This window comes from Pseudoalteromonas sp. 13-15 (assembly GCF_001468205.2).
Classification (GTDB): domain Bacteria; phylum Pseudomonadota; class Gammaproteobacteria; order Enterobacterales; family Alteromonadaceae; genus Pseudoalteromonas; species Pseudoalteromonas marina.
The window spans coordinates 173,014-230,684 of sequence record NZ_CP019162.1 but is presented as its reverse complement, the minus strand read 5'-3'; the positions used below and the strand labels follow the sequence as shown (position 1 = coordinate 230,684).

The following is a 57,671-nucleotide window of genomic DNA, read 5'->3' as shown; positions in this document are numbered from 1 at the left end:
TAGCCTATATATGGTTACCAACAGCCAATACCGGTAACAAAGCACTCTATAGAGAAGCATTTGATAATAACGTAATTAACTTTTCAAAAAAATATAACTTAACTAACCTAAACCCTAAAGTTCAACCCATGTTTGATAACTTTATTATTGAACAAGGCGGTGCTTTTAACACAAAAACAGGCAAACTCGAATCAGAACGAGTGCAAGCAGCTATACAATTTACGTTTAACAGCATTAAGCAAACGTATCCAAATATTGGCAATTTGCTGGTTATCCACCCAAAAGAAAATTCAATTAAAATAGTAGATGGCACTGCAACTTGGAGTGGTGTTGAGCAGCACGTATTGACAAGGTCAAGAGACTCAGTCGAATTCAGGCCTGCAATTAGTATCGCCTTACAATATTATAATGACGTTGAAAAAAATAATTTTCATGAGGTTGGCCTAGATCTACATGCCCCTGACTTAACTGATAACGATAAATATGAGCAAATACTTAAGCATATTTTAACTCCTATTGTCTTGTTAAATACAAAAGTAAAATAGTCTTCGATCGTCCAATAATTAACTAAAACTTTAGCTAGTTATTGGACTTTAATTTATAGTTTTTATCGATTCTCAATTACAACTGATTGTTGAAGTAATTTTCTCAATCCATAATACCAGCTAAGTGCTGCAACGGTACCGTGTGTTTCGTTTTCAAAGTAACGCTGTTTTACTGTTAATTTTTTACTTGGGTGATTCCTTAATTTATCTGCAAACGCCAATCCCCACTGATAATTTGTTTTACCTATATCACCAAATGCTGTTGCGTTATTCGCAAAGGTAAAATACACATTCCCTGCCATCTCTTTATTTTCAAGTTGATTATTTTTAAAGTAACGGTTTAAATAATTATTATCCCAAATGTATGTAGCATCAATTATTAAGTAATCTGTAAATAATGTGTGATTAGTCAAAAGTACGTAACTTGCAAATAAGCCACCAAAAGACTCACCAATTAATACCCGCTTATTTGATGTTCGGTAGTTTTTATTAATATGTGGAATAAGTTCTTTTTCAAAAAATGCACTGTAATTTACTGCATTACCACTATTTTCAAATTTTTCTAATAATTTTCCGTTAAACGTCCAATCAACATTGGTAGGAGTAAAGTCGCGCTCTCTTATTGCGTTTTGGCTGTTAGGAATAGCTACAATAATAGCTTGCTGTATTTGTTGCTCTAAACGCTCTGTACTTAGCGCTTCTACCAGCCCTGCAACTGCTTTTAAATGCGTGCTATCACCATCGAGTAAGTAAATTACAGGGTATGTTTCATTAGCGTTTTGACTATAACTAGGTGGTAAGTAAACGCTGTAAAATCGCCTCTCTTTTAAAATTCGAGACTCAATATGATCATTTTGTGCTAGTAAAACCGACTCGGAAGCACTTGCACTGATTGCAAAAAATAAGGTGATGATCGTCAACATTAAAAACTTCACTAGCGTTCCTATAACTATTAGTTATTTAGCTTTTACGGTTTCTTCTACTGTTTCTATATTCACAATTTGCTTTACGCTACCTTGTATAACCACAGTCGCTGATATTTTATCTTGAATGGCTTGCCTGTTTGGGTCCCAATACACTTGTAAAAAGCCTAGCAACCCAGTGGCAAAACCTGCGCCGTAACCACCGTAGCGGCCAAAGCAATCAAGCAAACCAAGTGGTTCGCCATTTAAGGCAACAACACGTATATTGCACACCTTCTTACCGGGAGTTTGGCCACGCCAAAGTAATGAAAATAGCGTAAAATAAACAGCAGCCCACCCAAAACCTAAGCCTAAGTCTTGAATAATACCTTTGCCCCACTGCAAAATACTGTTTGTAGTTGTTTGCGCAGGTTTTTCTTCTATTAACTGTGCAGGCTTTATTTCGTTATTTTCACTGAGCACTAATAATTGTAAAAGCGCTCTAGCAAGTTGTGGGCTTTGAAGGTCGTCCATTTCTGCTAACTTGGGTACTTGCCCTATCAAATTATCAAGCGCATTTTGTTGGCAAGACTGCTCACAGCTCTCGTCTACTACTTCAATTAAATAGGCATTTACACGGTGTTTTTCTGACTCAGTAAGCTGTATTTCGTCTTCTATTTTTACACCTTGAATAACTGAGGCGATTTCACTGTTATCGTCTTCTAAGTAGTCTATGCCAATTGAAAGCACTGCAAGAGCGCTTACAAATAAAATACTCGCCGCCATTATTTTTAATATTCTTCGCCATACACTCGACATTTTAGGAAGGTATTGCTGCGCAGTGCCTTTATAAAAAGCCATAGCAGCAACAAACGCAATTAAGGTGGCGCTAAGCTTTGCAGCTACAAATATTAGGGCAACATCTATTACTATTGCTAAAGCTCGTTTAAGAGGTGTTGCTAGAGGTATGCCTAACAGAGCGTTATCAACCTTAAATGCATAAGGGGTAATGACTTCTCTAGTTTCGGTTTTAGATAATTCTAATTGTTCTATTTCTTTTGCTTTCATTTTAATTCTTGTTATTAAAATAGGTAACGCGTTTAACTTACGCGCTTTTTATTTTTTGCTCAAGCTAATTCAAACAAGCGCTATTTACTGTGAGGTGCCTTCATGGTGAAGGTAAAAGGGTGAGCGAGACGCAGAAGCTTTACTCGATTTTTATTTAGTCCACTAGGTTACAAACTTTGCGCAGTGACTAAAAACCCTCGATTTAACAATTTTTTATCCTTAAAAGCCAGCAAGGCCTGCGCGTTATTAATAAATTAGTTTAGGTTAAGTGAACAATTTATATATGTGATCGTATTAGTTAATCAAAGCCTTTAGGAGCAACCCCAATGACCACTAAACAATTAGCCTCTCTTTTTATATTTAATACTTTGCTGCTAAGCGCAGAGGTTAACGCCAATCAGCGTTGGTACGTTGTAAACGATTCGGTCATGGGGGGCGTGTCTAATAGCCAAGTAAGCCATACAAAAGAGGCATTGGTATTTGAAGGTAATGTATCGCTTAAAAATAACGGAGGGTTTGCTTCTATCCGCACTGAGCTCAACACACAGGGCCAAAACGCAAATACTATTAATTTACGTGTTAAAGGTGACGGTCAAACGTATCAACTAAGGCTGCGTACATCCAACTACCTTGATGGACCTGCGTATACACACTCATTTAAAACAATAGAAAATGAATGGACTAACATTAATTTTACCCCAAGCGATTTTACGCTTACTTTTCGTGGTCGTACGCTAACCCAGCAACCAGTGATTGATTTTAGTGATATTAGACAACTTGGTTTTATGATTGCAGGAAAACAGGCGGGAAAATTTAAGCTTGAAATAGCACACATTGAATTTGCAGATTAGCAAATTAACACGTTATGCTCACTTTTAATCGGTTAAAAGTGAGCATGCACGGTAAGTTTACGACTCTATTGCAAGCAGTTCTACTTCAAAAATAAGCAGTGATGCAGGTGGAATGCTCCCTACCCGCTTTTCGCCATAAGCCAATTGGTGCGGTATATAAAACTGAAATTTGTCTCCCGGGCTCATTAACTGCAATCCCTCGGTCCACCCTTTAATAACTTGGTGTAAACCAAAGCTAATAGGTGACTTGCGCTCTACTGAGCTATCAAACACAGTGCCGTTTATGAGTGTACCGTGGTAATGCACATTGACCATACTTGTTGGGCTAGGTGTGTTGCTGTTTTCTCCTTTGTGCAATACTTTATATTGCAGGCCGGATGCAGTTTCTAATACACCATCTACTTTAGAGTTTGCCACTAAATAGTCGCTTTCAATTTGCGCATTAGCAATCGCCTGTTGTTTGGCTTTTTTACTATTTTTAAATATTAAAACGCACAAAATAGCGATCACAACCGCCAAAATAATATTGATCATAATTAGTTTTTCTCGTCTTCTAGTTTTTCGTTTTCTAGCTCGTCATCCGCATCGTCTTCGTTATCGCCATTAACAATATCGGCAATCTCTTTTAAACGCGCAAGTGCGATGCCGTTTACTGAACTTTCAGGGTATACATCGTCGATGAGTTCGCCCGCTTCAATATCCATCAGTAAGTTTAGCGCCTGATCGACCGTCTCTACTGCGTAAATATTAAATTTGCCTTGATCTACCGCATTGAGTATTTCGTCGTCTAAAACCAAATTAACTTGGTTTGACTTAGGAATAATGACGCCTTGCTCACCCGTTAAGCCGCGCATTTTACACAACTTAAAAAAGCCTTCTATCTTCTCGTTTACACCACCAATAGCTTGTACATCACCATGTTGGTTTATAGAGCCGGTAAGCGCAATTGATTGGCTTATTGGTAAGCTTGTAATAGCCGAAATTAACGCGCAAAGCTCAGCCAACGAGGCGCTATCGCCGTCTATGTAGCCATAGCTTTGTTCTATTGCAATGTTTGCGCTGAGCGTAAGGCTAAACTGCTGGGCATATTTATTACCTAAATAACCGGTAAGTAACATCACGCCTTTAGAGTGAATGGCTTTACCCAGTTCCGCTTCACGCTCTACGTCTATTACGCCATCAGCGCCGGCGTATACAGTGGCAGTAATTCGCGCCGGTGTACCAAACGACGTATCACCAATGTGCAGTACCGTTAAGCCATTTACCTTACCAATGGCTTGTCCGGTTGTAGCAATTAACGTATGACCTTCTTTGATATCACTAAGCATATTTTCACTAATTTGACCGGTGCGGTATTGCTTACCCTCAATGGCTTCATCAATATGATGCGCATCAATAACCGTTAGCTTATCTTGTTTCGCGTAATAACTTGCCTCAGCCACCAGCTCTAACACATCAGCAAAACGCGCTGAGAGCTTATTATGATGCTCAGCTTGGCGATAACTAAATTTAAGCAATCTCACCATAGCGGCTTGCGTTGTAGTGCACTTAAGCGTTTTTTCGCAGTACTCTGTCACTTTAGTAATAAACTGATACTGTAACTTATCACTGCTTGGTAAGTAGTAATCAAAATCAGCTAGTACTCTGAATAGCTCTGCGAATTCTTCATCGTATTCACCTATGGTGTAATACAAATCGCGCGAGCCTAATAAAATAATTTTTACATCAAGTGGGATCAATTGCGGGCGAAGCGTAAAGCTCGTGCCTACTGTACTATCTTGATATGGTAAGTCATTTTTAATTTGGTGCATTTTCAGCGATAACTTTAGCCCATCCCACACTTGCGGGTTAGCCATTACTTTTTCAGCATCCATTATCAAATAACCGCCATTTGCACGGTGTAATGCACCGGGCTGAATTGAGCGGTAGCTGGTGATTAGTGTACCTTGTGAAGTGGCATACTCTATTTTGCCAAATAAATTACCAAAGGTAGGGTTAGGCTCGTACACCACAGGGGCTGCATCGTCTTCTTTAAACTCGACTAAAATATTGGGGGCAAAAAAGTCAGTGAGCATGCCTTTACGATCAAAGTCTTCTTTATTTTCTTCGTTTTCGTCTTCATCGTCTAGCCATTCAAGTACAGCATCTATAATTTCTACACGTATGTCTTTTAAATAGCGAAGCACGCCAATATGTGTGGCGTATTTATGTTCTAAATCTTTTAACAGTGGTTTAGTTGCTTGCTCAGCGGTCGACTTTTTAAGGTTGCGGAGTTTTTCTTTAGATTCACGTTTCCAACGCGGCAACTCTATCAGTGCTTCAATTAACGCATCTTCTAGTTTTTCTATTTTCTCAAAAAACGCTTCGCGAAGTTCATCTTCAAGTTCTGCAAACTCGCTATCACTCAACTGCTTGCCATCTATAAGTGGCGCAAAGCCCACTGAGCTTTTTTCTTCAACAAGTGCAACACTTTGCTCAAGCGCAGCCACTTCAACGGCGGTAATTGCGCTGTCGTAAGCATCATTGAATTCACGATCAATTGATTTTTTCTTACGCTGATAAGCAGGGTTATCAAATGCGGCTGGAAACGTGTCGAGCACTTCGTCTAAAAAAGAGTCTATATCGTCACTCAATTGCTTGCTTTGCCCTGCCTGCATAAACAATGCTATTGGCTCGCGATGGTCGTCGTAGTTATTAACATACAACCATTCGTTTGGGGTTACTCGGCCTTTGGCATGTTGTTTTAGTTTGTCCTTTACGAGTGTGTAACGCCCATGTGCGGCTTCGCCCATAACGTAAACGTTATAACCAGGTAATTCCATCCCCAGCGAAAAGTCGAGCGCACTTTGTGCACGTTGTTGCCCAATAAAATTGAGTTGCTCTGGGTAGGGATTATTCATGCACGTCAGTACGTGATTAGCAGAAATACTAGGTGCAAGCGTTGATACAGGTAGTGGCAGCAGTTTTTTCGTCATTCTAACTTCTTTTTGTACCAGCATAATCGCTGGCTTTGGGCGTATTAAGTGGCCTGCACCCACTTAATACATATGCTTAAGGGTGCAGCGCCTTACGACTAAAATAGATTCCATCACACTCAATACACGGTAAAATTTGTGTGGCGTGATAAACATCATAACTATGAGTGCAATTCTTACATACTAATGTGCCCATGGCTATCCATTCGCCTGCGTGATACACCCCATTGTGCTTAAAATCTTGGTTTAGAGATTGCCATTCCAGCTGAGTTTTGTCTTCTATATGTGAAAGTTCAAACCATAAAGACTCTTTAAGTTCTTGCCATGCAAGCGAGTTGTAGTGGGAGTCGTTCTCGCTAAGGTGCTCTATATCGCGCTTTAGGTAATTGCGGTAAAGCTGATACTTTTCTTCACCTAAATTTTTAAGTGCTTGCTCTGATTCAACAAAACGAGTTACCGCATCTTTTACCTCGTGATCTTTTATGTCTTTTAGCCACGCGCTTAAATCACTAAGCCATGCTTTATAATCTGCCATTATGTACTCCTTCAAAATTGCTAATAAACGAGTTGGGTTGACGCAATATTTATGAATTTTTACTCAGGCCACTAGGTAACATTTTATAATGTGATTAGAAAACCCTAAACTGAGCAAATTTCAATCTACACAGGTCAACACGCCTGACGTTTAACATAGATAAGTATAGGTTAACCTGACATGAAGGTTACAATTTAGAAAAACGGTGTTTTTGACGCTGTGAATAGTGCTTTATTTGGGTTATCCTATCGGCAATTTTTTATTAGTTTGCAAGAAGTCTGGAATCGTAGATGCAAGAGCAATATAACCCGCAAGATATAGAGTCAAAAGTACAAAGCTACTGGGAAGAAAACCAAGTATTTAAAGTCACTGAAGATGAGAGCAAAGAAAAATATTACTGTCTTTCTATGTTCCCTTACCCGAGTGGTCGACTGCATATGGGTCATGTGCGTAACTACACCATTGGTGATGTTGTTTCTCGTTTCCAGCGCCTGCAAGGCAAAAACGTAATGCAACCTATGGGTTGGGATGCGTTTGGTTTACCAGCAGAAAACGCCGCTATTAAAAATAAAACAGCGCCTGCAAAGTGGACTTACGAAAACATTGATTACATGCGTAACCAGCTCAAGCAATTAGGTTTTGGTTACGATTGGGATCGTGAAATTGCAACGTGTCACCCAGAGTACTATAAGTGGGAGCAGTGGTTTTTTACTAAGCTTTACGAAAAAGGCTTAGTGTACAAAAAAATGTCGACCGTAAACTGGGATCCGGTTGATCAAACTGTACTTGCTAACGAACAAGTTATTGACGGTCGCGGTTGGCGCTCTGGCGCTGTGGTTGAGCAAAAAGAAATTCCACAGTGGTTTATTAAGATTACCGACTACGCACAAGAGCTTTTAGACGATTTAGACAAATTAGAAGACTGGCCTGAGCAAGTTAAAACCATGCAGCGCAATTGGATTGGCCGCTCTGAAGGTTTAGACATTGAATTTACGCGTACCGATAACAACGAAAAGTTTAGCGTATACACCACTCGCCCAGATACTTTCATGGGTGTTACTTATCTCGCCGTTGCCGGTGGCCACCCTATTGCCCAAGAAGCAGCTAAAAACAGCGATGCGATTGCAATGTTTGTTGAAGAATGCAAAAACACCAAAGTAGCCGAAGCAGATATGGCAACAATGGAGAAAAAAGGCATTGCAACAGGCTTTTACGCAACTCACCCATTAACAGGCGAGCAAGTGCCTATTTGGGTGGCTAACTTTGTGCTTATGCATTACGGCTCAGGCGCGGTAATGGCAGTACCTGCCCACGACCAACGTGACTTTGAGTTTGCAAATGCATACGGCCTAGATATTAAACAAGTTATTGCGCCTGTTGAAGGCTCGGACTTTGAAGTAAACCTAGCGCAAGAAGCATTCACCGAAAAAGGTGTATTAGTAAACTCTGGCGAATTTGACGGATTAGACTTTTCAGCAGCGTTTAATGCAATTGCCGACAAACTAGAAGCACTAGGCGTGGGTGAGCGTAAAGTAAACTTCCGTTTACGTGACTGGGGTGTTAGCCGCCAACGTTATTGGGGCTCTCCAATTCCAATGCTGAGCGACGAAAACGGCAACGAGCTTGCTGCAACAGAAGATATGTTACCAGTTCGCTTACCAGAAGACGTGGTAATGAATGGTGTAACATCACCAATAAAAGCAGACCCTGAGTGGGCTAAAACCACAGTAAACGGCGTACCTGCTACTCACGAAACTGACACCTTCGATACTTTTATGGAATCGTCTTGGTATTACGCACGTTACTGTAGCCCGCGTTACGACGAAGGCATGTTAGACCCAGCAGCCGCTAACTATTGGTTACCTGTAAACCAATACATAGGTGGTATTGAACACGCAATTTTACACTTATTGTACTCACGCTTTTTCCATAAACTATTACGTGACTTTGGTTTAGTAAATTCAGACGAGCCATTTGACCGCTTACTATGTCAAGGCATGGTATTGGCTGAAACGTTCTATCGTAAAGATGAGAAAGGTGGTGATATTTGGATTTCACCAAGCGATGTAGAAACAGAAACTGACGAAAAAGGTCGAGTTACTAAAGCATGGCACAAGGAAGATGGCGAACCAGTATTTTCTTCAGGCATGAGCAAAATGTCTAAGTCTAAAAATAACGGTATAGACCCACAACAAGTAATTGCACAATACGGTGCTGATACAGTGCGTTTATTCATGATGTTTACTGCACCACCAGAACAAACACTTGAATGGTCAGATTCTGGTGTTGAAGGCGCACACCGATTCTTAAAACGTGTATGGAAATACGCAGTAGACGTGAAAGCGGCAGGTTACCAAGCACTTGAAAAGTCTGCGCTTACTAACCCACAAAAAGTACTTCGTCGCGAATTACACAAAGCCATTGCAAAGGTAAGCGATGATGTTGAACGTCGTCAAACGTTTAACACGGCGATTGCTGCCATCATGGAGCTGTCTAATAAGTTAATTAAAGCGCCACTTAACGATGCACAAGACATTGCCATTGCAAATGAGGCACTTGAAGCGTTAATTATTATGCTTGCCCCTATTACGCCGCATTTATCTCATAAGTTGTGGGAAGAACTAGGTAAAGACGGTGATATTTTAGATGCAGCATGGCCAATAGTTGACGAATCAGCCTTGGTTGAAGATGAAAAGCTCATCATCGTTCAAGTAAACGGTAAGCTTCGCGCTAAGCTAACTGTGGCAGCAGATGCAACACAAGAACAAGTAGAAACACTTGCCTTTGCAGAAGCAAACGTAACTAAATTTACTGATGGTAAGACCATTCGTAAGATCATTTACGTGCCAGGTAAACTACTTAACGTGGTTGCTAACTAATATGGCTGTATTTAAGGCCATTAAAAACGGACTAGCCTTAGCGCTAGTCTGTTTTTTGTTATCTAGTTGTGGGTTTCACTTAAAGCAAGCGTCAAGCCTGCCTGATAATCTAAAACTCATTACGCTTATTGGTGATGACGAAAAATCAGCTTTATTTGAACAGCTACAAAAAGAGCTGTTAGCAAGTGAAGTTGAACTTACCTCTTCATCTAAAAACGTAGCGCAGCTGTATTTACGTAAAGAAACCATAGAACGCCAAACGTTGTCGTTATTTAAAAATGGCCAGGTTGCTGAATACGAACTTGCCTATGGCGTTTCATATGTTCTAAAACACCCCAATAAAGATGCTATAGAAAAACGCTTTGAGCTTTATAGAAACTATCAAGACGACCCCGATAACGCACTTGCCAAAGCCAAAGAGCTAGAGCTGCTAATTAACGAAATTCGTAAGCAAGCAAGTCGCCGTATTGTTAGAGAGCTGTCGCAACTGTAATGCGCTGTTACGCTAATCAATTACCTAACGAGTTAAACAAAGGCTTAAAACCTTTTTACCTAGTTTTTGGTGAAGAGCCTTTTCAAGAAGCACAGTGTGTTCAGCTAATACGCGATACCGCCAAAGCACAAGGCTTTGATGAAGTCATTAAATTTACTTTAATGCAAGGATTTGATTGGCAAGAAATAATAGCGCAATATCAAAGTATGTCATTATTTAGTGCACGCACTATTATTGAGTTTGATCTAAACCAGCAAAAGCCCGGTGTAATTGGTAGTAATACCTTTAAGCGTGTCGTTGAGCTTGTTAACCCCGACACGATATTAATTATTAAAGGTGCAAAAGCGAGCCAAGAAGTACAACGCGGTGCCTGGTTTAAAGCGCTCGACAAACAAGGTGTATTTGTAACTTGTTACCCACTGACTGGCTCGCACGTAAAACGATGGCTTGATGAGCAATGTCAACGCTTGGCTCTTAACATGCAAAATGATGCCAAATTAAGCCTTATCAATGCTACAGAAGGTAACCTTCTAGCGTGTTTTCAGGAACTTGAAAAGCTCTCCTTACTGCATGGCAACGCACTTATTACCCAGCAATTGGTTATGCAAGGGCTATTAAATCAAGCCAAATTTGATATTTTTGATTTAAGCGATGCCTTATTAAATGGTCATGCCAAGCAAGCCATTAAAGTTTTGAACAAACTAGCCAGTGACAACACTGAAGTTGTGAGTATATTGTGGGCGATTACAAAAGAGCTCAACACCTTGATGAATGTGCAATTGGGATTGTTAAATGGTGAGCCAATCGCCAGCTTATTTAAACAAAATGCCATTTGGAAAAATCAGCAAGGGCCGGTGCAAAATGCCGTTAATCGCCTAAATATTACTGTACTTGAGCAAATTAATAGTGACATTGCTTTATTTGATGCAAGCTATAAACAAGGCAACTTAATTGCTCCTTATCAGGCACTCGCACATATTTGTATTAAGTTTTGTCAACCGCTCGATATTCCTATGCCGTGTCACAGCCTTAATTAGTTGCTTAACCTGTTGGACAAAAAAATGATTGCTATTTTTGGTGGCACCTTCGACCCCGTTCATCTAGGCCATATTAATATGGCTCAGCAATGTGTAAGCGCATTTAATTTAAGCACATTGTATTTTATGCCCTGCGCACTACCTGCCCACAAAGCGGCACCAGGTATAAGCACAGAACATCGTGTTAATATGCTCAATGCGGCGATTAAACCGTACCCTCATTTTGCACTCGATTTAAGAGAGCTAGATCGTTCAGGCCCATCATACTCATTACTTAGCCTGCAAGAACTGCGTAAAGAGTACCCAAGTACACCTATTTTATTTTTGATTGGAATGGATTCATTTAATTCACTAAATAAGTGGTTTGAATGGCAAACAATTACTGAGCTTTGCCATATTGTGGTATATCAACGACCAGCGCAGAGTTGTCAGGTAACAGGTGAGCTTAAACACTACATGCAGCATGCCCTCGTGGAGGACCCCGCTCTTATTACAGAGCATTTAGGTGGTAAACTTTACTTTTTACCGGGTAAAATGCTTGATGCAGCTTCTAGTTCTATTCGTGATGATCTTAAAAAAAGTAACAAAAAGAATGAACTATTACCCGATGCCGTGAGTCATTACATACAAATGCATCAGCTATATCAAATTGATGCTTAAAAATGCCTAGCGTGTTAAAATACGCGCCATTAAATTTTTAAATTGAGACAAAACCTTGGATTCAAAACAACTACTCGCCTTTGCAATGGATAAAATTGACGATATGAAAGCGCGTGACATCGTTGACATAGACGTAACTGATAAATCAGACATTACCGATTACATGGTAATTTGTACTGGCACGTCTAAACGCCACGTTCAATCAATCGCCGACCACTTAGCAAAAGAAGCACGTCATGCAGATTCAGAGCCATTAGGGTATGAAGGCGAAAATGACGGCGAATGGGCACTGGTTGATTTAGGCGATGTGGTTGTACACGTGATGCAAACTGAAGCACGTAGCTATTACGATCTAGAAAAACTGTGGGGCTAACCACCCACTTGTTAAAAGCAACGCTTGGAAGTTATTCGTGAAAATACAAATGATTGCTGTTGGTACAAAAATGCCAGCGTGGGTAGAAACGGGATTTGCTGAATACCAGCGCCGTTTCCCCAAAGATATGGCTTTAGAGCTAATTGAAATACCCGCCGGTAAACGTGGCAAAAATGCCGATATAAAGCGTATTTTACATATTGAAGGCGAAAAAACATTAGCCGCTATTCCTAAAGGCAATCGTATTGTTACGCTAGAAGTCACTGGCAAAGCGCTAGATACTCACCAACTTGCTAAAAACATGGAAAAATGGCAACTCGATGGCCGCGATGTAAGTTTACTTATTGGCGGCCCAGAAGGACTTGCTCCAGAATGCATTGCTGCATCGGAGCAAAAATGGTCGTTATCGAACCTAACATTACCACACCCTTTGGTGCGAATTATTGTTGCAGAAAGCCTATATAGGGGCTGGAGCTTAAATAACAATCATCCCTATCATCGCGAGTAACGCCTTGCTATGCTAAAACAAAGACCCACTATTCGCGATCACTCCGCAGAAGCAAATTTGTTTGCACGGCGTGCATTTGTGGGTTTTGTTTTTGTATTAGGGTTAGTAGCTGTTTTAATTACTAATCTTTACAACATTCAGGTAAAAGATCACCAAGATTATCAAACTCGCTCCAACGACAACCGTATAAAAGTTATTCCTATTGCACCTAATCGCGGTCTAATTTACGACCGAAACGGTGTACTGCTTGCTGAGAACAAACCCGTTTATAATCTCGAGGTGATCCCCGAGGAGGTTGATAACCTTGAAAAATCACTAGAGCAAGTAAGCCAACTAATCACGATTACAGAACAAGAAAAACAAGATTTTTTAAAAGATATAAAAAACACGCGCCGTTTTAAATCGCAAGTACTTAAAGCGCGCCTTGATGAAGCCGATGTTGCTACATTTTCGGTTAACCAGCATAAATTCCCCGGGTTTAGTATCGAAGCCCGTTTAGCACGTTATTACCCATTCGGCGACACGCTTACTCATGCCCTAGGTTATGTTGCAAAGCTAAACCGAAAAGAGCTGAACAAGCTCGAACAAGAAGGCCAAGCCACAAACTATCGTGCAACCCACGATATTGGCAAACTCGGTATTGAAAAATACTACGAGCAACTTTTACATGGTCAAGTCGGTTCGCAACGTGTAGAAGTTAATAACCGTGGTCGTGTTATCCGCACCCTGAGTATGCTTCCCCCGCAGCCAGGTAGTGATTTAGTGTTAACGCTCGATATCGGCCTGCAACAAATAGCCCAACATGCACTCAAAGACATGCGCGGTGCGGTTGTCGTAATGGATGCAAAAGATGGCGGTATACTTGCGCTATATTCGAACCCAAGCTACGACCCCAATTTATTTGTACACGGTATTAGCAGTAAAAATTATAAGGCACTTCTTAACCCAGATCGCCCACTCATTAATAGGGCTACCCAAGGCCGATACGCACCAGCATCCACCATTAAACCGCATATGGCTATTTTAGCACTTGAAGAAAACATGGTGACGGAAGGGACAACCATGTGGGATCCGGGCTTTTTTGAAATACGAAACGTAGAGCACAAATGGCGTGACTGGAAACGTTGGGGGCATGGCCATGTGGATGTATACAAAGCCATTGAAGAGTCGTGCGATACGTACTTTTACGATACCGCGTACCGATTAGGCATTACAAAAATTAGTAATTTTATGGCGCATTTTGGTTTTGGCGACCTATCGGGTATAGATATACACGAAGAAACCACCGCTATATTGCCTTCAAAAGAATGGAAAGAAAACAGGTTTAAAGAGTCTTGGTGGCCTGGCGATACAATTTCTGTAGGCATTGGCCAAGGGTATTGGACCGCAACACCGATTCAAATTGCTAATGCAACTAACATACTTGTTAACAAAGGGGTTAACCACCCTCCTCACTTAGCGCAAGTGGCTAAAAAAGAGGACGATGTGACGCAAATAAATAATGAAGAAAAGCCACCTGTAGTACTGAACAATCCTGACAATTGGCGTATAGCCATAGATGCTATGCATAATACCGTAACTAAAGTCACAGGCACCGCCCACAAAGCGTTTAAGGGCGTAAACTACGACCCTGCAGGTAAAACGGGCACGGCACAAGTTGTGAGCATTGCACAAGGTGAAAAGTACGATGCAGAATCACTTAAAGAGCGACAACGCGATAATGCCATTTATGTGGGGTTTGCCCCTTACAATAATCCTCAAATAGTTGTGTCTATTGTTGTTGAAAATAATGGTGGTGGCAGCACGGTTGGCGCACCTATTGCCAGGCAGTTAATGGATTATTACTTTGCAGCTAACCCTGTTGAACTGGCAAGGAATAACACCCTATGACCGCCCTGCATGACAAGCGCTCTATTTGGATGCGCATGCATTTAGACTTGCCTTTACTTATTGCCATTTTACTTATGATGGCTGGAAGCATCACGGTTGTGTACAGCGCAAGTGGCCAAGAGTCAGCGATGATGATAAGACACATGACGCGGATGGGTGTGGCCATCATTGCCATGGTAGTACTTGCACAAATTCCTCCTGCGACACTGAAAAGGCTCACTATACCGATGTACTGCGTTGGGTTATTAATGCTGGTTGGTGTGTTGTTATTTGGTGTGAGCTCTAAAGGCGCGCAACGTTGGCTTGATTTAGGGTTAACTCGTTTTCAGCCCTCAGAATTAATGAAGCTTGCAGTACCTATGATGGTGGCTTGGTATATTGGCCGTAAACATTTACCACCACGACCACTACACTTAATTTTCGGCTTTGCGATTGTAATGCTGCCTACATTATTAATTAAAGAGCAACCAGACTTAGGAACATCAATACTGATTGCAAGCTCTGGCATATTTGTACTTTTTTTATCAGGGTTGAGCTGGCGATTAATTAGCTTTTTAAGTGCAGCAGTTGCATTAGCAGCATGGCCATTTTGGCAGTACGGCATGCATGCTTATCAACGACAACGCGTACTGACATTTTTAGATCCGGAGAGCGACCCTCTTGGCTCGGGTTATCATATTATTCAATCTAAAATAGCCATTGGTTCTGGCGGTGTCGAAGGTAAAGGCTGGTTGCAAGGTACACAGTCACAACTTGAGTTTTTACCTGAACGGCATACCGATTTTATTTTTTCGGTATTAAGTGAGGAGTTTGGCTTATTTGGTGTCTGCGTTTTACTTAGCTTGTATTTGTTTATAATTGGCCGCAGCTTATATATTGCAGTAAATGCACAAGACGCTTTTGGAAAGCTGTTAGCTGGCGCACTGACTTTAACTTTTTTTGTTTATATATTTGTAAATATTGGCATGGTATCGGGACTACTACCTGTTGTTGGTGTGCCCTTACCCCTGATAAGTTATGGTGGCACATCGATGATTACGCTAATGGCCGGCTTTGGTATTATTATGTCGATTGCGACAGACAAAAGGATGCTTTTAAAATAATGCAACGTTACGCTCAGACTCTAATAATCATCTTAATCACTATCACTGTCAGTGCCTGTAGTAGTGGTTCGAGTGGGCGTTACCATATGCGCCATGATTCAGCCCCACTTAGAGCACCCACAGCGCTTGAAATGCAGGATGCTATTGTTACTGAGGTGCAAAAAAGTGCTAGTGCTTCTCGCCCCTACGAGGTGCTAGGTAAACGTTATACCCCAATGCTTGACGAAACGGATTTCAAAGAAGAAGGCATTGCATCGTGGTACGGCAGAAAGTTTCACGGTTATCACACTTCAAACGGTGAAATATACGATATGTTTGCCATGACTGCGGCGCATAAAACATTACCTTTACCTAGTTTTGTTCGTGTTACAAACACGCAAAATGGCAAGTCAGTAATTGTACGCGTAAACGACCGTGGGCCTTTTCATGATGACAGAATTATTGACCTGTCATATGCGGCCGCATATAAGCTAGGCTACTATACTCACGGTACAGCAAAGGTTAAGCTTGAGGCGGTTACGCTTTCGAATTCTGCTGCTAATAAAACGTATATTCAAGTAGCTGCAGGCAGTACATTGGCAAATATTGAAGCCCTTGCACAACGCTTACGCCAACAATATAAATTACCAACAAACATTGTAAAAAAAGACACTATTTACAGATTGCATTTGGGGCCAATACAAAACGCCCAACATGCAGAAAAAGTATTAAAAAAATTAAAACAAAATCAATTTCAAAACGCGTTCTTGCTTTACACTCAGTAAGACAAATACCCAAACCAGCCTAACCACACTCGCATCTCGGGGGTGTTTGGGTATAGAATGGCGTGACGCGAATTTTTAACTTTAACCATTAATGAGTATGATGAAATCAATTAAACATAAAATCCTCAAAGGTGTATGTGGCTTAGTTTGTTCAGCCGCCGTATTTTCAGCCAGCGCCCAAATTATTCCGGCACCACCTCAAGTTAATGCAAAGGGTTATTTTTTAGTAGACTTTACAACAGGTAAGGTTATTGCTGAAGGCGAAGCCGATACTAAACTTGCGCCAGCAAGTTTAACTAAAATGATGACCAGTTATGTAATTGGTACAGAAATTAAAGTTGGTAACATAGCCCCTACCGACATGGTTACAATTAGCGAAAAAGCATGGGCTAAAAACTTCCCAGAGTCTTCAAAAATGTTTATCGAAGTGGGTAAGCAAATTAGTGTTGATGAGCTCAATCATGGCATTATTATTCAATCAGGGAATGACGCCTGTGTTGCTATGTCTGAGCACATAGCAGGCAGTGAAAGTGCTTTTGCCGACTTAATGAATGCTCACGCTGCTAAACTAGGTATGACTAACAGCCACTTTATTAATAGCCATGGCCTTGATACAGATGAGCACTATACTACACCACGTGATATGGCCACGCTAAGCGCCGCACTTATCAGAGATGTACCTGAAGAGTATGCTATTTATAAAGAAAAATCATACACCTACAATGGTATTAAGCAATACAACCGTAACTCACTATTATGGGATGAGAGCTTAGACGTAGATGGTATAAAAACAGGCCACACATCTGAAGCTGGCTACAGCTTAGTTACATCAGCCACTAAAAATGGCATGCGTTTAATTGCTGTTGTTATGGGCACCTCAAGCGAGCGTGCACGTAAAGTAGAAAGCAAAAAACTACTTAACTACGGCTTTCGCTTTTTTGAAACAATTACACCTTACAAAGCGGGCGACAGCTTTGCAGAGCAGCGCATTTGGATGGGTAACAAAGAAAATGTATCGTTAGGTATTTTAGAAGACACACCTATCACTATTCCACGTGGTCAGCATAAAAATCTAAAAGCTAACTTTGAGCTAGACAACACCCTTGAAGCACCATTAGCTAAAGGCACTAAAGTAGGCACTTTATTCTTGCAACTAGAAGGGGAAGACATTGCGCAATACCCACTAGTAACACTTGAAGAAGTGGAAGAAGGCAGCTTCTTTAGTAAAATTTATGACTACTTGCGTTTACAGATCATGCAATAACTTGTAAATGACTAAGTATATATAATTTAAGCGCCTCCATTGTGGGGCGTTTTTTTTTGCTTGAAAAATGCTAGAATGCGCCCCATATATGCATCACTGCTAAACGCCTATCTGTATTAAGCTTCGTGCTTTACATAGAGTTCACACTTTTGTATGAGGAGTCACTAACGTGGTTCAACCAGTTAAAAATACTAAATTTGATGAGTACCTAGAGTACCCTTGCCCATTTACATTTAAAATTATGGGTTTAGCCAACGTTAATTTAACAGATCAAATATTAGCAAAATTACAACCTATTGCTCCGGGCGACTACGCACCAAAAGTAAAACCAAGTAGTAAAGGTAATTATGAGTCTGTTACGCTAGTAGCTACGGTTACAAGTGGTAAACACATTGAAGAAATTTACAACGTGATCAGTAATATCGATGACGTACGCCATATGCTTTAAGCCATAGTTGAGATTTGATGTGAGCGAAAACACTTTAATCGTACGCCAATTAGGTCGCCAGCGTTACATGCCTATTTGGCAAAAAATGCAAGACTTTACCGATACACGTGATGAAAACACTCCCGATGAAATTTGGCTTGTAGAGCACGAAAGTGTATTTACTCAAGGCCAAGCAGGAAAAGACGAGCATTTACTTGCCCCTGGCGACATTGAAGTAATTAAAGTTGATCGCGGTGGCCAAGTTACCTACCACGGCCCTGGCCAACAAATGATGTACGTATTATTTAACCTACGTCGTTTAAAGATAGGTGTGCGTGAACTTGTTACTTGGCTCGAAGAGTGCATTATAGAGTCGCTTGCTGAATACAATATTGAAGCATACGCTAAAGCCGACGCCCCTGGTGTTTACGTTAACGACAGCAAAATTGCATCATTAGGTTTAAGAGTTCGCCGCGGCTGCTCATTTCATGGCTTAGCATTAAATGTTAACATGGACCTAAGTCCATTTTTACGCATCAACCCGTGTGGTTATGCCGGTATGAATATGGTGCAAACAAAAGAATTAGAGGGTCCTCAAAACCTACAAAGCGCAGGTGAAGGACTCGTAAAACACATGATTAAAAAGCTTAATGCAGCACAGGTTAAGCATACTGAAGGGTTTGAAAACGAATGAATAAACCAGTCAAAATGGAACCAGGTGTAAAACTACGCGACGCAGAAAAAATGGCGTTGATCCCCGTTAAAGTTTTACCAACAGAAAAAACTGAAATGTTGCGTAAGCCAGAGTGGCTTAAAATTCGCTTACCAAAGTCAACAGAGCGAATTGACGGTATTAAACAAGCCATGCGTAAGCACGGCTTACACTCAGTATGTGAAGAGGCATCGTGCCCAAACCTATCAGAGTGCTTTAACCACGGTACAGCAACCTTTATGATTTTAGGTGCTATTTGTACGCGTCGTTGCCCATTTTGTGATGTTGCTCATGGTCGCCCATTAAAACCTGATGCAGCAGAGCCTGAAAAGCTTGCACTAACAATTAAAGACATGAAGCTTAGCTACGTTGTAATTACTTCGGTTGACCGTGATGATCTTCGTGATGGCGGCGCACAGCACTTTGCCGATTGTATCCGTGAAATTCGTAAGCACAACCCAACCATTACCATCGAAATTTTAGTACCCGATTTCCGTGGCCGTATGGACCGTGCTCTTGAAATTTTAATTGAGACACCGCCTGATGTGTTCAACCACAACCTAGAAACAGCACCGCGTTTGTACAAGCTTGCGCGCCCAGGTGCCGATTACAAATGGTCGTTAGAATTACTTCGTCGCTTTAAAGAAGCACACCCAGAAGTAAAAACTAAATCTGGCTTAATGGTTGGTCTGGGTGAAGAGATTAGCGAAATAGAAGAAGTACTTCGTGATCTACGTGCTCATAACGTTGACATGCTAACCGTTGGGCAATATTTACAACCTTCTAAGCATCACTTGCCAGTTAAACGTTACGTGCCGCCTGCAGAGTTTGACGCGTTGAAAGAATACGCTGATAAAATTGGCTTTACACATGCCGCCTCTGGCCCATTCGTTCGTTCAAGCTACCACGCTGACCAACAAGCTGCAGGTAAAGAAGTAAAATAATTACTTTTAAAATTCATTAAAAAAGCCCTTGGTAATTAAATTACTAAGGGCTTTTTTGTGGGTTTTATAATTGTATTATGTCGATTACTTTATTAAAGAACCTTTCTTAATCACAAAATCAGCAAATCGTACCTGCTCTTCTTCAGCGCGAAGGCTATCGGTCTCTACTATTGAGCGGTAAATCCCCCACTTAGGGCGTGCAAAGTCATCATCGCTTACGCCTCGCCACATATCTATACTTTGCTCGTTTATATTCAATAGCTCTTCATTGTCGCTTAAGCGGGTAAGGATCATCTCAAATTGTCCCTCCTCACTAAAAGTTGCTTGAACAAAAACCTGTATCCACTCATCGGTTATAAGTGACCAATCTGTTTCTAAAAGGTTTTTATCAAGCCCTGTACTGTTACCGTTTTCATCAAAACCTGCGCTATATCTTACTTGTAACTGGTTCCCTATACTGTTTTTTTGAGCACCAGAGAGCGTAATGATAGGTTGATCGTCGTTACCATTGGTATTGTCGTTGGTATCGTTACGGGCTTTTATTTGGAAAAAGTGACTGAATTTACTCGTTAACTCAAGCTCACTACTTACTTTAAACTTCCAGTTGTATTGTACGGTTTCATTTTTAAAAGCAAGCGTTGCCGGGGGTGATTTATCATAGGACTTAATTTCGTTACGCTGACGATCACTTGGGCCTTTGTCTTTATCTTGGTCTTCATCGCGATGAGCTAAAAATACAAAGTGATTACCTACAATAGCGTCTGTATCTTCCACTATATGTATAACACCTTCATGATTACCGCTATACATATCAGGCGATTCAATTGAACCTTCATTAAATACATTTTCTATCAAGGTATAAGCGCTGAGCCCTAAATTAACGCCATCAGCATTTAGGGTTGTTTCATCACTTACTACAAAATTACCTGGCTGTACTACGCCAACAACGGTAATGCTTATTGTCGCTTTAGTTCCATCAGCAGAGCTAATGACTATTTCATCAAGTAATGTGTCCCCTATATCTAAAGCGGTAACGTTTGTGTCAGCGAGGTCCAAAGTGTAAGACCAACTACCATTACTTGAAAGATTAAATATACCATAACGTGTTTGACTGCTCGTCTGAGTAATAAACACCGCCTCACCAGCTTGCTCATCTGTTATAGAAAGCTCACCCACGACTGCACTTTGACGATTGCTTTCTATATTTGCTGATATTTCCCCACTGATAATTGCGGCAGATTGTACCGACAGCTCAGTGCTGACTAACTCATTTTTCGAACTTGAACTCCCACAGCCCAATAATGAAAAACTTAAAAAGCACACAGTATAGATATTTAATACACTCAAACGAAATATCGACATAACAAACCAGCCCAACACATTAATGGTAAGTAACCTTTTAAAAATATAACTTACCAATTATTAATTTTAATAACTAGTTATTTATTACCAATAACTCATTATTCGCTTTTAGGGCTAGTTAAGTGTTTTAAACTAATAGAAGTAACGATGCTAAAAATATAATTAGGTTAAAACCAAGTTACTTGAGATAATCTAACCGATACCATTATTTAGGTTAAATATGAAATTATTAGTTCGTAACTTATCTCGCACTACATCAGAGCAAGATCTTCGTACATTGTTTTCAGCGCACGGCAAAGTGACTACCTGTAACTTAGTACTCGATAAAGAAACCGGCCAATCTAAAGGATTTGCCTTTGTAGAAATGCCAAACGATATTGAAAGCAAAAGCGCTATTAAAGCACTTAATCAATTAACCGTTGATAAAAGTAAGATTCGCGTAAAATACGCAGATGAAAAATAGCTGTTAGCTAAACACATTTTTAAACCAGCTAAATGCTGGTTTTTTATTGTTGGTATTACTTTTTATCAATCTCATCTTCCCTAAAATTGATGGTTTTAAACTACTTTAACTATATATTTAAAGTTCAATCTATTGATTTATATAAATTTATTAAAACTACTTCCAACCTTGACGCCATTTTTCTGTGTTTTTAAGATCGCGCCAACTAATGGGGTATTGGTTTTTAGAAAACACAGACTCAGTAATACACGCTATCACGTTAGCCTCTTCATCGTATTCTACTTCCACAATGATAAAGTGTTTTTCTTTATTGATAGCTGGAGTGGCAGTCCACTTACTGTTTAGTAATTTTTTTGGGTTTATGTTATTCATAAAATTTAAAGTTTCTTGTCAATTTGTGAGGCTCTATACGCACAATTATGTTCTTAAGCTCAATTAATCACTCTTAAATAAAAGCGTTAACGACTTCTCTAGTAACAAAAAACCGAATAAATCTGTTTATTCGGTTTGAGAACGCTCATTGCTATGGCACGACCTAGATAGTGTAATAATTAATAAAGCTTAATCATCTTCAATATTGTCTAGGCCTTTGGTTCCCTCTTTTGGCTTAAGTTTGTGATGAATAGCAGACTTAATTAACATATAGCCACTTATTGGGGCGGTAATTAATAGAAATATAGTGATCAATATTTCCTTAACGCTTAAACCCGTTTCAGAGTTTGCAAAAAATACCATCGCGGCAATTAATATACTTGCCATACCTAAAGTGGTGGCCTTTGTTGGGCCATGTAAACGCATAAAAAAATCGGGCAGTTTTAATAAGCCTAACGAACCAATTAAAATAAACGTGCCGCCAAATAACAATAAAATTGATACAACCCACTCACTAATCATCTTGCCACCCTATTCGATTATATCGCCACGTAGTAAATACTTACACACCGCAACAGTGCTTACAAACCCTAACATGGCTATCAACAATGCAGCCTCAAAATACAAGCCTGTTCCCATACTTATGCTGTATAAAACAATAAGTGCAATAACATTAATATACATAGTATCAAGGGCTAAAACTCTATCAGGAATCGAAGGCCCTATAATAAGGCGCCACAAATTAAGTAATAAAGAAAGCCCTATCATGGCAAAAACGATAAGTAATACGGTATCTAACATTGAAATATCTCCTTTAGTGGAGCTTCGTAACGCTTTTTAATATGCTTGATAAGCTCGGCTTCGTTATCAAGGTCAAGTACATGTATGAGCAAATAACGCTGTGTCATTTCCTCGCCCTGTGCTAACGATTCAGGAATAGGGTACACCTCCGCACTTACAGTACCGGGTGTTAACGACACACTGCTTGCTAAAATTGTAATCGGCATATCGTGTGTTAAGTCTAAGGGGACTTTAATAAATGCGGGGCGTAATTTTTTGGAAGGCCCAACAATTAATAACGCAACCTGTAAGTTAGCTACAATAATATCGTAAAGTACAATTAAAAATTGTTTTAGAGCTAGCCCTGGCTTTAATATAAGCGGCTGAGGATCTCTAAACGAGAAGCTTAAAATAGGAATAAAAATAGCAAAAAATGTTGCCAGTACAATATGACCAACCGACACACTATTATTGAGCAACAACCATACTATAAACAAAAATAAGCTACGAAATGGTGTTGGTAACCAACGAAAACGGGCTTGCAGTCTCATTACATGCCTCCTTTTAGTACAGCATTTATGCCACCGCTAATATCATGTAATTGCGTAGCAGCACCTATCATGTATTCGCTAATCGGCCCGCCAAAAATAACTAATAATGGCGAACATGCGAGTAACCCTATAATTACCGTAACTTGTAATGGGTTTGCATCAGCGCAGTCTGGGCTTTCGCTGCGTTTATCTTTTCTTTCCCAAAACAAGCTTGTACCCGCACGAGAAAGTGCAACTAGCAATGCAAAGCTTGTTATTAAATAAACGGGCCAAAATACTAAGGCCTGCTCACTATTTAAAGTCGATTTTAGTATCCATATTTTACCAACAAAGCCAGATAACGGCGGCATACCTACTACTGTTAAAGCCGCAACAACAAAACATGCCCCAAGTAAAAGCGGCTGTTTAACTGCACGCCCACCAACAAGCCTGTCGGCAACTTTACCACGTTGCTTAGCAATTAAGTCGGCTAATAAAAATAACGCGGCACTCACTAATGTTGAATGCACTAGGTAATACAATAATGCAGCCGTTGCATTTACATTTTGTAAAGCCACTAGCGCAACTAATGTACCTACCGACACTAAAACTAAATTAGCAGTTAACTTACGCAAGTCTTGCGCGGCTATTGCGCCCATAGCTCCGACGATAATAGTGGCAATTGCTAATCCCCAAAGCCAAGGTTGTACCATGTGCTCAAGTGCACCCGCCTGTTCACCAAATATAACGGTGTAAACACGCAGCATGGCATATACGCCCACCTTAGTCATAATAGCAAATAAGGCTGCAACAACAGGTTTAGCGCTTGCATAGGTATTTGGAAGCCATAAATGTAGGGGCAATAATGCGCCTTTTAAAGCAAATACAATAAGTAGTAATAAACCACCGGCTTTAGCAATAAATACATCGTCACCATTAAGCTGTGATACCTTTTGCGCCATATCAGCTATATTCAATGTACCTAATACGCCATATAAAATACCTAAACCTATTAAAAATACACTTGATCCAACTAAATTTAAAATGACATATTGTAGCGCTGCACGTGTGTTTTGTTTGTCGCCACCGTGCATAAGTAATGCATACGATGCAATAAGTAAAACTTCAAAAAATACAAACAGGTTAAACAAATCCCCCGTTAAAAAAGCGCCGTTAACACCCAATACTAAAAAATGAACTAGGGGGTGATAAAAGCTCCCTTTTTCATCATCGCCCGCACTGCCATATAAAATGGCCCCAAGCCCTAAAAACGAGGTTAGCGCTACGAGTAATGTTGATAAATTATCGGCCACAAGTACTATCCCAAAAGGGGCCGACCAATCACCAATGGCATAAACACTGATGCCTGTATTGTAAATATGTATCAATAAAAACACACTGACGGCAAACGTAACAAGCGCCATAGCATTTGATGCGTAACGGCGAATTTTTACACTTTTACCACACGGTGGAAGTAACAAAATAACCGCTGCAAGCATAGGTAATAAAATAGGTAAGGATGCTAAATGTTGAATCATTTTTGCTCCTTAACTACAGCAGCTGATTTAACTGGGCTTCCATCAACATGATCGCTCCCTAAATCAGCACGTCCACGAATAGCCAAAATAACCACAAATGCTGTCATCGCAAAACCAATTACAATAGCGGTTAATACCAAGGCTTGAGGAAGTGGATCGGCGTAATCTGCTCCGGTACCAAGTACCACTGCTTTATTTATAGTTAAACGCCCCGATGAAAATAAAAATAAGTTTACTGCATACGAAATCATGGTAAGACCCAGTACTACAGGAAACGTCCGAGCTCTCAACAGTAAAAATATACCGCAGCTAACTAATACACCAACGCACGATGCGTATAATAGCTCCATTAAATATTCACCTCTTTTTTAGGGGCATCGGAAGTCATATTACCCAAACTAGCTAAAATCATTAATGTTGCACCTACTACGGTGAGGTACACGCCAAGGTCAAACACAATTGCACTAGCAAGTTCTGTTTTACCTACAAACGGAATATCAAAATAATCAAACCACGTGGTTAAAAATGGTCGACCGAAGAACCAGCTACCTACACCGGTAAACATTGCGATACCTATCCCCGAGGCAATAATTTTACGGTAGTTGATGTCAAAACGCTCGGTGATCCAGTTAGAGCCATGTGCCATGTACTGCAATATGAAAGCAATTGACGTAACCAAACCAGCAATAAAACCACCACCTGGTAAGTTGTGACCACGCAAGAATATATACGCTGATACTAACAACGCCAACGGCAATAAGCTTTGTGAAATACTTGCAAGTAATATTGGGTAACGCTCACGCGCCCATGGACGTCCTTCGCTATCACTGGCAGGCATAAATAATGGGATACGTGAAAGCACTTTAAATATACCTAATGCAGCTATACCCAGTACCGTTATTTCACCTAGGGTGTCAAATCCCCTAAAGTCGACCAAAATAACGTTAACCACGTTTGTACCGCCACCACCTGTTTTGGCATTAGCGATAAAGTAGTCAGAAATAGAATTTAACGGACGCGTTAATATCGCATAACAAATACTCGCAACCACTACACCAATAGTAGAGGCGATTCCTAAGTCGCGCAGTACTCGCAACGAGCTAGACTCTTTAGGCGTATGTTGAGGTAAAAAGAACAACGCAAGCATAAGCAATATAATAGTGGCCACCTCAACAGTAAGCTGAGTTAACGCTAAATCTGGCGCAGAAAAACGAGTGAATAAAACCGACACCATTAAGCCTACAATAGACAGCATCAACAGTGCGACCATTCTCGACCTGTGCCAAATAACGGTGGCTATTGCGCCAATTATTAATAAACCAGCACCAATTGCGTTATGCACATCAACAGGTGTGCGCGGCATACTGCCAGCTAATTGTTGCATTTCAAATAATGGCCAACCGGCACAAAGTAAAACGACACCCAGCATAATAACCAAATAGCGCTGTAAAGAACCATTTTCAGTGCTGTTAATCTTGCTCTGACACCATGCAACTACACTCAGCACTGCACGTTCAAAGGTTTTTTTAGCATTAAGTGTGGGAAGTGATGCCTGAAATTGAAATAAATATTTGCGATTCACGTAAATAAACAAACCACCTACAACGGCCATTGCACTCATCAGTAACGGTAGATTAAAACCATGCCAAATTGTTAACTTGTACTCTGGCATCGCTTCCCCTAACACCGCTAATGACGCCGCAGATAAAATACTATCAACAGTAAAGCTTGGGAAAATACCCACCAAAATACACAGCACAACCAGTATTTCTATTGGCACACGCATATAACGTGGCGGTTCATGCGGTGTTCTAGGTAAGTCTATTGGGTCGCCGTTAAAAAATACATCGTGAATAAAGCGTGCTGAATAAGCTACTGCAAATGCACCTGCCACCGTTGCAAGTACCGGTATTAACCATGACATAGATCCAAGTACTTGCTGATGTAGTGTTTCGGCAAAAAACATTTCTTTAGATAAGAAACCATTGAGTAGAGGTACACCCGCCATAGCTGCAGCAGCAACCATTGCAAGAGTTGCGGTATAAGGCATAAACCGCCACATACCATTGAGTTTACGCATATCACGTGTGCCTGTTTCATGGTCAATAATACCGGTAGCCATAAATAACGACGCTTTAAATGTTGCGTGGTTAATTATATGAAATATGGCTGCAACCGTTGCAAGCTCGGTATCAAGGCCAAGCAATAGCGTGATCAAACCTAAATGGCTAATTGTCGAATACGCAAGTAACCCCTTTAAATCGTGCTTAAATAACGCTATGTAAGCACCAAATAACAATGTAGCTAAACCAGTTAAACCAACTAATAAAAACCACATTTCGGTTCCAGCTAAAGCTGGATAAAAGCGCGCAAGTAAAAAGATACCGGCTTTAACCATCGTTGCTGAGTGCAAGTAAGCGCTAACGGGCGTAGGTGCTGCCATTGCATGAGGTAACCAAAAATGAAATGGAAACTGAGCCGGTTTAGTAAATGCACCCAGCAATACTAAAACAAGTGCTAACTCGTATAAATCATGGGATTGAATAATGGCTTTACTTGCCAAAATAACATCTAAGTCATAACTGCCAACAATATCACCTAGCAACATTAACCCGCCAAGAAGTGCTAAACCACCCGCACCCGTTACGGCTAAAGCCATTCGCGCGCCCTTACGCGCTTCAGATTTATGCCACCAATAACTTATCAATAAAAAAGAACTGATACTGGTCAATTCCCAGAATAGCCATAGCTGTATAACGTTATTAGACATAACAATGCCTAGCATTGCTGTCATAAATAACATTAAGTAGCTATAAAGCTTAGCCATTGAGTCATTGGCGCTGAGGTAATAACGTGTATATACAATAACAAGCAAACCAATGCCTAATATCATAAACATAAACAAGAGGCTTAAACCGTCTATACGAAGCGATAAATCTAGACCAATAGAGGGGATCCACGCTAAGGAATAGCGGATAGTTTCACCGGCAAGAACCGCTGGTGCATGGTATAAAGTAATCCCCAAAGCGGTTAGCGGTGCAAGCACAGTAGCAAATGTACTTTGATTGCGAGAAAGTTTGCCTGTGAATGCAGAAATAACACTGCCAATCAAGGATAACAAGGGTATCCAGAGCAAAGTCATAATGTAGGGCCTTTTATAATCATAAGTTTATCAGGGCGCCACTTTTATACATTAAGTGATGCTTTTACTGCCTGTTTTTAAACGACATTAATGGTAATAGTTATACTCAATAACAGATATTTTGTCTATAAAAAGCGAAGCATGTTGAGTTAATTTTAAGTGAGAAAATAGGGACTTAAAAACCAATGGTTATAGACATATTAACGCTTAATTTTATCTATATGTGCTAACCAAAGGGCCCTGTATTGATCAGAGAGCTTTATCTGTTGATATTCTAGAATTGACCAGTCTTTACTTGGTTTGTAGGCTACACCGCCACTCTGGCAGCTTTTACTTCTATGCCAACCTTTTGGTGATTTTTCATCTTTTTGTGCAATATACAAGTTAGGAGCAACTAAGCCTCTCATTTTACACAACCAAGCCTGCTTAGCTTTGGGTAAAACATACTCATCTTCAAAGCCATTAAAGTGCATTAGCTCATGCAAGAAAATCCCATAATTGGCATCTGAATTTAATTGCATAATTCCTCGGCTAACATTAGCACTTCCATGTTTGGGCATCATTACAACAAAATCAAATTTTCTTAAAAATTGTTTATTTATTAAAGTAGATTGCCAATCACAATTAGCCGCTTCGCTCATGCTATTATTGCACTTTAAAGCACCACCCACATACACGGGCTTACTAAAGCAAAAAGCGTCCTGTCTTGGCTCCGGATTTTTATTATAAGTTTTGATTAATGCCGATAACTTATAAAGTCCACTTCGATGATCGCTCATCGTTAAAACATTAAACTGGCATTTTTTATTTACGGCAATAGTAGAATTTAACGATAAAAAGTCCAATGAGTGCAAAAATGGTTCGGGGATCTGTGTGTGAATAACACCATTGTGTAAGTTAAGGTGATTTAATACAAAACCAGGCTCTAGGTAGCCTAACGTGTTTAAAAATTTAAGATCGTCCCACTGCTTATTAACAAGTAATTGCTCGGCTAACTTGGCCAGCTGAAAATTATTTATTTTTGGTAAACTCAGTCGCCAAAATAACTTCGCTGCTTCAGCTTGGTCTTTTTTGATCAGGTGTAAAGAATACTCGTATTGAGCAGAAGGTATGTGATGCCTAGCAAGCAAGCCAAGAGTCTTTTTAGGCAGTTTATTTATATTTGCTAAAAAGTAGCGAGGAAACTGCCAATATAATTGTAGCGGTTCGGCTTTGGCATTTAATACCTGCCAAAAGCCAATACCACCATAGCTGTTGCTCGACCCTGCAACCAACAAGCTAAAAAGTAATGCTAATGTTGTTTTTAACACACTAACTTGCGTCTGCTTCCATTAAAAGCTCAAGCTCTAAGCGAGCATATTTGTATTCTATAAACTCATGTACATTAGTAGATAGTGCCAATCTAAAATAATCAGCGGCAACATAGGTATCACCCGCTGCTTGGTGTAGCTTTGCTAAGTAAAAATAAGCTTCGCACAAACGCTGGGCATATTCTTGCTCTGACTTAACGCCATCGCTTACACCAGATAAAAATGTATGCTCACTCATATCACCCGCAAAAAGTGAGATTAACTGATATGCCCATTGCGAGTCATCAAGCGCTTTAGAGTTAGTTTTTAGCTCAGCAACTGCTGAATCTTTGTCTAATTTAGCTTGTGCTAAATACACCCACAAAACGCGATACGGGTCGTTAGGAGAACGCGCTAAAAATTGACTGAAGTCTGTTTTTGCAATACTGGGCCTATCACCATAATAAAGCGCAATACCGCGGTTTAAGTAAGCGTATTCGTGCTCTTCATCTAGCTCTAACGCAGAATCAAAAAGCTCATATGCTTTTTCATATTGCTGCATTAATGTGTGTTGAATACCTAAAAAATTATACACCTCAGCTAAGTCAGGCTTAAGTTTTACCGCACGGTTAAAGTCAATGCGCGATAAAGTGGTCATGCCTAAACTATCAAACAGCACTCCGCGATCGTAATATAACTTTGCTTGTTGCTCTGGCGTTAAATCAGCTCTATTAAGTAATTCTGAATAACGTGCAATAGCTATTTCACTGCGAAAATCAGACGCTAAGGGCGCAGTGAAAGGCACGTTTACTACAGGTGCTGATTCTGATTGGGTTGTTGTTTGGCAAGCGCTTAAAGACAAAATAGCAAAAGACGCCAAAGCAATGTGTTTGAAAATCATTAAAATCCTTAATACCAAGGTTGGTAGCCTTATGACTGACGACGAATGATTTGGTTCATAGTTGCACATACACTGTTGTGTATCATCGTAAGTAATTTAGCTTCCTTGAATAATCTTTGTTTAAATTCAAGTCCCTCATTAAAGCATAAAAAAAGGGGCTAAACAGCCCCCTTTTATATTATCCAGAAAATATCTGGATTAAGTATTAGCAATTAAGCATCAGTTGACGCATCTGCCGCTGGTGCAGCTGATTCCATTGCTTCTTTAATACTAAGACGTACACGGCCTTGACGGTCTACTTCTAGTACTTTAACTTTAACTTCTTGACCTTCGCTAAGGTGATCAGCAACGTTATTAACGCGCTCTGTGCTAATTTGAGAAATATGCACTAAACCATCTTTACCTGGAAGAATATTTACAAACGCACCGAAATCTACAATACGTACAACTTTACCTTCGTAGATAGTACCTACTTCAAGTTCTGCTGTTAGTTGCTCAATGCGGCTGATTGCATTTGCAGCGCTTTCACCGTCAGTAGCGGCAATTTTGATTGTACCGTCATCACCGATTTCAATTGTTGTGCCTGTTTCTTCAGTAAGTTGACGAATAGTAGCGCCACCTTTACCAATAACTTCAGCAATTTTCTTCTGTGGAATTTTCATTGTGTAAATGCGCGGAGCAAACATTGAAAGCTCTTCAGAAGGAGCAGAAATCGCTTCGTCCATCACTTCTAATATGTGTAAACGTGCTGCTTTTGCTTGTTTAAGCGCAATTTGCATGATTTCTTGTGTGATACCTTCAATCTTGATATCCATTTGCAATGCAGTGATACCGTTAGTAGTACCCGCTACTTTAAAGTCCATGTCACCTAAGTGATCTTCGTCACCTAAGATGTCAGAAAGAACAACGAATTTCTCGTCTTCTTTAACTAGACCCATAGCAATACCTGCAACAGATGCTTTAATTGGAACACCCGCGTTCATAAGCGCTAGTGATGTACCACACACAGATGCCATTGAAGATGAACCGTTTGATTCAGTGATTTCAGATACAACACGGATTGAATATGGGAAATCAGTCAATGTTGGCATTACTGCTTGGATACCACGCTTAGCTAGGTTACCGTGGCCAATTTCACGACGCTTAGGAGAACCAACAAAACCAGTTTCACCTACACAGAATGGAGGGAAGTTGTAGTTAAGCATAAAGTGGTTTTTGTGCGTGCCCGTTAAATCGTCGATTAACTGTGAATCACGTTCTGTACCAAGCGTTGCTGTTACTAATGCTTGTGTTTCACCACGTGTGAAGATAGCAGAACCGTGAGTACGCGGTAATACGCCAGTCATTACGTCTAGTGCACGGATCATATCTGGTTCACGACCATCGATACGTTTTTCGCCTGCAGCGATACGGCCACGAACAATTTTCTTCTCAAGTGAACCGAATACTTTACCCACTTCTTGCTTATCAAGCGTTTCGCCTTCAGCAAGCTCGCTTGAAAGTGCTTCGATAACTGCATCTTTAGCTACGCCAAGTGCTTCTTTACGCGCTACTTTATCAGTAATACGGTAAGCTTCGCCTACTTTATCAGCAGCAAGTTCAGCTACTTTCTCTTCAAGAGATACGTTTTTCTCAGGTGCAGTCCAATCCCAAGTAGGCTTGCCTGCTTCTGCTTTAAATTCGTTAATAGCATTGATGATAGACTGTGATTGCTCATGGCCGTATACAACCGCGCCTAGCATTACGTCTTCAGCAAGTACGTCTGCTTCTGATTCAACCATAAGTACTGCGTTGTCAGTACCAGCAACAACTAAATCAAGTTGGCTCTCTTCAAGTTCTTTTAACGTTGGGTTAAGAACGTATTCACCACCAATGTAACCAACACGAGCTGCACCAATTGGACCACTGAACGGGATGCCAGAGATAGCAAGTGCTGCTGATGTACCAATCATCGCAACCATATCAGGTTGGATTTCAGGGTTTACAGATACAACAGTTGCAATAACTTGTACTTCGTTTACGAAACCATTTGGAAAAAGTGGACGAATTGGACGGTCAATAAGACGTGCAATTAGTGTTTCGCCATCGTTAGGACGACCTTCACGCTTAAGGAAACCACCTGGGATACGACCTGCAGCGTACATACGCTCTTGGTAGTTAACTGTTAGTGGAAAGAAGTCTTGACCTGGCTGTGCTTCACGCTTACCAACAACCGTTACTAGTACTGACGTATCGCCAATGCTTGCTAGTACTGCGCCGTCTGCTTGACGTGCGATTGCACCTGTTTCTAGGGTTACAGTGTGTTGACCTAGTTGAAATTCTTTTATAATTGCTTGCACTTAAAATATCCTTTAAATCTAAATAAGTGTTCCATCAAAGTACCAATTACAGTACATAATTGTATTCAGTTGGAAATCAATTAAGTACTACAATTGGCAATGATGTTAATAACCGTAGATAAACCTTTTTATCTACGCGCACAGTATATACCAAAGCCACGTAAAAATGCGAGTCCAGCAAACAGTTTTAGTTTGTGTGTTTGGCATCTATTTGGCTTGAATTAATGAGAGGGACTACAGATAGCTTTAAAGGTGACTTTGCGATGTAATTTGTTAAATTTCAGGCACAAAAAAAGGAGCTAAAAAGCTCCTTTTCTCGTAATCAAGTTCTTAGCGACGTAGGCCAAGTTCTTTGATTAGTGCAGTATAACGCGAGATATCTTTACCTTTAAGGTAATCAAGCAATTTACGGCGAGTGCTTACTTTACGAAGCAGACCACGACGTGAGTGGAAGTCATGCTTGTGATCAGCAAAGTGACCTTGAAGCTTGTTGATATCAAAAGTAAGTAATGCTACTTGTACTTCAGGTGAACCAGTGTCGCCTTCAGCACGTGCGAATTTAGCAATGATATCGATTTTTTCTTGATTGCTTAGTGACATAGTAACTCCAAAAATTAAATTTAAAAGGTGTCTTAGCCGATCACTAATTCAGCCAAAACGATTAAGCGGGCGTATTCTACCAAGTATAATAATAACTACAAGTTAAACTTTACTCTGCCTGCTGGTTTGATAGACCGCGTTTTGATTTTAAATGGCCATCAGGGTTTTTCTCGCCTGTGCCTATAAACACACCATCGGCTAATACCTTTATTGCACCATCAGGTAATTCTTTACCAATAACTACAGCTTGCCCATGGCTAAATGAAACACCCTGCTCTTTAGTGATTTCCACAACCGGTAAATCAACTAGAGCGGTGTCCATTGGCAAAAGCAGTTCGTCAAGGTAGGTTGACGGAACGGTTTCTTCGTCTTTTGCTTTAGCTAGTAACGATTCTAACTGCTCTATCGATACCATTTTATCTGCGGGGTAATGGCCAACAGCCGAGCGGTGAAGCATAATTACATGGGCACCACAGCCTAAGTTTTCACCTAAGTCATCAACAATAGTACGAATGTAAGTCCCTTTAGAAACGTGAGCTGTCATTTGTACTTCATTATTCGCTTCATCAAACTCATCAAGCGTTAGGCTAAATACATTTATTTTTCTGCATTTTCGAGGAACTTCAATCCCTTCACGCGCATATTTATACAAAGGTTTCCCTTCATACTTAAGCGCAGAATACATCGATGGATACTGATCAGATTCACCTAAAAACGCTGAAATTTCTTGCTTTAGTTGATCAACAGTTACGTTTACATCTCGCGTCTGAACTATTTCACCATCAGAGTCTGATGTTGTTGTTCTTTCACCTAACTTAGCTCGCACAACATAGGTTTTATCGGTATCAAGTAAAAACTGAGTAAACTTAGTCGCTTCACCAAAACAGATTGGCAGCATACCGGTAGCAAGCGGATCGAGTGCACCTGTGTGCCCCGCCTTTTGGGCAAAATATATACCTTTTGCTTGCTGTAATGCCTTGTTTGACGAAATACCTTTGGGTTTATCTAACAACAAAATCCCGTCTATTGCACGGCCTTTACTGCGTCTTGCCATCGCTATATGCCTTCTTAGCTATCTTTATCATCTGCTTGTTTAATGTTGTCACCTGAGTTAGACGCATCATCAACACTACTATCGTCTTCATTGACGTGTTTTGCGTTATCTTCTCGGATGATTGTGTCCACTAAGTTAGAGATACGCATCCCTTCCATTAATGAATTATCAACCACAAACTTTAGCTCTGGCATAATACGAGCACGAATACGCTTGCCTAAAAGCGAACGAATATAGCCCGTAGCTTCGTTAAGTACTTTTGCGCTTTGCTTTGCTGCATCTTCATCTTTTGTGTTAAACACAGTGATGAAAATTTTTGCATAAGATAAATCGCGCGATACTTCTACCGCAGACACTGTCACCATGCCTAAGCGCGGATCTTTAATTTCGCGTTGTAAAATCACAGCAATTTCTTTTTGGATTTGCTGGCCAACACGATCAGTGCGAGAAAATTCTCTCATGAAACTTGTCCTAAAAATGTAACTTATTGAAATTTAATAATAAGCTAATTAAGTAATAGATACACAAATGGGGGCTAAGCCCCCATTTATTTGTTTAGTGAGCTAACAATTATAAAGTACGTTGCACTTCAACTGTTTCAAATACTTCGATTTGGTCACCAACACGTACGTCATTGTAGTTCTTAACACCGATACCACATTCCATACCATTACGCACTTCTTGCACATCGTCTTTAAAGCGACGAAGTGATTCAAGTTCGCCTTCGTATATAACCACGTTATCACGTAGTACACGGATAGGCGCGCTGCGCTTAATAACACCTTCAGTCACCATACAACCAGCAATTGCGCCAATTTTTGGTGATTTGAACACGTCACGAACCTGAGCAAGACCAATAATTTCTTGCTTAAATTCTGGTGCAAGCATACCTGACATCGCTTGCTTAACTTCTTCAATTAAGGCGTAAATAACGCTGTAGTAGCGTAAGTCTAGGTTCTCAGAATCAATCACTTTACGTGCAGATGCATCAGCACGAACGTTAAAGCCAACAACAATCGCGTTAGATGCCGCAGCAAGCGTTGCATCTGTTTCTGTGATTCCACCAACGCCAGACCCCACAATCTTCACTTTTACTTCGTCAGTAGAAAGCTTAGTTAGTGAATCAGAAATCGCTTCGATAGAACCTTGAACGTCTGCTTTAAGTACCACGTTAACTTCAGAAACGTCACCTTCAGCCATGTTAGTAAACATGTTTTCAAGTTTCGCTTTTTGCTGGCGTGCTAATTTAACATCACGGAATTTACCTTGACGGTATAATGCAACTTCACGCGCTTTACGCTCGTCTTTAACTACCGTTGCTTCATCACCGGCTGCAGGGATACCAGATAGACCTAAAATCTCTACTGGAATAGAAGGACCTGCAGACTTGATATCTTTACCGTTTTCATCACGCATAGCACGAACACGGCCATACTCAAGACCACATAATACAATGTCACCTTGGTTAAGTGTGCCTGACTGAACAAGGATAGACGCTACTGGACCACGGCCTTTATCAAGACGTGATTCAATTACAACACCTGCAGCCATACCTTGACTTGGTGCAGTTAGTTCTAATAGCTCAGATTGCATAAGTACTGCTTCAAGTAGTTCATCAATACCCAAGCCTGTTTTAGCTGAGATATGAACGTACTGCGTGTCGCCGCCCCATTCTTCTGGAATAACGTCAAGCTGTGCTAGCTCGTTCTTAACGCGATCTGGATCTGCGCCTTCTTTATCCATTTTGTTCACAGCAATGATTAAAGGAACACCCGCTGCGCGAGCATGCTGTACCGCTTCTTTAGTCTGTGGCATTACACCATCATCGGCTGCAACTACTAGGATTACAATATCAGTTGCTTTAGCACCACGAGCACGCATTGATGTAAACGCGGCGTGACCCGGAGTATCTAAGAATGTGATCATGTTGCCATTTGTTTCAACATGGTATGCACCAATATGCTGCGTAATACCACCGGCTTCGCCTGAAGCAACTTTTGCTGAACGAATGTAATCAAGCGTTGATGTTTTACCATGGTCAACGTGACCCATTACAGTAACAACTGGAGCACGAGGCTCTGACTTACCATCTTCATGGCGGTCGTTAAGTACTGTTTGCTCTAATTCGTTTTCTTTAACGATGATAACTTTATGGCCCATTTCTTCTGCTACAAGTTGCGCAGTTTCTTGGTCAATAACTTGGTTAATTGTAACCATGTCACCCATTTTCATCATTGTTTTTACAACTTCAGCGCCTTTAACAGCCATGCGTGATGCAAGCTCAGCAACTGTAATTGTTTCGCTAATACGTACTTCATTTTTTACATCAGCTGTTGGTTTTTGGAAACCATGCTGTAATGATGCAGGTGCTTTTAGCTTACCTTTTTTACCCTTAGACGCTGCAAACTTATCTTTTGCTGGCGCTTTTTTCTTTTTCTTAGCACGGCGAGAGCCTTGCTCTTCACGAGCATCAGCTACATCTTCTGCTTCACGTGCGTAAGTTGAAGTCGTAAGGTGGTGATCTGCTGTTTCTTCACGCTTCTTACGCTCTTCCTCTTCTTTCTTCCAACGAGCCGAGTTTTCTTCAGCTAGTTTTCTTGCTTCTTCTGCCTGACGTTTCGCTTCTTCTTCAGCTTTCTTCAATGCGGCCTCTTCTGCTTCTTTTTGCAGACGCTCAGCTTCGATGCGATCTTTCTCAGACTTAGCACTTTGCTCTGGGGTCATCTGCTTTTGTTTCGCTTTACGTTCAGCGTCTGCTTTACGTTTAGCTTCTTCTTTGGCTTTACGATCAGCGTCTTCTTTCGCTTTACGTTCTGCCTCTTGTTTTGCCTTTAACTCAGCTGCAGCTTGTTCAGCTTTTTGCTGCTCTTCAAGACGGGCTTTTTCTTCAGCGGCTAAGCGTTGTTGCTCTTGCTCTTGTTCCATCGCGCTTTTCTTCACGTATGTACGTGTTTTGCGAACTTCAACCTGAACCGCCTTCGCTTTACCTGTAGAGCCAGTCACATTTAATGTGCTTTTGCTCTTACGCTGTAAAGTCATGCGTGCAGGGCCTTCAGAGCCCGTGCCGCCATGTGATTTGCTTAAATGATCAAGTAACGTTGCTTTTTCAGCTTCAGTTACATTATCAGTTGCCTGCTTAGTGATACCCGCTTGCGAAAATTGCTGTAGCAATTTATCAACAGTTGTACCTATATCGCCGGCTAGTTTTTCAACATTTACTTCTGCCATAGTGTGTAATACCTCCGTTAATAAATTACTCGTCTGCAAACCAACAAATGTTTCGTGCAGCCATAATCAGCTCACCTGCTTGTTCAGATGAAAGCTCTGTGATATCGACTAGCTCGTCAATACCTTGCTCAGCCAAGTCTTCAAGTGTTACAACACCTTTACTTGCCATTACAAATGCTAGATGACGCTCTAAGCCTTCAAGCGCAAGTAAGTCTTCAGCTGGCTCTGCGCCTTCTAAGCTTTCTTCCGTTTTAAGTGCTTTAGTTGTTAATGCATCTTTAGCGCGTGAACGTAAAACATCCACCGTTTCTTCGTCAAGACCGTCAATTTCTAAAAACTCAGAGGCTGGCACGTACGCCACTTCTTCAAGTGTTGAGAAACCTTCGTTGATAAGTAAGGTTGCAAACTCATCATCGATATCTAAATTTTCAGTAAATAAGTTAAGTAACTTATCTGATTCTGCTTCATTTTTAGTACGCATCTCGTCAACAGTCATAACGTTTAGTTCCCAACCAGTTAACTGGCTTGCTAAACGAACATTTTGACCATTACGACCAATCGCTTGTGCTAGATTATCGGCTTCTACAGCGATATCCATCGAATGAGTGTCTTCATCTAATACTATTGAAGCAACCTCAGCTGGCGACATTGCATTGATAACAAATTGTGCAGGGTTGTCATCGTAAAGAACGATATCAACACGCTCACCACCAAGTTCAGACGAAACAGCTTGAACACGAGCTCCACGCATACCAACACATGCACCAATTGGATCAATGCGCTTGTCGTTTGACTTAACAGCAATTTTAGCGCGCGAACCTGGATCACGTGCAGCAGCGCGAAGTTCAATCATTTCTTCGCCAATTTCTGGCACCTCAATGCGGAATAATTCCATCAGCATTTCTGGCTTAGAACGCGTTACAAATAACTGTGCACCGCGTGCTTCTGGCTTAACTTCGTATAAAAGACCACGGATACGGTCGCCTGGACGGAAGTTTTCGCGTGGTAGCATGTCATCACGGTAAATAACTGCTTCAGCGTTATTGCCTAAATCAAGTACGATTGAATCACGTGTTGCTTTTTTAACAACACCTGTTACTAACTCACCCACTTGGTCTTTATATGCGTCAACAACTAAAGCGCGCTCAGCTTCACGTACTTTTTGTACGATTACTTGTTTAGCCATTTGTGTTGTGATGCGGTCAAATTTGATTGAATCAATTTGCTCTTCAACAAAATCACCTAGCTGTAAGTCAGGCTCTTCAACCTGCGCAGCTTCTAATGTTATTTCGCTGTAAGGATTTTCTAATGAACCATCCTCTAATACTTCAGCAATCTGCCAGCGGCGGAACGTATCGTAATCGCCTGTTTTACGGTCAATTGATACACGTACTTCAATTTCACCATCGTGTTTTTTCTTTGTCGCAGTCGCTAATGCGAACTCTAATGCTTCAAAAATCTTTTCTTTTGGAACCGCTTTCTCATTGGAAACGGCTTCAGCAACCAATAATATCTCTTTTGCCATGGGTAATGCCTCGCTTGCCCTATTCCTTCGCACTCGAATTTAAAACTTTGCGATTAAATTCGCACGTTCTATATTACTAAGCATGATCAAATGCTCTACACCATCACTAGATAGTGTGATCATATCGCTGCTAACTGCTATTAAGTCGCCTTTAAAATTTCGACGACCGTCTTGTGGAAGTTTAGTACGCACGCGTACTTCCTCTCCTTGCGCCTGCTCGTAGTGATCTTGTTTGAATAATGGACGATCAACACCAGGAGACGACACTTCCAAATCATATTCATTTGTAATTGGGTCTTCGACATCTAAAATCGCACTAATTTGGCGACTAGCGTCCGCACAGTTATCAACTGAGATCCCATCCTCATGAGCAATATATACTCTTAAGGTAGAATGGCGACCCGCTTGTACAAATTCAAGACCATGTAACTCAAAGCCTAACATTTCTACCGCAGGCGTTAACATGGTTACTAAATCTTGTTCAAGTTTTGTCACGAAAATCCTCCATACAAACAAAAAAAGGGCTTATAGCCCTAAAATACTGAGTTTAAATTTTAATTTAATGACAACAGCCATAAATTAAGAAAGGTGCAGATACAACAACGCCCCGAACCAAGCGGGGCGTCACACCAATAAAGCACAAAACTGTGTGGCCTAGGGCCGAGCTTGGTTGCGAGTCAGTAACTGACCAAATTAAACTACATTAGCTTAAACGCAAAACGCGCATTACATAGAATGCGCGATATAAATTAATAAGTTTTCACTTATTAGTAGAATTGGTTGCGGGAGCCGGATTTGAACCGACGACCTTCGGGTTATGAGCCCGACGAGCTACCAGGCTGCTCCATCCCGCGCCAATAGATATCAAACCTTGATTTAACATCGCTGTTAGCTGTTTTAAAACAGACTAAACAATGGCCGCTATTATAGGGATGTTGGGGATAATTAGCAACCATAATAACCAATAACTTTGGAAATACAGTTCAAATCAGACATAAGGAAATAAAACATTATACCTATTATGGGTATAAACTTATTTTAAACGGCTAATCATTTGCTAGTTAAGCCTAGTGAAATCACAATAATGGAATTAATAACTACTCTCACTTTTATTTAAAAAACAATAGAACTCAAAAAGTTATCAACAAATTAATACTTTTATATCAAAAAACGTGTAATTTTTGTTACGCGAGCTATAATAATAAAAATAAAAAAAATAAGTTTTTAATCTTCTGTGAGGCTCTGATGAATTCACATAAATCTGTTTTATTAAAAAGTATTGGCATCATAAAACCAAACTTTCATGCATTTACCGCGCGTTTTCATAGAAAGCTTGTAGAGTCAGATATTTCGATGAACACGCTAACAGCTGAACAGTTTAACGAAAAAAGTTATATTTTATATTGTACCTTAGAGCGCATAATCAAAAATATTGATAATCCATCATCGGTTGCGCCATTTCTGAGCCATCACTTACAGTTTTTAAAAAAATTAAATATTCAGCAGAGTGATATTAAACCTCTGACTGATATATTTTATGTAACATTAGTTGAACATTTAGGTCGGTTTTTTAATGAAGAAAGTCATTTAGCATGGCGCAAAGTGCTTACTTACTTTGAACGCTATACGAATGATACGCTGTTTAACGTTTCTAACGTAGTGTGCTTAACCCAACTTTCGAAGCAAAAGCAAAGCAATAATAACTAAGGCGATTTTAATTGAGTCTATTCATATCAAATTTGATGCTTGATGAGTGTTTATACACTCATTAACGAATATTTAAATAAAGCTCAAATTATACAATTTGTTATTAATATTACAGCGATCGATTAAGCAGACATCCTCGTACAAATTCAATTTTGGTTTAATCATGGCGACTTACAAAACCTTAAGACTCATTTTAGGCGATCAACTCAATCCTTCTCATTCTTGGTTTAAAGGTAAAGAAGACGATGTTCTCTACCTTATCGCAGAATTAAAACAAGAAACCAATTACGTTAAACACCATGTGCAAAAGCTTTGTGCTTTTTTTAATGCGATGGAAAACTTTGCAACTGCGTTAAAATCTGCAGGTTTCAATGTATTGCACTTAACCCTAGACGACACACACGAAGATAAACACCTACCCGCATTACTAAATCGTGTTGCTAAGAAATATAACTGCTCCTGCATAGAATACTTATACCCAGACGAATTTAGGTTAAAATCGCAATTAGCTGATTTTGAACAATCATCCAAAATAAATGTATCAGCATATGACTCAGAGCATTTTTTACTGCCCTTTAGCGAAATTAAAGATCGATTCAAAAAAGATAAGCACGTGACCATGGAGCACTTTTATCGTGCTATGCGTAAACGATATGATTTATTAATGGAGGACGATAAGCCAGCTGGCGGTAAATGGAACTACGACAGTAATAACCGCAATAAATTCTCTAAGCAAGACTTAAAATCTATCCCAGAGCCTAAATTATTTAAAAACGATGTAAGTCATATCCTCGCTCGTTTAAAAAAACACAACATCGCTTACTTTGGAGAAATTAAAGAAGGAAAACTCGAATGGTCTACGTCACGTAAGCAAGCCAAAGAGTCTCTTGAATACTTTTGTGAGCATTTACTTGTCAATTTTGGTAAGTTTCAGGATGCAATGACAGATCAAAGTAAAGACAATACCAGTCTTTACCATAGCAGGCTCTCTTTTGCCCTAAACACTAAACTTCTTCACCCCTTGTATGTAATCAAACGTGTAATATCTGAATTCGAGCAACGGCCTGACGAGATATCTCTTTCACAAGTTGAAGGGTTTACCAGACAAATACTCGGTTGGCGAGAATACGTTCGTGCTGTTTATTGGGTAAACATGCCCTACTACGCGACTAAAAATCAACTAAAAGCCAATAATAAGCTCCCTCAATATTTTTGGGATGGTAATACAAAAATGAACTGTTTGAGCCACTCATTAAAGCAAAGCTTAGATACTGCCTATGCTCATCATATACAGCGCTTGATGATCATTGGTAACTTTTGTTTACTCAGCGGAATAAACCCTGACGAAGTTGATAACTGGTACTTAGGTGTCTATATAGATGCCATTGAGTGGGTAGAAATGCCTAACACACGTGGAATGAGCCAATTTGCAGACGATGGAATTATTGCCACTAAACCCTATGCTGCAAGTGGCAATTACGTCAATAAAATGAGCGACTACTGCAAAAATTGTCAATACGACGTGAAACAAAAAGTGGGGGGTAAAGCTTGCCCACTGAACAGTTTATATTGGCGTTTTATGCAAACACACCGCGAAAAACTAGAGAAAAATCCACGCATAGGCATGGTTTATAGAAATTGGGATAAGCAAAGCGATGAATTACGCGAAGACACACTTAATCAAGCTACACACTACATAAATAACATTGAGTCTTTATGACACAAAAAAGCCGCCTCAGGAGAGGCGGCCAAATAATCAGGGAAAAAAATGTTGTTAATAACCAGATTAGCTATCTTCTAGTAAGCGTCCTTGGCCAATCTCAATTTTGCGCGGTTTTAATGCTTCAGGTATTTCGCGCTTAAGCTCTATAGTAAGTAAGCCGTTTGCTAAGTCGGCGCCAAGTACTTTAACATGGTCTCCTAGCTGGAACTTTCGCTCGAAATTGCGTTCTGCAATTCCTTGATGAATAAACTTACGTTCTTTGTTTTCATCTTTATTAGCTTTTATACCCGCTACTTTTAATGTGTTATTTTCTGACTCAATGCTTAGCTCGTTGTCGCTAAATCCGGCAACAGCCATAGTGATTTGGTATCTGTCTTGATCGAGTGCTTCAATGTTGTAAGGAGGAAAGCTCGGCTGTTTGTCTGTATTCGCCGCAGCATCCATTAAAGACGCTAAATGATCAAATCCAATGAATGAACGATAAAGTGGTGATAAGTCTACTGTACGCATAATAATATCCTCATATTTAAGCGATATTTTGTTTGCACTTTTCATTTGAACAAGCGCTAACAAATATAAATTAATAATATAAATTTCAATTGTTTAAGTTTAGTTTAGGACCCATCAGGCGTCCTACTAAACTATATATGGACGGTAAAAATGTTTTCAAGTAAATAAATTAAAATATTTAAAAAAATTCCTCATTTTATAAACTAGTGAAATTAGTAACCCATTTTGAGGCATTAAAAAGTCAAATGCTTTTAATGCCTCAAAATGGTTGTTCAGTATTGTAGATTAGCGCTAAGTATTCATCGCTAATTAGTGTGTTAATGTGCCACGAATTGGATAATCGTTTTCGCGAATAAATTCAATGCCAGCCAACAAATCATTTAAATCAGGGCGTGAAAAAGGTGCATTTGATTTATCTAGTATCTGAATTTGATAATGCTCGTTAATTACAAAAATAGCAGGTTCAGCAAATGGGTGATCGGTTTCTTTTTCACTGCGTGGTTCACTAATATACAGGCCTAAATCAGTCATTTGAGCTAATGATAACCCACTATAAAGAGGAAAATTAACGTGTAAATCGTTTAGATGCTCTGTTAATTGTGCGTGACTGTCACCACTAACAGCGGCAATCTCTACCCCTGCATCTTTAAATTTATCATTCATTTTAGCAAGTGCATTAAGTTGTTTAGTACATAATGGACAATGCTTTCCGCGATAGATTACTATCATTTTCCAGGGTAAATCTGTCTGTCGAGCCGACACGTCAGCAAGGTTGTTCTCATTATCTTTAACTTTAAGTGAAGGCATTTTCATTGCTGGTTGTAAATAATTGCTCATGATCTTGATCTCCTTTGCAGTTAAAAAACATATTCTATATGTTCGTCTCAAATATAGAGCTTAGGGTTAAAGTTATAAATTCAACCATTAAAATGTAATCAGGAAATTTCTAACGTAATCAGCAGACCTTATTAGCTAAAGGCCTGATTTGTGTAAAACAGTGAAACTTTAACATAGGCTTTATTAGCAACTGGGCTTGATACACAAGCAAACGCTAAAGCTCTGTCTGTCAAATAACAGTGGCTGCTTAGCATTTATGTTAGGGTTGGCTTTTAATTATAAATAGGTCAGATAAAATCAATGGCATTAATACGTAGCACGTTAATAAATTTAAGTTTAGCAATACTCGTGTTTTACTTAGCAAGTGCCTACCAAACGCGTAATTTACTTGAAACAAGCCACACTCCTGCCCCTTATTTTAACTTGCCTATTTTAAATAAAAATAACGAAAGATTTAGTATTGCAGAGCTTGAAGGGAGAACAACCATTGTGTATTTCTTTGCTCCTTGGTGCACAATATGCCGCTACAGCATGCCCAACTTACAAAGCACCTTAATAAACTCAGACATTAATGTAATTGGTATTGCCCTTGATTATAAAAATGAGCAACAAGTTACTCAATTTATTGATGACTTAAACCTAAGTATGCCCATACTTCTTGGTAATCAATATACCCAATCAAATTATAAAGTAAGCGCTTTTCCAACTTACTACGTAATAAATGCAAATTTACAGATAACAGCACACGCAATGGGCTATTCAACCCAATTAGGAATAGCGGCAAGGACGTGGTGAATTATGCCGTCCATGACTCGGTCAAATTAATGTTCATCGCAATAATAGAATGGCACAATCACTTTTTTGCGCTTTATTATATTTTTTAATCATTTAAACTAAATCGAATCAAATAAAGGAGAGCACTATGCTTACAGTAATTTTTGGCCGTGAAGGCTGCCCATTTTGTGTTCGTGCCAAAGATGTTGCAGAGCAACTTGCCAACGAGCGCGATGATTTTAAATTTCGTTACATCGACATCATAAAAGAAGGCATAAGCAAAGCCGATTTAGAGAAGTCAGCAGGTAAACCTTGCCCTACTGTCCCGCAAATTTTTGTTGATCAAAGTCACATTGGCGGTTTTACCGAATTTGAAGCTTATGCAAAAGAAAACCTAGGCTTGTACAAGTAGTCGTGCATTAAATTTGTTAACCAGTTCAATAATCCCACAATTGAACTGGTTAAATTTCAACCAACATCAAGCACATACAAATTAGTTTTAATTTATACAAGCATTTGCCTCGCTAATCCTATATAATGCGCGCCTCTTTAAATTCGTTGAGGCGTATTAATGTCAGAACCAGTCACGTTTGAATCTCTAAATCTTTCTCCTGCAATTTTGAAGGCAGTTGAAGAGTTGGGTTACAAGACACCATCTGAAATCCAAGCTCAATGTATACCGTTATTGCTAGAAAGAAAGGACGTACTGGGACTAGCACAAACGGGTACAGGTAAAACCGCAGCATTTGCACTGCCGTTACTAAACAATATTGACCCGTCTGTGAAACAGCCACAGATCCTTGTACTCACACCTACACGTGAGCTTGCGATCCAAGTTGCTGAGGCATTTGAACAATATGCAAAAGGTACTCGTGGTGTTGAAGTATTAGCACTATACGGTGGCCAAAGCTACAGCATTCAATTAAGCGCACTTCGTCGTGGCGCTCAAATCATTGTTGCTACTCCGGGTCGATTAATCGATCATATTAACCGTGGCACTATCAAGTTTGATGCTCTTCAAGCACTTGTACTTGATGAAGCCGATGAAATGTTACGTATGGGCTTTATCGATGATGTTGAAAACATCATGGAAAAAACACCGCGCGAAAAGCAAACATGTCTTTTCTCTGCGACCATGCCTAAGCAAATTCAAAACATCAGCAGCAAATATATGAATAACCCTGAACAGGTTCATATTTCTGCGCGTAACTCGACAGTATCGTCTGTTGAGCAAGTGTTTTGGAACGCAAGCGTACATAAAAACAAAGCGATTGTTCGCTTTTTAGAAGCTGAGCAATACGAAGGTGCTATTGTTTTCGTACGTACACGTAACGATACCGTTCAACTTGCTGAATTATTAGAGCGCGAAGGTTTCTCTGCAGCTCCGCTTAATGGTGACATGAACCAGCAAGCACGTGAACGCACTGTTGACCGCTTAAAAAGTGGCATGCTGAACGTTGTTATTGCAACAGACGTAGCAGCTCGTGGTCTTGATGTAGACCGTTTAAGCTTAGTTATCAACTACGACATTCCACAAGATTCTGAAGCCTACGTTCACCGTATTGGTCGTACAGGTCGTGCAGGTCGTACTGGTAAAGCAATTTTATTTGTTAAGCATAACGAACGTTACTTACTTAAAAATATCATTCGTCATACTAAGTCTGAAATTGCACAGGTTGAATTACCAACAGCTAAAGTTGTTGAAGAAAAACGTATCGCTGCGTTACAAGCAAAATTAAGTATTGCGCTTGAAAACAAAGACATTACGTTCTTTAACGAAGTGGCTACTAACATGGCTGAAAAGCTTGACCTTCCTCTTGAAAACTTAGCGGGTGCTTTACTGTGTTTGGCACAGCAACAGTCGCCAATTAAAGTTGAAGAAGTTAAGATTCAACCACGTGAGCGTAATGAACGCAATTCACGCAATGACCGTGGTGATCGCGGACGTCGTAACGAACGTGGTGGTGAACGTTCTGAACGTAAACCGCGCGAGCGTAACAGCCGTGATGCAGGCCCTATGGATACTTACCGTATCGAAGTAGGTCGTGAGCATGGTGTTCAGGTTAAGAATATTGTTGGCGCAATTGCTAATGAAGCTGATATCTCAAGCAAGTTTATTGGTGACATTCGTTTACACGATCAACACAGCACTGTTCAGTTACCACAAAACATGCCTAAAGATGTACTGGATCATTTCCAAAAAGTGTTTATTTGTAAACGCCCAATGGGTATGACAATTACACAAGATCAAGGCCCAGCTGAACCACGTGGCGAACGCCCATCTGGTGATAGAAAACGTAACGATGGCCCACGCGGTGATAAGCGTAGCGGACCTCGTAAAGAACGTCGCCCAGTTAGCTTTACCGCTAAGTAAGCAACAATTCTTTAATAAAAAAACCTTGGTACGAGAGTGCCAAGGTTTTTTTGTGTCTAAAATTTAAGTAATGGTTCAAGCTGTTCTGCGTAACTCACAACCGCAAACCATGATTATCTTCAAAGCACAGCGACTATAAACTTCTGTGTAAATTCATTCAATTAAAACTAAAAAGCCTCACCATTTTATTAATAGTGAGGCTTTTACTGTATTGTACCGAATGCTCTATGTTAAGGCGCTACTACTGGATACACGTAACTTGCATCTAACCCTAGCGGAATACCCAATGCCCAATAACCGAGTAGAAACAAGCTCCAACCTATTAAAAATGCAACCGAGTATGGCAGCATCATCGCTATTAGCGTCCCAATTCCCGTACTTTTAACGTACTTTTGACAATAGACCACAACTAATGGGAAGTAAGGCATAAGCGGTGTAATAATATTAGAGCTAGAATCACCAACACGATAAGCCGCTTGCGTTAAATCAGGTGAAATACCCAGTTGCATTAACATAGGCACAAATACCGGCCCTAGTAATGCCCACTTGGCCGAGCTAGAGCCTACGAATAAATTAACGAATGCGGTTAAAAATATAATACCTACCACCGTTACCGAACTTGGAAGAGCCATGGCTTTTAATAACTGCGCCCCTTCGATTGCAAGTAATGCCCCTAAGTTAGATTTACTAAAGGCAGCAATAAATAACGCACAAAAGAATGCCATAACAATGTAGTAAGCCATACCGCCCATTGCCTTGCTCATGGCATCTATCATATCTTTAGAGCTTTTAAATGTACCTACTGTAAAGCCATATACTGCGCCTGGGATCCAAAATAACAAAAAGATCAACGGCACAATAGATTGCATCAAAGGTGAACGGAAATTAGTTAAGGAGCCATCGCTACTACGCATGGCTGAATCTACCGGTGCAGAGACATACGCAAGTAAAGCAATGCCTGCAATCATTACGCTGCTTGCTATGAAGAATGCGCGCTTTTCATCGCTTCGAGCATCTTCAAAAACAGGTAAATCTTCACTGTTTCCATCAAGTGGCGTATTTTGTAAACGAGGTTCAATAATCTTATCGGTAATATACCAACCCAGTAATACAATAAACATGCTTGATGCTGATGCAAACGCCCAATTATTTAATGGATTTATCGACATATCAGGATTAATAATATGAGCAGCACTTTGTGTAAAGCTTTGTAGTAGTGGGTCTATTCCGGATGGAATAAAGTTGGCGCCAAAGCCACCACTTACACCGGCAAATGCCGCTGCAATCCCGGCTAATGGGTGCCTTCCTGCTGCATAAAAGATTACGCCAGCTAACGGTATCACAAGCACGTAACCTGCGTCCGTCGCTGTATGGCTTACAATAGCAACTAAAATAATAGACGGTGTTAACAGCTTTTTAGGCGTTACTTTTAACATTAGCTTAAGGCCAGTATTAATAAAGCCTGAGTGCTCAGCTACACCAACACCTAACATAGCCACAAGTACTACGCCTAAAGGAGCAAAGCCGGTAAATGTTTTTACCATTGAAGATAAAAAAGTGGCCAACGAATCGCTTGCAAGCATGTTGTTTATAATAATTGCTTCGCCTGTACGCGGATCAATTGCATCAAAACTTACGCCAGAAAACCACCACGACAAACCCCATATTAATAACATAGCAAATAAAAATATAATTGCTGGATCAGGTAGCTTATTACCAACCCGCTCAACTACATTCAAGAAGCGCGCAACAACTCCTGAAGGTAAAGCATCTTGATTATTACTCATTGTATTTCGCTCATTAAAATTTATTTAAGTAACAATATCGCATTAATACGCAACAGTAAATTAACGTAAAAAGCTATTTTAGGAACGTTAAATAAAAAAAGCACGATTACCAAAGATAATCGTGCTTTTTTTGTTCATTTGGTTACTAAGCGAGCGCTTTAACTTCTTCCCATAAGCGAACAACTAGTGCCTTGTCTTCTTCGTTAAGTTCTCCGTTACGGTACGCTTTTACAAGACTTTGCTCTACTGTTTCGTTTAACTGCTCAATACTGATAGTAAGTTGCTCAACTTCAGCATAGCCTACAGCAAGATCAAAATGACCACGTAAGTAGCCGCCTGCAAATAATTCGTCATCCGTTGCTTTGATAACTAAATCATCATAATACTGTTGAGCCGCGTCAATATAGTTTACTAAGGTCACTTGTTTATCTCCTGATTTTGTATAGCACCCGTTTCATCTTGGTATTGGTGCCCTACTGCATACATAATATGGTCGTTAAATCCGGTGGTTACTTTTATGTAACCTGTTAATTCGTCGTCTAGTTCGTTGTCGCCTGTATCGCAAATTAACGGGCGGTTATTCAATGCCTGTAGCTTGGTTTTTGTTGCAACAACAATAATATTCTCTTTGCCAATAGCGCGGATAAGCGCAGGGCTTAGCTGCTGATTTCCGCGACCAAAAATATGACCCTGCCCACCAATTAAAGTGATCACAAGTTTGGTCTTTTTCTTATGGGTGAGTTCAAGTAAGTCGGCGGCTGTTAGGTCTTGGCCTACAAGTGTTTGATCTTTTATTAAATCAACACCCAACAAAGTATTTTCAAGGCCCATTTCTTCCATTATAGCTTCGACTGTTGAACCACTACCCATAATGTAAAGTGTGTCTTCGTCCATTTCGCTCACAACGTAAGCGGCTATATCTGAAAGTACTAATTCGTCTGTTTCTTTCCCGCCATTTTTTACAGCTTGCACATAACGTACTTCGCTGGGTATTTGCATTTCGCCAAATCGTTTAGCTTTTACTGTACCCTTCCTAAATGCGTCTTCGTCAATATCCATCACATCGGCATCAGCTAACGTCACTAATTCGCCTTTTACGAGCATTTCAACAACTCGCCCTGCAGCTTTTGGTGTAATGGCATATACGCCAGAGTGGATTTTACAGCCGGCAGGAATGCCAAGTACTGGGACAGTATCTTCAATGGCATGGCAAATATTACGAGCGGTGCCATCGCCACCTGCAAATAAAACTAAATCTACATCGGCATTTTTTAACACCTTTGCGGTATTCTCGGTATCATCCGGCGTTGTTACTGCGTCTGTGTTGTATACAACTTCAACATTAAAACCTAAAGCTTTTGCTGTTTGTTCGCCCATTTCGCCATTTACGGTATAAATAACAAGCTGCTCTTTATACGGTAACAGTATTTCTAGTGCGACTTTAGTACGGCTATTTGCTTTAGGTTGTGCACCTAGCTCAATCGCTTTTGCTGCGGTTTGCGCCCCATCACTTCCCTTGAGGGCGACACTTCCGCCTAATCCTGCTACAGGGTTTATAATTAAACCTAATTTAAACTGCATCACAAAACTCCTGAGGGTGTTGCCAATCAAACTGATTTACAGTCATTGGCCATGGTGTGTGATAAAAACGAGTAAGCGCGATTAATAATGATTGAGTTCGTGCATTAAAACCACTTTCAATCAACGTAAGTACGCGCTGGTGCACCCGCTTTTGAAAATCAAAACGACACGTTTGCTCACCATTTAAATTATCTACCGATACATTAAAGGAAAAACCCGCTGCGGTGCTTAATAGCCATTCAATGGCTTGTGGCTTGACTTCTACACTTTCGAACTCAGCCTGCTGGTGTTTATCGCGGCCATCGGGGCAATACCAATAGCCGTAATCTTCTTGTTGTCGACGATCAATGCCCGCAACCAGCCAATGGGCTATTTCATGCAAGGCACTGGCATAAAAACCATGTGCAAACACAATTTGATGATAAGGGGTGTCTTGTGTTGCGGGAAGGTACACGGGCTCACAATCACCTTTGATCAGCCTTGTATTATGGCTTTGGTAAAATGTGTTTTCGAAAATAGAAATAAGATCAGCGATTTGATGCATATAATACGACTAATTCGTCTCGGTTAAAGCGCCTTTTGGCGCACTAAAAACGAGACGAATTGTACGGGCTTTTATAGCTAAAGTAAAAGTCGCTTACTGACCTATATTTATAAATCAACCCCAGCTTCATCTGCATCAACAATATCGGTTTCTTGCAGTGCTTGAGTTATCCAGCTTTGTAATACAGGGCATGCTAATACATGTTGGCAATAACTATTAGCGGCTTTAGACAAGGTTACCTGATAGGTTTTCAATCGCAGTACAATGGGGGCATACATTGCATCAACAATACTAAAATCGCCAAACATCCACTGGTTTGGGTAAATCTCTTGCTGTTTAGCAAATATGTCGTCGATGCGGGCGATGTCTTTTTTAGCATCATCTGAAAGTGTAATTTTTCGCTTTGCCCTTATATTCATTGGCATTTCACTTCGAAGAGCCATAAAGCCTGAGTGCATTTCAGCGCTTAAAGCTCGTGCAGTTGCACGCTGCGTTACGTATTTAGGCCAGGCTACTTGCGAAAGGTACGCATCGTTAATGTATTCACAAATAGCAAGTGAGTCCCACACATGTAAATCACCATCAATTAATGCGGGTACTTTTTGAACTGTAAAATGTTTTTTTAACTCGCAGTAAAAGTCTGGGGTATCGAGTACAAGCTGAATTTCATCAAACTCCAATTCAAATTTACTCATTAAATACCATGCGCGCAATGACCAGCTTGAGTAGTTTTTATTGCCGATAAATAATTCCATTACCTATTCCTTGTTAAAAACGAACTTCCCAACTGTACATTAATTAATCGCAAAATAAATACTAAAAATTACCCGTTACTGTTTTTATTTAGTTGCTTAGTAATATACTTTTTCAGTATGAGTGTATTTCGGGTGTTAGCTTTAAAAAACGCATCAAATATATCGCCAAAAAGAGGGATTGATCCGATAAAAAAATCTATCAGCATATTAATAATTATCCGCAGTTTAACATGCCAGCTAATACCTAACTTATGAGCCTCAAATAATACGTAACTAGATAAAATAAGCCCTATCACATCCCCTACAACGGGTACAAAACCAATAACCGCCTCAATACCAAACCTAAAGTTTGTAAAAGGAAAACGAATACTACTGTCGGTTAGTTGACTAAACCTTTCTAAGCGTTTTAATGCTGCTTGGCGGTGTTGCGTGTTTGTCTTCATAACCCCCCTATCTTTAATTTCATAATTTGACAATTACTAATTTTTATAATTGTTAATTTAAGCGCACTAAGGTACGTGTTCTTTTCGGCTCTGTTAAATAAAGAAATTGCTGAAAATCATGGGATGCATTTATTAGCATTTTCCCATCATCTTTGCCGGTGAATATAGTTTTATTACGACCTGTTTTAAAGTCTATTTCATTTATCTCATAACCGTCTTTATCTGCAAGTGTGACTGTCATCATTGTAGCTCCGGCACTCAAACCGATGATCTCTTTTGCAGTTGATTGCCAAACAGTCTCAAGTTCTTTGTTTTTGTTCAATCTAAAGATCTGTTTTTCATTGGAAAAATAAACCTGATCCTGTTGATCAATATCCATGGCATAACATGCCAATCGCTTTCCAGAGCCTGTATAAGGTGTTAATTCGAGCGTTTCTAAATCAAATTTAGCTGGGTGAAAAGTAACACCGTCTGCAGCGCGATAAGAAACTAAAATAGCGTCTTCGTGGTGATACATTTCTCGTAGATAAAATGAATGATAGGAGTGAGGAATACTCACAAAGCTCTTTTCTTTGAAATTAATTCGAAAGAGTGTATTTTTACTAGCAGTGATCACCTCTTCACCATTTTTTGACCAAACTATACCAAATAGTTCTTCATTATCTGGATTCGAAAAAATCAGCGTTTGCGTGCTATTTTCATACAAAAATAATTGCTTTGTACCAAAACGATGAGATTCAAATACAAATTTTGACGAGTCAGGGGAATACACAGGTAAAAAGTCGATCGATGAGGTATCTACAAGGGTTTCAAATTGCGTTGGCGCTTGACGAGTAGAGCGGGTGATATCCACATCAATCTTAACTAATTCCATTAAAATATCGTTACCTGACAACGAGAAATGCGCGTCTCTAATAATGTGGTAGTTATTAAACGCCAACTTTTTTAGTTGCCCTTGTAAATTTAATAACTGGAGTTCATGCTTATTACTAATCAATAATTGTTGTTCATCGGGGTGCCAGCTCAATCCCTGTACTGAATCTTCAACAATCGCTAATGTTTTCGTTGTGCTTGTCTTAATGTCGAGCAAATCAACTCTGTATTTATTTTGCCCAGCTTCATAAGCTAGTGCAATAGACTGCTGGCTCGGTGATAATGCCTGCAACTTCATCCAATCCTGTCCTGCGGATGACTTGATAACACGTTTTTCTTGCGTTGTTAAATCAATTGCACTTAGTTGAGTATGATTATCGCTTTGGCGTTTTTCAATAAAATAAATATGGTTGTCACTGGCCCACTCTAACTGCTGACTCGTCACAGTAAAGTCTTTAAAAGTATAAACTTCTCTGTAGTTGGCAGGTTGTAATGTCAGTTTATCTAAGGTGAAATACCCCAGTGTTTGAGTATCTTGCTGGTGCACAAATGCGACTTCACTGTCCTCTCTGCTCCAGCCTAGGCTGTGATAGGTTGATTGCTTCTGGGTTAATCTAATTTCTTTTCCTGAGCGTAAGTTTTTTAACCAGATAGTTTGATTTGGCTTATCACCACGCACAAACGCTATATGCTCACCATTATGTGATAAGGAAATACTGGATTCATTTTCTTCACTCGAAGAAATGGGCATCAATTTAGTAAAGTGTGTTTTTACTTGGGGTGTATCGGGATACAACCAACTTACAGCCCCAATCAACGTGACCATTAAAATGACCAACGCAGACAAATATATACGCTTGGGTTTATTTAACTGAGGCTCAGCTACTTCGAGGCTATATCCACGTTTTGGGTGAGTAATAATATAGCGTGGATTTTTTGAGTCTTCACTCAATGCTTTTCTTAGCAATGCAATACAGCGCTGTACATAACTGGGGCTAAATGTCGCATTGGGCCATACGGCTGAAAAAATTTGTTCTTGGCTAACCACAGTACCCCGGTGTGAATAAAGGTATTGCAGTACATCCATGACTTTAGGTTCAACGACTTGCTCTGTGTCAGCTGATGATATTTTACATCGACTGACATCTATAGCAAATTCCCCTATTACAAACTTGCCCACTAGCTACTCCAATAAATTATTATAAATCATATATTAAGGTTTTCTTAAGAGAAACTCTAGGCTAATTCCATTGCTGCTTAATCAGTTACCCGCAATGCTGCTCACATGATTCATTAATAATTAAAATCCATGCTTCGTATCATATTTATTTTAACCATTTTTGTTAGCGCCTTTTTGCTATTTCAAATTCAACCTATGCTATCTAAAGAGCTGTTACCGCGATTTGGAGGCGGCGCATCGGTGTGGTCAGCCAGTCTGTTTTTTTATCAAACTGTTTTATTACTTGGCTACTTTTATGCACATTTTTTAAGTCGTTATCCTTTAAAAAAACAAATGCTAATCCATATTTCGCTTGTTGTTTTAGCAAGCTTAATTAGCCTAAACAAGGTCCATGTTAATTTAAACTTAGCTCCTAACTGGTCCGTAATGGCAAACTTACTAAATCAAATTGGCTTAGTGTTTATGTTACTGAGCGCGACTAGTGTGCTTATGCAACGATGGTACATTGAGCATGGTAAAAATACCGTGCCCTATCATTGGTATTCGGTTTCTAACCTTGGCTCTTTATTAGCCTTAATAAGCTACCCAATCGTATTTGAAGTGTTTTTTTCACTGCCACAACAAAAACATTACTGGCAAATAGGGCTGCTTACCTACTGCATGCTATTAATCTGTTTAGCTTATAAACTCTTAAGCAAGAGCAGCAAAGTAAGTAACTCATCACTACCACACGTTCAAACCATTCTCAAAAAACCAAATGTGCTTTGGATTATTTTATCCGCAACAAGCTCAATAATGCTAATTGCGACTACGCAAATGATCAGTACTAATATCCCACCTATGCCACTTGTATGGGTGGTGCCGCTTGCTATTTATTTAGGTAGTTTTAGTTATACGTTTGCCAATAAAAATAACTATAACCGTTCTGTTTGGGTATATGCTTTTATATTCAGCGCATTTACAGGTCTAATAATGTACTTTTTAGGAAGTCAGTTTAATGCAATTGCACAAATTGTTATTTATAGCTTTATACTATTGAGTGGCTGCATGATTTGCCATGGGGAACTGAGGCAACTCGCACCACAAAGTACATTACTAACACACTTTTATCTATATATTGCTTTAGGTGGCGCACTTGGCAGTTTATTTACAACGTTATTTGCTCCACTGCTGTTTGAACAAATCACCGAGTATATCGTCGCTTTAGCAGTGCTGCTAATTCTTATTAGTTACATTCATCTGACTCAATTTAAAAAAATAAATACGCTTTTAATCGGTACGACAGCTCTGTGGTGTGGCTGCTATTTAGTTCTTTATTCTAGTTTTAATCAATATAACGTTGCATCGCAGAGAAATTTTTATGGTTACCTCACAGTAAAAGATATCAATACTCCCGAGCTTGCACAAAGGCGCTTAATTGATGGCACCACAATACATGGCTCGCAGCCTTTGCATGGTCAAGATGCACTCGCTAGCAGTTATTATAATCAGCACACAGGCGTTGCTAAATCGCTCGCAATACTTAAAAGCCAAGAAAAGCTCAACATGGGCGTGGTAGGGTTAGGTGCTGGAGTGTTGGCTAGTCTCGCTGACAAGCACGATTCAGTGCATTTCTATGAGCTAAACCCCGCGGTATACACTATGGCAAATACATATTTTGATTACCTTAAAAACAGCCCTGCTAAAGTAAATGTCACCATTGGTGATGGCAGAGTCGCATTAGCAAACGAGTTTAAAAGTAATGCACCTTTAATGAATGCATTAGTCATAGATGCATTTTCAAGTGACGTCATTCCCACCCATCTATTAACTCAAGAAGCGTTTGAGCTGTACTGGCAACGATTAAGTGAAAACGGTATTTTAATCATCCATATATCAAATAATCATATAGATTTACTACCAGTGATCCAAGCGCATAGTACTTACTTTGATAAAGCATTAATAAAGTTTAAGCACAGTGCAAATAAATTAACTGCATTAGACTCTGAATGGGTTGTATTAACCAGCAACCAACGGTTTTTAGATACTGTTGAAATCAGTGAGTTATCGCCAATCAAATTCTACCCAGACTCTCAGTTAGTACACTGGACGGATCAAAAAAATAGCTCATTACCCCTAATAAAATTTTAAACCGAAAAATGGGACTTCGCCCCAAAGTATTATAGGTGTTCTTTATTCAAATAAATCAATACCTACTTAAACTTTCACAGGACTATAGATTTCTGGATTTAATTCAGTTACCTAGCGCTGCAATATTGAGTAAACCAATATAAAATTTATAAGAAAAATAAACATAAAAAAGCACGGTATTAAATCGTGCTTTATTACGCTTAAAAAATTAATTTAAAAACAATGAGTCAAACTGAACCATTAATTGGCCCGTGCTCGTGGTTTACATGCGGGTTTTGCCCGCGCTGGCGCAGTAAATGGTCCATTAATGTAATAGCCATCATAGCCTCAGCAATAGGTATTGCTCGAATGCCCACACACGGATCGTGACGACCTTTGGTGATCATCTCAACCGCTTCGTTGCTTGTATTAATGCTCTTACCAGGGATAGTAATACTTGACGTCGGTTTTAACGCAATAGACGCTACTATGTCTTGCCCTGTAGAAATACCTGCAAGCACACCACCAGCATGGTTAGATGTAAAACCCTCAGGTGTTAGTTCATCACGATGCTCTGAGCCTTTTTGTTCAACAACGTCAAAGCCATCGCCAATTTCTACACCTTTAACGGCATTAATGCTCATTAGTGAATGCGCAATTTCAGCATCTAACCTATCAAATACAGGCTCGCCTAATCCTACCGGTACGTTGCTAGCCACCACTTTTACTTTAGCGCCTACTGAGTCACCTTGTTTTTTTAGGTCACGCATGTATTCATCGAGCGCTTCTAGCTTGCTTACATCAGGAAAAAAGAACAAGTTGTTTTCAACTTCATCCCAATCGTAACTTTCTGCTTTAATAGGACCTAGTTGGCTTAAACATGCTTTTACTTCAATACCATGAAATTGCTTTAGATATTTTTTAGCAATGGCGCCAGCTGCAACCCGAATAGCGGTTTCACGTGCAGACGAGCGGCCACCTCCACGATAATCACGAAGGCCATATTTGTGCCAATAGCTGTAATCACCATGGCCAGGTCGAAACACGTCTTTAATTTTGCCGTAATCTTGTGAACGTTGATCGGTATTTTCGATTAATAAACCAATACTTGTACCCGTTGTTTTACCTTCAAAAACGCCTGCTAAAATTTTTATTTGATCGCTCTCGCGGCGCTGCGTGGTGTATCGGCTTTGGCCTGGTTTGCGGCGATCTAAATCTATTTGTAAGTCGGCCTCTGTTAATTCAAGACCTGCGGGAGTGCCGTCAACGACGCCGCCTAAAGCAACGCCATGGCTCTCTCCAAAAGTGGACACTTTAAATAACTGTCCAATGCTATTACCTGCCATTAACTTTCCTCATTCCTAATGACGACAATTAGCTGGGCTAATATGCCCAGCCATGTATTCACTCGCGTTTAAGTT

Annotated in this window: 54 protein-coding genes and 1 tRNA gene (1 of these 55 running past the window's edge); 22 read left to right on the top strand and 33 right to left on the bottom strand. The window is 40.0% G+C overall.

Going from position 1 to position 57,671, the window contains the following annotated elements:
• On the top strand, positions 1-545 hold the 3' portion of the coding sequence (locus ATS72_RS01125) for a hypothetical protein (RefSeq protein WP_058428620.1). It extends 130 nt beyond the left edge of the window; 545 of the gene's 675 nt are visible here — the last part of the coding sequence; its start codon lies beyond the left edge, outside the window; it ends in the stop codon at positions 543-545.
• A 62-nt stretch (positions 546-607) separates the two neighbouring features.
• Here the strand turns inward: ATS72_RS01125 and ATS72_RS01120 are convergent, their stop codons facing one another.
• Positions 608-1,468 carry an alpha/beta hydrolase gene (locus tag ATS72_RS01120; protein ID WP_425320030.1) on the bottom strand — a complete coding sequence of 287 codons (861 nt, stop codon included), beginning with the start codon at positions 1,466-1,468 and terminating at the stop codon, positions 608-610.
• Between the two features lie 33 nt (positions 1,469-1,501).
• Positions 1,502-2,515: an RDD family protein gene (locus tag ATS72_RS01115; protein WP_058428618.1), complete on the bottom strand. Its 1,014-nt coding sequence runs from the start codon at positions 2,513-2,515 to the stop codon at positions 1,502-1,504.
• Between the two features lie 326 nt (positions 2,516-2,841).
• On the opposite strand from ATS72_RS01115, the gene ATS72_RS01110 reads away from it, so the two are divergent.
• Complete coding sequence (locus tag ATS72_RS01110; RefSeq protein WP_058428617.1) at positions 2,842-3,366, top strand: CIA30 family protein; 525 nt, start codon at positions 2,842-2,844, stop codon at positions 3,364-3,366.
• A gap of 57 nt (positions 3,367-3,423) precedes the next feature.
• Here ATS72_RS01110 and ATS72_RS01105 read toward each other — a convergent pair whose 3' ends face one another.
• The 3 genes from ATS72_RS01105 to ATS72_RS01095 all read right to left on the bottom strand — a co-directional run bounded on the left by ATS72_RS01105 (position 3,424) and on the right by ATS72_RS01095 (position 6,876).
• On the bottom strand, positions 3,424-3,900 hold the full coding sequence (locus ATS72_RS01105) for an FKBP-type peptidyl-prolyl cis-trans isomerase (RefSeq protein WP_058428616.1): 477 nt from the start codon (positions 3,898-3,900) through the stop codon (positions 3,424-3,426).
• Between the two features lie 2 nt (positions 3,901-3,902).
• Positions 3,903-6,341 (bottom strand): Lon protease family protein, encoded by a 2,439-nt coding sequence (locus ATS72_RS01100; RefSeq protein WP_235591620.1) that lies wholly within the window; start codon positions 6,339-6,341, stop codon positions 3,903-3,905.
• A 76-nt stretch (positions 6,342-6,417) separates the two neighbouring features.
• Positions 6,418-6,876: a zinc ribbon-containing protein gene (locus tag ATS72_RS01095; protein WP_010555995.1), complete on the bottom strand. Its 459-nt coding sequence runs from the start codon at positions 6,874-6,876 to the stop codon at positions 6,418-6,420.
• Positions 6,877-7,166: 290 nt separating this feature from the next.
• Between ATS72_RS01095 and leuS the strand changes: the two genes are divergently transcribed.
• The 13 genes from leuS to lipA all read left to right on the top strand — a co-directional run bounded on the left by leuS (position 7,167) and on the right by lipA (position 19,930).
• Positions 7,167-9,755, top strand: coding sequence for a leucine--tRNA ligase (leuS, locus tag ATS72_RS01090; protein WP_058428615.1), 2,589 nt, complete (start codon positions 7,167-7,169; stop codon positions 9,753-9,755).
• A gap of 1 nt (position 9,756) precedes the next feature.
• Positions 9,757-10,248 carry an LPS-assembly lipoprotein LptE gene (locus tag ATS72_RS01085; protein ID WP_006793400.1) on the top strand — a complete coding sequence of 164 codons (492 nt, stop codon included), beginning with the start codon at positions 9,757-9,759 and terminating at the stop codon, positions 10,246-10,248.
• On the top strand, positions 10,248-11,285 hold the full coding sequence (gene holA, locus ATS72_RS01080; protein ID WP_058428614.1) for a DNA polymerase III subunit delta: 1,038 nt from the start codon (positions 10,248-10,250) through the stop codon (positions 11,283-11,285). Before ATS72_RS01085 ends, holA begins: the two co-directional genes overlap by 1 nt.
• A 24-nt stretch (positions 11,286-11,309) precedes the next feature.
• A complete protein-coding gene (gene nadD / locus ATS72_RS01075; RefSeq protein WP_058428613.1) occupies positions 11,310-11,945 on the top strand; it encodes a nicotinate-nucleotide adenylyltransferase in 636 nt (211 codons plus the stop codon).
• A gap of 55 nt (positions 11,946-12,000) precedes the next feature.
• Positions 12,001-12,318 carry a ribosome silencing factor gene (rsfS, locus tag ATS72_RS01070; RefSeq protein WP_006793397.1) on the top strand — a complete coding sequence of 106 codons (318 nt, stop codon included), beginning with the start codon at positions 12,001-12,003 and terminating at the stop codon, positions 12,316-12,318.
• Positions 12,319-12,355: 37 nt separating this feature from the next.
• Positions 12,356-12,826, top strand: a complete 471-nt coding sequence (gene rlmH, locus ATS72_RS01065; RefSeq protein WP_002958522.1) for a 23S rRNA (pseudouridine(1915)-N(3))-methyltransferase RlmH — start codon at positions 12,356-12,358, stop codon at positions 12,824-12,826.
• A gap of 9 nt (positions 12,827-12,835) precedes the next feature.
• Positions 12,836-14,716, top strand: a complete 1,881-nt coding sequence (gene mrdA, locus ATS72_RS01060) for a penicillin-binding protein 2 (RefSeq protein WP_058428612.1) — start codon at positions 12,836-12,838, stop codon at positions 14,714-14,716.
• A complete protein-coding gene (gene rodA / locus ATS72_RS01055; protein WP_006793395.1) occupies positions 14,713-15,819 on the top strand; it encodes a rod shape-determining protein RodA in 1,107 nt (368 codons plus the stop codon). Before mrdA ends, rodA begins: the two co-directional genes overlap by 4 nt.
• Positions 15,819-16,583: a septal ring lytic transglycosylase RlpA family protein gene (locus ATS72_RS01050; RefSeq protein ID WP_058428611.1), complete on the top strand. Its 765-nt coding sequence runs from the start codon at positions 15,819-15,821 to the stop codon at positions 16,581-16,583. The genes rodA and ATS72_RS01050 overlap by 1 nt, the downstream gene beginning before the upstream one ends.
• Before the next feature lie 100 nt (positions 16,584-16,683).
• Positions 16,684-17,847: a serine hydrolase gene (locus tag ATS72_RS01045; RefSeq protein ID WP_008128128.1), complete on the top strand. Its 1,164-nt coding sequence runs from the start codon at positions 16,684-16,686 to the stop codon at positions 17,845-17,847.
• 169 nt (positions 17,848-18,016) lie between these two features.
• Positions 18,017-18,295: a DUF493 family protein YbeD gene (gene ybeD / locus ATS72_RS01040; RefSeq protein WP_006793392.1), complete on the top strand. Its 279-nt coding sequence runs from the start codon at positions 18,017-18,019 to the stop codon at positions 18,293-18,295.
• A gap of 19 nt (positions 18,296-18,314) precedes the next feature.
• The gene (gene lipB / locus ATS72_RS01035) at positions 18,315-18,968 is read left to right on the top strand and encodes a lipoyl(octanoyl) transferase LipB (protein ID WP_006793391.1); all 654 of its coding nucleotides are present in this window, start codon (positions 18,315-18,317) and stop codon (positions 18,966-18,968) included.
• A complete protein-coding gene (gene lipA, locus ATS72_RS01030) occupies positions 18,965-19,930 on the top strand; it encodes a lipoyl synthase (RefSeq protein ID WP_058428610.1) in 966 nt (321 codons plus the stop codon). The genes lipB and lipA overlap by 4 nt, the downstream gene beginning before the upstream one ends.
• 84 nt (positions 19,931-20,014) lie before the next feature.
• On the opposite strand, the gene ATS72_RS01025 is transcribed toward lipA, so the two are convergent.
• Positions 20,015-21,292, bottom strand: a complete 1,278-nt coding sequence (locus ATS72_RS01025) for a VCBS domain-containing protein (RefSeq protein ID WP_058429159.1) — start codon at positions 21,290-21,292, stop codon at positions 20,015-20,017.
• Positions 21,293-21,512: 220 nt separating this feature from the next.
• On the opposite strand from ATS72_RS01025, the gene ATS72_RS01020 reads away from it, so the two are divergent.
• Positions 21,513-21,755, top strand: coding sequence for an RNA recognition motif domain-containing protein (locus ATS72_RS01020; RefSeq protein ID WP_006793389.1), 243 nt, complete (start codon positions 21,513-21,515; stop codon positions 21,753-21,755).
• A gap of 156 nt (positions 21,756-21,911) precedes the next feature.
• Here ATS72_RS01020 and ATS72_RS01015 read toward each other — a convergent pair whose 3' ends face one another.
• The 17 genes from ATS72_RS01015 to ATS72_RS00935 form a co-directional block, all read right to left on the bottom strand.
• Entirely contained in the window at positions 21,912-22,127 is a 216-nt protein-coding gene (locus ATS72_RS01015) for a TIGR02450 family Trp-rich protein (RefSeq protein WP_058428609.1), read from the bottom strand.
• Positions 22,128-22,316: 189 nt separating this feature from the next.
• Positions 22,317-22,649: a Na+/H+ antiporter subunit G gene (locus tag ATS72_RS01010; protein WP_006793387.1), complete on the bottom strand. Its 333-nt coding sequence runs from the start codon at positions 22,647-22,649 to the stop codon at positions 22,317-22,319.
• 9 nt (positions 22,650-22,658) lie between these two features.
• Positions 22,659-22,928, bottom strand: a complete 270-nt coding sequence (locus ATS72_RS01005) for a K+/H+ antiporter subunit F (RefSeq protein ID WP_006793386.1) — start codon at positions 22,926-22,928, stop codon at positions 22,659-22,661.
• Positions 22,922-23,458 carry a Na+/H+ antiporter subunit E gene (locus tag ATS72_RS01000; RefSeq protein WP_006793385.1) on the bottom strand — a complete coding sequence of 179 codons (537 nt, stop codon included), beginning with the start codon at positions 23,456-23,458 and terminating at the stop codon, positions 22,922-22,924. The genes ATS72_RS01005 and ATS72_RS01000 overlap by 7 nt, the downstream gene beginning before the upstream one ends.
• The gene (locus ATS72_RS00995; RefSeq protein ID WP_058428608.1) at positions 23,458-24,975 is read right to left on the bottom strand and encodes a monovalent cation/H+ antiporter subunit D; all 1,518 of its coding nucleotides are present in this window, start codon (positions 24,973-24,975) and stop codon (positions 23,458-23,460) included. Before ATS72_RS00995 ends, ATS72_RS01000 begins: the two co-directional genes overlap by 1 nt.
• On the bottom strand, positions 24,972-25,325 hold the full coding sequence (locus ATS72_RS00990) for a Na+/H+ antiporter subunit C (RefSeq protein WP_006793383.1): 354 nt from the start codon (positions 25,323-25,325) through the stop codon (positions 24,972-24,974). The genes ATS72_RS00995 and ATS72_RS00990 overlap by 4 nt, the downstream gene beginning before the upstream one ends.
• Entirely contained in the window at positions 25,325-28,117 is a 2,793-nt protein-coding gene (locus ATS72_RS00985; RefSeq protein WP_058428607.1) for a monovalent cation/H+ antiporter subunit A, read from the bottom strand. The genes ATS72_RS00990 and ATS72_RS00985 overlap by 1 nt, the downstream gene beginning before the upstream one ends.
• A 200-nt stretch (positions 28,118-28,317) precedes the next feature.
• On the bottom strand, positions 28,318-29,427 hold the full coding sequence (locus tag ATS72_RS00980; RefSeq protein WP_058428606.1) for a hypothetical protein: 1,110 nt from the start codon (positions 29,425-29,427) through the stop codon (positions 28,318-28,320).
• Between the two features lies 1 nt (position 29,428).
• Entirely contained in the window at positions 29,429-30,307 is an 879-nt protein-coding gene (gene nlpI, locus ATS72_RS00975; RefSeq protein ID WP_010555983.1) for a lipoprotein NlpI, read from the bottom strand.
• A gap of 212 nt (positions 30,308-30,519) precedes the next feature.
• Positions 30,520-32,646: a polyribonucleotide nucleotidyltransferase gene (gene pnp / locus ATS72_RS00970; RefSeq protein ID WP_010555982.1), complete on the bottom strand. Its 2,127-nt coding sequence runs from the start codon at positions 32,644-32,646 to the stop codon at positions 30,520-30,522.
• A 330-nt stretch (positions 32,647-32,976) separates the two neighbouring features.
• A complete protein-coding gene (gene rpsO, locus ATS72_RS00965) occupies positions 32,977-33,246 on the bottom strand; it encodes a 30S ribosomal protein S15 (RefSeq protein WP_006793376.1) in 270 nt (89 codons plus the stop codon).
• Positions 33,247-33,355: 109 nt separating this feature from the next.
• Positions 33,356-34,300 carry a tRNA pseudouridine(55) synthase TruB gene (gene truB, locus ATS72_RS00960; RefSeq protein ID WP_058428605.1) on the bottom strand — a complete coding sequence of 315 codons (945 nt, stop codon included), beginning with the start codon at positions 34,298-34,300 and terminating at the stop codon, positions 33,356-33,358.
• A 14-nt stretch (positions 34,301-34,314) separates the two neighbouring features.
• Complete coding sequence (rbfA, locus tag ATS72_RS00955; RefSeq protein ID WP_006793374.1) at positions 34,315-34,761, bottom strand: 30S ribosome-binding factor RbfA; 447 nt, start codon at positions 34,759-34,761, stop codon at positions 34,315-34,317.
• A 109-nt stretch (positions 34,762-34,870) separates the two neighbouring features.
• Positions 34,871-37,528 (bottom strand): translation initiation factor IF-2, encoded by a 2,658-nt coding sequence (gene infB, locus ATS72_RS00950; protein WP_006793373.1) that lies wholly within the window; start codon positions 37,526-37,528, stop codon positions 34,871-34,873.
• 25 nt (positions 37,529-37,553) lie between these two features.
• Positions 37,554-39,053, bottom strand: a complete 1,500-nt coding sequence (nusA, locus tag ATS72_RS00945; RefSeq protein ID WP_006793372.1) for a transcription termination factor NusA — start codon at positions 39,051-39,053, stop codon at positions 37,554-37,556.
• A gap of 39 nt (positions 39,054-39,092) precedes the next feature.
• Positions 39,093-39,548, bottom strand: coding sequence for a ribosome maturation factor RimP (gene rimP, locus ATS72_RS00940; protein WP_006793371.1), 456 nt, complete (start codon positions 39,546-39,548; stop codon positions 39,093-39,095).
• A 282-nt stretch (positions 39,549-39,830) separates the two neighbouring features.
• A tRNA-Met gene (locus ATS72_RS00935) sits at positions 39,831-39,907 on the bottom strand.
• A gap of 391 nt (positions 39,908-40,298) precedes the next feature.
• On the opposite strand from ATS72_RS00935, the gene ATS72_RS00930 reads away from it, so the two are divergent.
• Together ATS72_RS00930 and ATS72_RS00925 are read left to right on the top strand one after the other, a co-directional pair.
• Complete coding sequence (locus ATS72_RS00930) at positions 40,299-40,760, top strand: globin (protein WP_008128088.1); 462 nt, start codon at positions 40,299-40,301, stop codon at positions 40,758-40,760.
• Between the two features lie 163 nt (positions 40,761-40,923).
• Positions 40,924-42,480 carry a cryptochrome/photolyase family protein gene (locus ATS72_RS00925; protein WP_058428604.1) on the top strand — a complete coding sequence of 519 codons (1,557 nt, stop codon included), beginning with the start codon at positions 40,924-40,926 and terminating at the stop codon, positions 42,478-42,480.
• Between the two features lie 66 nt (positions 42,481-42,546).
• Here ATS72_RS00925 and ATS72_RS00920 read toward each other — a convergent pair whose 3' ends face one another.
• Positions 42,547-42,993 carry an Hsp20 family protein gene (locus ATS72_RS00920; RefSeq protein WP_010555978.1) on the bottom strand — a complete coding sequence of 149 codons (447 nt, stop codon included), beginning with the start codon at positions 42,991-42,993 and terminating at the stop codon, positions 42,547-42,549.
• A 309-nt stretch (positions 42,994-43,302) separates the two neighbouring features.
• A complete protein-coding gene (locus ATS72_RS00915; RefSeq protein ID WP_058428603.1) occupies positions 43,303-43,830 on the bottom strand; it encodes a redoxin domain-containing protein in 528 nt (175 codons plus the stop codon).
• 300 nt (positions 43,831-44,130) lie between these two features.
• Between ATS72_RS00915 and ATS72_RS00910 the strand changes: the two genes are divergently transcribed.
• The 3 genes from ATS72_RS00910 (at position 44,131) to ATS72_RS00900 (ending at position 46,978) form a co-directional block, all read left to right on the top strand.
• Positions 44,131-44,625 (top strand): TlpA family protein disulfide reductase, encoded by a 495-nt coding sequence (locus ATS72_RS00910; RefSeq protein WP_006793366.1) that lies wholly within the window; start codon positions 44,131-44,133, stop codon positions 44,623-44,625.
• 127 nt (positions 44,626-44,752) lie between these two features.
• Positions 44,753-45,016 (top strand): GrxA family glutaredoxin, encoded by a 264-nt coding sequence (locus ATS72_RS00905; protein WP_010555975.1) that lies wholly within the window; start codon positions 44,753-44,755, stop codon positions 45,014-45,016.
• Positions 45,017-45,175: 159 nt separating this feature from the next.
• Positions 45,176-46,978 (top strand): DEAD/DEAH box helicase, encoded by a 1,803-nt coding sequence (locus tag ATS72_RS00900; RefSeq protein WP_006793364.1) that lies wholly within the window; start codon positions 45,176-45,178, stop codon positions 46,976-46,978.
• A 230-nt stretch (positions 46,979-47,208) separates the two neighbouring features.
• Here ATS72_RS00900 and ATS72_RS00895 read toward each other — a convergent pair whose 3' ends face one another.
• The 7 genes from ATS72_RS00895 to ATS72_RS00865 form a co-directional block, all read right to left on the bottom strand.
• On the bottom strand, positions 47,209-48,765 hold the full coding sequence (locus ATS72_RS00895; RefSeq protein WP_058428602.1) for an AbgT family transporter: 1,557 nt from the start codon (positions 48,763-48,765) through the stop codon (positions 47,209-47,211).
• Positions 48,766-48,910: 145 nt separating this feature from the next.
• Entirely contained in the window at positions 48,911-49,186 is a 276-nt protein-coding gene (locus ATS72_RS00890; protein WP_006793362.1) for a YfcL family protein, read from the bottom strand.
• Positions 49,183-50,346, bottom strand: a complete 1,164-nt coding sequence (locus ATS72_RS00885) for an ATP-NAD kinase family protein (protein ID WP_058428601.1) — start codon at positions 50,344-50,346, stop codon at positions 49,183-49,185. The genes ATS72_RS00890 and ATS72_RS00885 overlap by 4 nt, the downstream gene beginning before the upstream one ends.
• Positions 50,336-50,890 carry an elongation factor P hydroxylase gene (locus ATS72_RS00880; protein ID WP_058428600.1) on the bottom strand — a complete coding sequence of 185 codons (555 nt, stop codon included), beginning with the start codon at positions 50,888-50,890 and terminating at the stop codon, positions 50,336-50,338. Before ATS72_RS00880 ends, ATS72_RS00885 begins: the two co-directional genes overlap by 11 nt.
• A 107-nt stretch (positions 50,891-50,997) precedes the next feature.
• Positions 50,998-51,645 (bottom strand): glutathione S-transferase family protein, encoded by a 648-nt coding sequence (locus ATS72_RS00875; RefSeq protein ID WP_058428599.1) that lies wholly within the window; start codon positions 51,643-51,645, stop codon positions 50,998-51,000.
• A 68-nt stretch (positions 51,646-51,713) separates the two neighbouring features.
• On the bottom strand, positions 51,714-52,088 hold the full coding sequence (locus ATS72_RS00870) for a DUF4112 domain-containing protein (protein WP_058428598.1): 375 nt from the start codon (positions 52,086-52,088) through the stop codon (positions 51,714-51,716).
• Positions 52,089-52,140: 52 nt separating this feature from the next.
• Positions 52,141-54,141, bottom strand: coding sequence for a winged helix-turn-helix domain-containing protein (locus ATS72_RS00865; protein ID WP_235591619.1), 2,001 nt, complete (start codon positions 54,139-54,141; stop codon positions 52,141-52,143).
• Between the two features lie 174 nt (positions 54,142-54,315).
• Here ATS72_RS00865 and ATS72_RS00860 point away from each other — a divergent pair, with 174 nt between their 5' ends.
• Entirely contained in the window at positions 54,316-56,271 is a 1,956-nt protein-coding gene (locus tag ATS72_RS00860) for a fused MFS/spermidine synthase (protein ID WP_235591618.1), read from the top strand.
• Positions 56,272-56,498: 227 nt separating this feature from the next.
• Here ATS72_RS00860 and aroC read toward each other — a convergent pair whose 3' ends face one another.
• Entirely contained in the window at positions 56,499-57,596 is a 1,098-nt protein-coding gene (gene aroC, locus ATS72_RS00855; RefSeq protein ID WP_006793355.1) for a chorismate synthase, read from the bottom strand.
• Between the last annotated feature and the right edge of the window lie 75 nt (positions 57,597-57,671).

Coding starts and splice junctions, on each gene's coding strand:
- ATS72_RS01120 (WP_425320030.1), bottom strand. CDS start 1,468: ATGTTGACGATCATCACCTTATTTTTTGCAATCAGTGCAAGTGCTTCC.
- ATS72_RS01115 (WP_058428618.1), bottom strand. CDS start 2,515: ATGAAAGCAAAAGAAATAGAACAATTAGAATTATCTAAAACCGAAACT.
- ATS72_RS01110 (WP_058428617.1), top strand. CDS start 2,842: ATGACCACTAAACAATTAGCCTCTCTTTTTATATTTAATACTTTGCTG.
- ATS72_RS01105 (WP_058428616.1), bottom strand. CDS start 3,900: ATGATCAATATTATTTTGGCGGTTGTGATCGCTATTTTGTGCGTTTTA.
- ATS72_RS01100 (WP_235591620.1), bottom strand. CDS start 6,341: ATGACGAAAAAACTGCTGCCACTACCTGTATCAACGCTTGCACCTAGT.
- ATS72_RS01095 (WP_010555995.1), bottom strand. CDS start 6,876: ATGGCAGATTATAAAGCATGGCTTAGTGATTTAAGCGCGTGGCTAAAA.
- leuS (WP_058428615.1), top strand. CDS start 7,167: ATGCAAGAGCAATATAACCCGCAAGATATAGAGTCAAAAGTACAAAGC.
- ATS72_RS01085 (WP_006793400.1), top strand. CDS start 9,757: ATGGCTGTATTTAAGGCCATTAAAAACGGACTAGCCTTAGCGCTAGTC.
- holA (WP_058428614.1), top strand. CDS start 10,248: ATGCGCTGTTACGCTAATCAATTACCTAACGAGTTAAACAAAGGCTTA.
- nadD (WP_058428613.1), top strand. CDS start 11,310: ATGATTGCTATTTTTGGTGGCACCTTCGACCCCGTTCATCTAGGCCAT.
- mrdA (WP_058428612.1), top strand. CDS start 12,836: ATGCTAAAACAAAGACCCACTATTCGCGATCACTCCGCAGAAGCAAAT.
- rodA (WP_006793395.1), top strand. CDS start 14,713: ATGACCGCCCTGCATGACAAGCGCTCTATTTGGATGCGCATGCATTTA.
- ATS72_RS01050 (WP_058428611.1), top strand. CDS start 15,819: ATGCAACGTTACGCTCAGACTCTAATAATCATCTTAATCACTATCACT.
- ATS72_RS01045 (WP_008128128.1), top strand. CDS start 16,684: ATGAAATCAATTAAACATAAAATCCTCAAAGGTGTATGTGGCTTAGTT.
- lipA (WP_058428610.1), top strand. CDS start 18,965: ATGAATAAACCAGTCAAAATGGAACCAGGTGTAAAACTACGCGACGCA.
- ATS72_RS01025 (WP_058429159.1), bottom strand. CDS start 21,292: ATGTCGATATTTCGTTTGAGTGTATTAAATATCTATACTGTGTGCTTT.
- ATS72_RS01020 (WP_006793389.1), top strand. CDS start 21,513: ATGAAATTATTAGTTCGTAACTTATCTCGCACTACATCAGAGCAAGAT.
- ATS72_RS01015 (WP_058428609.1), bottom strand. CDS start 22,127: ATGAATAACATAAACCCAAAAAAATTACTAAACAGTAAGTGGACTGCC.
- ATS72_RS01010 (WP_006793387.1), bottom strand. CDS start 22,649: ATGATTAGTGAGTGGGTTGTATCAATTTTATTGTTATTTGGCGGCACG.
- ATS72_RS01005 (WP_006793386.1), bottom strand. CDS start 22,928: ATGTTAGATACCGTATTACTTATCGTTTTTGCCATGATAGGGCTTTCT.
- ATS72_RS01000 (WP_006793385.1), bottom strand. CDS start 23,458: ATGAGACTGCAAGCCCGTTTTCGTTGGTTACCAACACCATTTCGTAGC.
- ATS72_RS00995 (WP_058428608.1), bottom strand. CDS start 24,975: ATGATTCAACATTTAGCATCCTTACCTATTTTATTACCTATGCTTGCA.
- ATS72_RS00990 (WP_006793383.1), bottom strand. CDS start 25,325: ATGGAGCTATTATACGCATCGTGCGTTGGTGTATTAGTTAGCTGCGGT.
- ATS72_RS00985 (WP_058428607.1), bottom strand. CDS start 28,117: ATGACTTTGCTCTGGATACCCTTGTTATCCTTGATTGGCAGTGTTATT.
- nlpI (WP_010555983.1), bottom strand. CDS start 30,307: ATGATTTTCAAACACATTGCTTTGGCGTCTTTTGCTATTTTGTCTTTA.
- rpsO (WP_006793376.1), bottom strand. CDS start 33,246: ATGTCACTAAGCAATCAAGAAAAAATCGATATCATTGCTAAATTCGCA.
- truB (WP_058428605.1), bottom strand. CDS start 34,300: ATGGCAAGACGCAGTAAAGGCCGTGCAATAGACGGGATTTTGTTGTTA.
- rbfA (WP_006793374.1), bottom strand. CDS start 34,761: ATGAGAGAATTTTCTCGCACTGATCGTGTTGGCCAGCAAATCCAAAAA.
- infB (WP_006793373.1), bottom strand. CDS start 37,528: ATGGCAGAAGTAAATGTTGAAAAACTAGCCGGCGATATAGGTACAACT.
- nusA (WP_006793372.1), bottom strand. CDS start 39,053: ATGGCAAAAGAGATATTATTGGTTGCTGAAGCCGTTTCCAATGAGAAA.
- ATS72_RS00930 (WP_008128088.1), top strand. CDS start 40,299: ATGAATTCACATAAATCTGTTTTATTAAAAAGTATTGGCATCATAAAA.
- ATS72_RS00925 (WP_058428604.1), top strand. CDS start 40,924: ATGGCGACTTACAAAACCTTAAGACTCATTTTAGGCGATCAACTCAAT.
- ATS72_RS00920 (WP_010555978.1), bottom strand. CDS start 42,993: ATGCGTACAGTAGACTTATCACCACTTTATCGTTCATTCATTGGATTT.
- ATS72_RS00915 (WP_058428603.1), bottom strand. CDS start 43,830: ATGAGCAATTATTTACAACCAGCAATGAAAATGCCTTCACTTAAAGTT.
- ATS72_RS00910 (WP_006793366.1), top strand. CDS start 44,131: ATGGCATTAATACGTAGCACGTTAATAAATTTAAGTTTAGCAATACTC.
- ATS72_RS00905 (WP_010555975.1), top strand. CDS start 44,753: ATGCTTACAGTAATTTTTGGCCGTGAAGGCTGCCCATTTTGTGTTCGT.
- ATS72_RS00900 (WP_006793364.1), top strand. CDS start 45,176: ATGTCAGAACCAGTCACGTTTGAATCTCTAAATCTTTCTCCTGCAATT.
- ATS72_RS00895 (WP_058428602.1), bottom strand. CDS start 48,765: ATGAGTAATAATCAAGATGCTTTACCTTCAGGAGTTGTTGCGCGCTTC.
- ATS72_RS00885 (WP_058428601.1), bottom strand. CDS start 50,346: ATGCAGTTTAAATTAGGTTTAATTATAAACCCTGTAGCAGGATTAGGC.
- ATS72_RS00880 (WP_058428600.1), bottom strand. CDS start 50,890: ATGCATCAAATCGCTGATCTTATTTCTATTTTCGAAAACACATTTTAC.
- ATS72_RS00875 (WP_058428599.1), bottom strand. CDS start 51,645: ATGGAATTATTTATCGGCAATAAAAACTACTCAAGCTGGTCATTGCGC.
- ATS72_RS00870 (WP_058428598.1), bottom strand. CDS start 52,088: ATGAAGACAAACACGCAACACCGCCAAGCAGCATTAAAACGCTTAGAA.
- aroC (WP_006793355.1), bottom strand. CDS start 57,596: ATGGCAGGTAATAGCATTGGACAGTTATTTAAAGTGTCCACTTTTGGA.